The 57,671-nt window shown below is 37.0% G+C and carries 52 protein-coding genes, 2 tRNA genes, 1 rRNA gene and 2 other annotated features (2 of these 57 running past the window's edge); of the genes, 6 read left to right on the top strand and 49 right to left on the bottom strand.

The genetic code is table 11. The features are described from left to right. From EL194_RS03740 to EL194_RS03720, 5 genes are all read right to left on the bottom strand, one after another. Positions 1-1,304, bottom strand: a 16S ribosomal RNA gene (locus EL194_RS03740); it reaches 235 nt to the left of the window's first position. Between the two features lie 171 nt (positions 1,305-1,475). Further along, entirely contained in the window at positions 1,476-2,009 is a 534-nt protein-coding gene (locus EL194_RS03735; protein WP_034886762.1) for a DUF402 domain-containing protein, read from the bottom strand. 41 nt (positions 2,010-2,050) lie between these two features. Next, positions 2,051-2,602 carry an energy-coupled thiamine transporter ThiT gene (locus EL194_RS03730; RefSeq protein ID WP_003775382.1) on the bottom strand — a complete coding sequence of 184 codons (552 nt, stop codon included), beginning with the start codon at positions 2,600-2,602 and terminating at the stop codon, positions 2,051-2,053. An 83-nt stretch (positions 2,603-2,685) separates the two neighbouring features. Continuing rightward, complete coding sequence (locus EL194_RS03725; protein WP_003775381.1) at positions 2,686-3,375, bottom strand: hypothetical protein; 690 nt, start codon at positions 3,373-3,375, stop codon at positions 2,686-2,688. A gap of 39 nt (positions 3,376-3,414) precedes the next feature. Then, complete coding sequence (locus EL194_RS03720; protein ID WP_081580998.1) at positions 3,415-3,903, bottom strand: phosphatidylglycerophosphatase A family protein; 489 nt, start codon at positions 3,901-3,903, stop codon at positions 3,415-3,417. 136 nt (positions 3,904-4,039) lie between these two features. On the opposite strand from EL194_RS03720, the gene EL194_RS03715 reads away from it, so the two are divergent. Together EL194_RS03715 and EL194_RS03710 are read left to right on the top strand one after the other, a co-directional pair. After that, entirely contained in the window at positions 4,040-5,509 is a 1,470-nt protein-coding gene (locus tag EL194_RS03715) for a carboxypeptidase M32 (RefSeq protein ID WP_003775379.1), read from the top strand. A gap of 57 nt (positions 5,510-5,566) precedes the next feature. Next, on the top strand, positions 5,567-6,178 hold the full coding sequence (locus EL194_RS03710; RefSeq protein ID WP_003775378.1) for a superoxide dismutase: 612 nt from the start codon (positions 5,567-5,569) through the stop codon (positions 6,176-6,178). Between the two features lie 108 nt (positions 6,179-6,286). Here EL194_RS03710 and EL194_RS03705 read toward each other — a convergent pair whose 3' ends face one another. The 9 genes from EL194_RS03705 to EL194_RS03665 all read right to left on the bottom strand — a co-directional run bounded on the left by EL194_RS03705 (position 6,287) and on the right by EL194_RS03665 (position 14,771). Then, the gene (locus EL194_RS03705) at positions 6,287-6,724 is read right to left on the bottom strand and encodes a GNAT family N-acetyltransferase (RefSeq protein WP_003775377.1); all 438 of its coding nucleotides are present in this window, start codon (positions 6,722-6,724) and stop codon (positions 6,287-6,289) included. A 9-nt stretch (positions 6,725-6,733) separates the two neighbouring features. Then, a complete protein-coding gene (locus EL194_RS03700; protein WP_003775376.1) occupies positions 6,734-7,441 on the bottom strand; it encodes a TrmH family RNA methyltransferase in 708 nt (235 codons plus the stop codon). Between the two features lie 2 nt (positions 7,442-7,443). Next, complete coding sequence (gene ileS, locus EL194_RS03695) at positions 7,444-10,164, bottom strand: isoleucine--tRNA ligase (protein WP_003775375.1); 2,721 nt, start codon at positions 10,162-10,164, stop codon at positions 7,444-7,446. A 34-nt stretch (positions 10,165-10,198) separates the two neighbouring features. After that, positions 10,199-10,405: a binding site (T-box leader), on the bottom strand. Then, positions 10,371-10,853 carry a DivIVA domain-containing protein gene (locus EL194_RS03690; protein WP_013853095.1) on the bottom strand — a complete coding sequence of 161 codons (483 nt, stop codon included), beginning with the start codon at positions 10,851-10,853 and terminating at the stop codon, positions 10,371-10,373. It overlaps the preceding feature by 35 nt. A gap of 9 nt (positions 10,854-10,862) precedes the next feature. Beyond that, entirely contained in the window at positions 10,863-11,267 is a 405-nt protein-coding gene (locus tag EL194_RS03685) for a cell division protein SepF (protein ID WP_003775374.1), read from the bottom strand. Between the two features lie 52 nt (positions 11,268-11,319). Continuing rightward, entirely contained in the window at positions 11,320-11,862 is a 543-nt protein-coding gene (gene hpf / locus EL194_RS03680; RefSeq protein ID WP_003775373.1) for a ribosome hibernation-promoting factor, HPF/YfiA family, read from the bottom strand. A gap of 28 nt (positions 11,863-11,890) precedes the next feature. After that, on the bottom strand, positions 11,891-12,877 hold the full coding sequence (locus EL194_RS03675; protein ID WP_003775372.1) for a zinc dependent phospholipase C family protein: 987 nt from the start codon (positions 12,875-12,877) through the stop codon (positions 11,891-11,893). Positions 12,878-12,906: 29 nt separating this feature from the next. Beyond that, entirely contained in the window at positions 12,907-14,034 is a 1,128-nt protein-coding gene (ald, locus tag EL194_RS03670; protein ID WP_003775370.1) for an alanine dehydrogenase, read from the bottom strand. Beyond that, a complete protein-coding gene (locus EL194_RS03665) occupies positions 14,034-14,771 on the bottom strand; it encodes an HAD family hydrolase (RefSeq protein WP_003775368.1) in 738 nt (245 codons plus the stop codon). The genes ald and EL194_RS03665 overlap by 1 nt, the downstream gene beginning before the upstream one ends. Positions 14,772-15,034: 263 nt before the next feature. On the opposite strand from EL194_RS03665, the gene mgtA reads away from it, so the two are divergent. Continuing rightward, entirely contained in the window at positions 15,035-17,623 is a 2,589-nt protein-coding gene (mgtA, locus tag EL194_RS03660; protein ID WP_003775366.1) for a magnesium-translocating P-type ATPase, read from the top strand. Between the two features lie 44 nt (positions 17,624-17,667). On the opposite strand, the gene EL194_RS03655 is transcribed toward mgtA, so the two are convergent. The 4 genes from EL194_RS03655 to EL194_RS03645 all read right to left on the bottom strand — a co-directional run bounded on the left by EL194_RS03655 (position 17,668) and on the right by EL194_RS03645 (position 22,313). Next, positions 17,668-17,916: a type B 50S ribosomal protein L31 gene (locus tag EL194_RS03655; RefSeq protein ID WP_003775365.1), complete on the bottom strand. Its 249-nt coding sequence runs from the start codon at positions 17,914-17,916 to the stop codon at positions 17,668-17,670. Between the two features lie 2 nt (positions 17,917-17,918). After that, positions 17,919-18,026: a putative metal homeostasis protein gene (locus tag EL194_RS08555; RefSeq protein ID WP_016357263.1), complete on the bottom strand. Its 108-nt coding sequence runs from the start codon at positions 18,024-18,026 to the stop codon at positions 17,919-17,921. An 85-nt stretch (positions 18,027-18,111) separates the two neighbouring features. After that, positions 18,112-21,177 carry an AAA family ATPase gene (locus EL194_RS03650; RefSeq protein WP_003775363.1) on the bottom strand — a complete coding sequence of 1,022 codons (3,066 nt, stop codon included), beginning with the start codon at positions 21,175-21,177 and terminating at the stop codon, positions 18,112-18,114. Further along, positions 21,174-22,313 (bottom strand): exonuclease SbcCD subunit D, encoded by a 1,140-nt coding sequence (locus EL194_RS03645; RefSeq protein WP_003775362.1) that lies wholly within the window; start codon positions 22,311-22,313, stop codon positions 21,174-21,176. Before EL194_RS03645 ends, EL194_RS03650 begins: the two co-directional genes overlap by 4 nt. A gap of 170 nt (positions 22,314-22,483) precedes the next feature. Between EL194_RS03645 and EL194_RS03640 the strand changes: the two genes are divergently transcribed. After that, positions 22,484-23,365 (top strand): excalibur calcium-binding domain-containing protein, encoded by an 882-nt coding sequence (locus tag EL194_RS03640; protein WP_126345116.1) that lies wholly within the window; start codon positions 22,484-22,486, stop codon positions 23,363-23,365. Positions 23,366-23,398: 33 nt separating this feature from the next. On the opposite strand, the gene EL194_RS03635 is transcribed toward EL194_RS03640, so the two are convergent. From EL194_RS03635 to EL194_RS03530, 22 genes are all read right to left on the bottom strand, one after another. Continuing rightward, on the bottom strand, positions 23,399-24,382 hold the full coding sequence (locus tag EL194_RS03635; RefSeq protein WP_003775358.1) for an aldose epimerase family protein: 984 nt from the start codon (positions 24,380-24,382) through the stop codon (positions 23,399-23,401). Between the two features lie 53 nt (positions 24,383-24,435). Next, positions 24,436-25,599 carry a galactokinase gene (locus tag EL194_RS03630; protein ID WP_003775356.1) on the bottom strand — a complete coding sequence of 388 codons (1,164 nt, stop codon included), beginning with the start codon at positions 25,597-25,599 and terminating at the stop codon, positions 24,436-24,438. 2 nt (positions 25,600-25,601) lie between these two features. Continuing rightward, positions 25,602-26,612, bottom strand: coding sequence for a galactose/methyl galactoside ABC transporter permease MglC (locus tag EL194_RS03625; RefSeq protein ID WP_003775354.1), 1,011 nt, complete (start codon positions 26,610-26,612; stop codon positions 25,602-25,604). 12 nt (positions 26,613-26,624) lie between these two features. Continuing rightward, complete coding sequence (locus EL194_RS03620; RefSeq protein ID WP_003775353.1) at positions 26,625-28,127, bottom strand: sugar ABC transporter ATP-binding protein; 1,503 nt, start codon at positions 28,125-28,127, stop codon at positions 26,625-26,627. 80 nt (positions 28,128-28,207) lie between these two features. Next, entirely contained in the window at positions 28,208-29,290 is a 1,083-nt protein-coding gene (locus tag EL194_RS03615; RefSeq protein ID WP_003775352.1) for a galactose ABC transporter substrate-binding protein, read from the bottom strand. A gap of 85 nt (positions 29,291-29,375) precedes the next feature. Next, positions 29,376-30,392, bottom strand: a complete 1,017-nt coding sequence (locus EL194_RS03610; protein ID WP_003775351.1) for a LacI family DNA-binding transcriptional regulator — start codon at positions 30,390-30,392, stop codon at positions 29,376-29,378. A 71-nt stretch (positions 30,393-30,463) separates the two neighbouring features. After that, positions 30,464-30,985, bottom strand: a complete 522-nt coding sequence (locus EL194_RS03605) for a DUF2812 domain-containing protein (protein WP_003775350.1) — start codon at positions 30,983-30,985, stop codon at positions 30,464-30,466. An 83-nt stretch (positions 30,986-31,068) separates the two neighbouring features. Further along, positions 31,069-33,654, bottom strand: coding sequence for a valine--tRNA ligase (locus EL194_RS03600; RefSeq protein WP_003775348.1), 2,586 nt, complete (start codon positions 33,652-33,654; stop codon positions 31,069-31,071). After that, on the bottom strand, positions 33,611-34,201 hold the full coding sequence (locus tag EL194_RS03595; protein WP_013853107.1) for a GNAT family N-acetyltransferase: 591 nt from the start codon (positions 34,199-34,201) through the stop codon (positions 33,611-33,613). The genes EL194_RS03600 and EL194_RS03595 overlap by 44 nt, the downstream gene beginning before the upstream one ends. A gap of 30 nt (positions 34,202-34,231) precedes the next feature. Further along, positions 34,232-34,435, bottom strand: a binding site (T-box leader). Between the two features lie 67 nt (positions 34,436-34,502). Next, positions 34,503-35,525, bottom strand: coding sequence for a sugar-transfer associated ATP-grasp domain-containing protein (locus tag EL194_RS03590; RefSeq protein WP_013853108.1), 1,023 nt, complete (start codon positions 35,523-35,525; stop codon positions 34,503-34,505). A gap of 49 nt (positions 35,526-35,574) precedes the next feature. After that, a complete protein-coding gene (gene yihA / locus EL194_RS03585) occupies positions 35,575-36,150 on the bottom strand; it encodes a ribosome biogenesis GTP-binding protein YihA/YsxC (protein ID WP_003775342.1) in 576 nt (191 codons plus the stop codon). Then, a complete protein-coding gene (gene lon / locus EL194_RS03580; RefSeq protein WP_003775339.1) occupies positions 36,150-38,465 on the bottom strand; it encodes an endopeptidase La in 2,316 nt (771 codons plus the stop codon). Before lon ends, yihA begins: the two co-directional genes overlap by 1 nt. Positions 38,466-38,511: 46 nt before the next feature. Continuing rightward, complete coding sequence (gene tig / locus EL194_RS03575) at positions 38,512-39,783, bottom strand: trigger factor (RefSeq protein ID WP_003775337.1); 1,272 nt, start codon at positions 39,781-39,783, stop codon at positions 38,512-38,514. A 114-nt stretch (positions 39,784-39,897) separates the two neighbouring features. Then, on the bottom strand, positions 39,898-40,533 hold the full coding sequence (locus tag EL194_RS03570) for a hypothetical protein (protein WP_232012998.1): 636 nt from the start codon (positions 40,531-40,533) through the stop codon (positions 39,898-39,900). Positions 40,534-40,659: 126 nt separating this feature from the next. Further along, positions 40,660-41,658, bottom strand: coding sequence for a sugar-transfer associated ATP-grasp domain-containing protein (locus tag EL194_RS03565; RefSeq protein ID WP_003775333.1), 999 nt, complete (start codon positions 41,656-41,658; stop codon positions 40,660-40,662). A 60-nt stretch (positions 41,659-41,718) separates the two neighbouring features. Beyond that, complete coding sequence (locus EL194_RS03560; RefSeq protein ID WP_034886758.1) at positions 41,719-42,546, bottom strand: CAP domain-containing protein; 828 nt, start codon at positions 42,544-42,546, stop codon at positions 41,719-41,721. Positions 42,547-42,699: 153 nt separating this feature from the next. After that, positions 42,700-42,775, bottom strand: a tRNA-Arg gene (locus EL194_RS03555). 58 nt (positions 42,776-42,833) lie between these two features. Continuing rightward, positions 42,834-43,304 (bottom strand): YfcE family phosphodiesterase, encoded by a 471-nt coding sequence (locus tag EL194_RS03550; protein WP_003775329.1) that lies wholly within the window; start codon positions 43,302-43,304, stop codon positions 42,834-42,836. Then, positions 43,301-44,050: a glutamate racemase gene (murI, locus tag EL194_RS03545; protein ID WP_232012997.1), complete on the bottom strand. Its 750-nt coding sequence runs from the start codon at positions 44,048-44,050 to the stop codon at positions 43,301-43,303. Before murI ends, EL194_RS03550 begins: the two co-directional genes overlap by 4 nt. Further along, positions 44,037-45,746, bottom strand: a complete 1,710-nt coding sequence (gene uvrC, locus EL194_RS03540) for an excinuclease ABC subunit UvrC (protein WP_232012996.1) — start codon at positions 45,744-45,746, stop codon at positions 44,037-44,039. The genes murI and uvrC overlap by 14 nt, the downstream gene beginning before the upstream one ends. A 59-nt stretch (positions 45,747-45,805) precedes the next feature. Next, on the bottom strand, positions 45,806-48,094 hold the full coding sequence (locus EL194_RS03535; protein WP_003775321.1) for an endonuclease MutS2: 2,289 nt from the start codon (positions 48,092-48,094) through the stop codon (positions 45,806-45,808). Next, positions 48,087-48,752 carry a CvpA family protein gene (locus tag EL194_RS03530; protein WP_003775320.1) on the bottom strand — a complete coding sequence of 222 codons (666 nt, stop codon included), beginning with the start codon at positions 48,750-48,752 and terminating at the stop codon, positions 48,087-48,089. Before EL194_RS03530 ends, EL194_RS03535 begins: the two co-directional genes overlap by 8 nt. Before the next feature lie 72 nt (positions 48,753-48,824). Between EL194_RS03530 and rnhC the strand changes: the two genes are divergently transcribed. Further along, entirely contained in the window at positions 48,825-49,712 is an 888-nt protein-coding gene (gene rnhC / locus EL194_RS03525; RefSeq protein ID WP_003775318.1) for a ribonuclease HIII, read from the top strand. Here rnhC and EL194_RS03520 read toward each other — a convergent pair. The 7 genes from EL194_RS03520 to EL194_RS03490 form a co-directional block, all read right to left on the bottom strand. Next, entirely contained in the window at positions 49,699-50,178 is a 480-nt protein-coding gene (locus EL194_RS03520) for a deoxycytidylate deaminase (RefSeq protein ID WP_003775317.1), read from the bottom strand. The genes rnhC and EL194_RS03520 overlap by 14 nt on opposite strands. A gap of 9 nt (positions 50,179-50,187) precedes the next feature. Next, positions 50,188-51,387, bottom strand: coding sequence for a rhomboid family intramembrane serine protease (locus EL194_RS03515; protein ID WP_003775314.1), 1,200 nt, complete (start codon positions 51,385-51,387; stop codon positions 50,188-50,190). Then, positions 51,387-52,295 (bottom strand): RluA family pseudouridine synthase, encoded by a 909-nt coding sequence (locus tag EL194_RS03510; RefSeq protein ID WP_013853120.1) that lies wholly within the window; start codon positions 52,293-52,295, stop codon positions 51,387-51,389. Before EL194_RS03510 ends, EL194_RS03515 begins: the two co-directional genes overlap by 1 nt. Continuing rightward, a complete protein-coding gene (gene lspA, locus EL194_RS03505) occupies positions 52,288-52,749 on the bottom strand; it encodes a signal peptidase II (protein ID WP_003775311.1) in 462 nt (153 codons plus the stop codon). The genes EL194_RS03510 and lspA overlap by 8 nt, the downstream gene beginning before the upstream one ends. 83 nt (positions 52,750-52,832) lie before the next feature. Further along, positions 52,833-53,846: an alpha/beta hydrolase gene (locus EL194_RS03500; RefSeq protein ID WP_003775309.1), complete on the bottom strand. Its 1,014-nt coding sequence runs from the start codon at positions 53,844-53,846 to the stop codon at positions 52,833-52,835. Continuing rightward, positions 53,843-54,361, bottom strand: coding sequence for a cysteine hydrolase family protein (locus tag EL194_RS03495; protein WP_003775307.1), 519 nt, complete (start codon positions 54,359-54,361; stop codon positions 53,843-53,845). Before EL194_RS03495 ends, EL194_RS03500 begins: the two co-directional genes overlap by 4 nt. Before the next feature lie 52 nt (positions 54,362-54,413). Beyond that, positions 54,414-55,754, bottom strand: a complete 1,341-nt coding sequence (locus EL194_RS03490) for an MATE family efflux transporter (RefSeq protein WP_003775305.1) — start codon at positions 55,752-55,754, stop codon at positions 54,414-54,416. A 124-nt stretch (positions 55,755-55,878) separates the two neighbouring features. On the opposite strand from EL194_RS03490, the gene EL194_RS03485 reads away from it, so the two are divergent. Beyond that, positions 55,879-55,963, top strand: a tRNA-Leu gene (locus EL194_RS03485). An 87-nt stretch (positions 55,964-56,050) separates the two neighbouring features. Here the strand turns inward: EL194_RS03485 and EL194_RS03480 are convergent. Then, positions 56,051-56,449 carry a hypothetical protein gene (locus tag EL194_RS03480; protein WP_003775303.1) on the bottom strand — a complete coding sequence of 133 codons (399 nt, stop codon included), beginning with the start codon at positions 56,447-56,449 and terminating at the stop codon, positions 56,051-56,053. A 91-nt stretch (positions 56,450-56,540) separates the two neighbouring features. Beyond that, positions 56,541-57,671: the 3' portion of a hypothetical protein gene (locus tag EL194_RS03475; protein ID WP_003775301.1), read on the bottom strand. The gene runs 453 nt beyond the window's last position; the window shows 1,131 of its 1,584 coding nt (coding positions 454-1,584); its start codon lies off the right edge, out of view; the stop codon is at positions 56,541-56,543.

Raw genomic sequence — 57,671 nt, 5'->3', positions numbered from 1 at the left:
ACTCCAATCCGAACTGAGACGTACTTTCTGAGATTCGCTCCGCATCGCTGCTTCGCTGCCCTCTGTATACGCCATTGTAGTACGTGTGTAGCCCAGATCATAAGGGGCATGATGATTTGACGTCATCCCCACCTTCCTCCGGTTTATCACCGGCAGTCTCTTTAGAGTCCCCAACTTAATGCTGGTAACTAAAGACAAGGGTTGCGCTCGTTGCGGGACTTAACCCAACATCTCACGACACGAGCTGACGACAACCATGCACCACCTGTATCCGCCATAACTATTACACATCTCTGTGCTTTTGCGCGGTATGTCAAGACCTGGTAAGGTTCTTCGCGTTGCTTCGAATTAAACCACATACTCCACCGCTTGTGCGGGCCCCCGTCAATTCCTTTGAGTTTTACGCTTGCGCGCATACTCCCCAGGCGGGATACTTATTGCGTTAACTACAGCACTGAATTTCTCCAACACTTAGTATCCATCGTTTACGGCGTGGACTACTAGGGTATCTAATCCTATTTGCTCCCCACGCTTTCGAGCCTCAGCGTCAGTTACAGGCCAGTTAGCCGCCTTCGCCACTGGTGTTCCTCCATATATCTACGCATTTTACCGCTACACATGGAATTCCACTAACCTCTCCTGCACTCTAGTCTACCAGTTTCTATGGCATCACGGGGTTAAGCCCCGAACTTTAACCATAAACTTGATAAACCGCCTGCGCTCCCTTTACGCCCAATAATTCCGGATAACGCTTGCCACCTACGTATTACCGCGGCTGCTGGCACGTAGTTAGCCGTGGCTTTCTGGTAAGGTACCGTCATATAAGAAGCATTCCCTCTTCCTATCGTTCTTCCCTTACAACAGAGCTTTACAACCCGAAGGCCGTCTTCACTCACGCGGCGTTGCTCGGTCAGGGTTTCCCCCATTGCCGAAAATTCCCTACTGCTGCCTCCCGTAGGAGTCTGGGCCGTGTCTCAGTCCCAGTGTGGCCGGTCACCCTCTCAGGTCGGCTACGCATCATCGTCTTGGTAAGCCGTTACCTTACCAACTAACTAATGCGCCATAAGCCCATCTCGTTGTGATGTATCCCATCTTTAATTAATCTAAGATGTCTTAGATTAACGTATCCGGTATTAGCAGAAGTTTCCCTCTGTTATCCCAGGCATCGAGGCAGGTTGCTTATGTATTACTCACCCGTTCGCCACTAAGTTCCAAGGAGCAAGCTCCTCTTCACTTCGTTCGACTTGCATGTATTAGGCACGCCGCCAGCGTTCATCCTGAGCCAGGATCAAACTCTCCATTTGATTCTTTCTCTTTTTAACTCTGACGAGTTTTGTTTATTAATTTATCCGTATTTCTTTTTGAAATTGACGTTTCCTGTTTAGTTTTCAAAGACCATTTTCTGCACTCGGTTTCCCTTAGCGCTTGTATATAATATCCCACATATAGAGTTTTGTCAAATGTTTTCGGGCTTTTTATTTAAATTCTTTTACCGTTAAATATTTATCGAAATATCTGTAAATTTCTTCTTCGATAAATGGATAACTTTTACTCTTAACTTGTTCTACTAATCGATCTTTCTCTTCGACGACTATATCGATAATTTCTTTCGAATAATTCATCGAAATTTGATGATCATCAAATTCATCTTCATCAAGAACAATATACTTCCCATCTGGAAACACTTTAACATCAAGATCATAATCTATGTTTTTAAGACCTTCTTCATCGAATACACTCGGCGAAGCGAGATTACAATAATAATAGACTCCCTTATTACGTATCATCGAGATAACATTGTACCAACGATTTAAGTAGTAAAAACAAATTGCCGGTTCACGTGTGAACCATCGTCTACCATCTGATTCAACGACCCAAGTTTTATATGTTATTAAAACGATTTTCTCATCATCAACATCGAGGACTGTCCCACTAGACCAAGTCCGATGAAGCGATCCATCATGTTTATAACTTTGTATATATATTACTTCTCCAACTTTTGGTAACATAACAACACTTCCCATCCTTTAACATTATACACAATAAATGTCTAATTTCTATTCTTAATTCCAGTTCTAAGCATTAATAAAGGTTCTAATTTAGGCATGAGTGCTAAAATCAGAGCAAAAGATATAATTGTAGTGGGAATCATGTATGTTGCATTATATGAAACAACACCTAACAAAACATTACCACGATAAAATCCCGCATAGAATAGCAAGCCAGATAATGTATGCAAGATGAACCTTAATAGATTCGATACAACAACTCCTATTGGCAGGGATAAATCATATACTTTTAGATTAGGAATCAATCCTACGATTGCATAAACCGAATAAGCAAAAATATAATCCAAGAAAAATTGAAACCAGTGAATTGCAATCGGTGGCTGAATCATGCACTTCACAAGAAATGACAGGCTTACGACACATATTGAATTCTTCAACCCTAAATGATAACTTGCCACAATTAAGACCAAAATACTCGAAGATACGGAACCACCTTGTGGCAACCTCAAAATGTCAAAAGTGACTGTGATGCATTCCAAAACTCCAAAAAGTAACACATATGTTGAAATTGTTAGTATTTTTTTTGTTTTCATTTTTATCACCTCAATACATATAAACCTTACGTGAGTAACGATCTCCTCTAATTATATCTATTGTATAAAAAATAAAAAGAGGTTTAAAGCACCTCTTTTAAATAATCAATAAAATCACGATATTTAACGCCGTATATATATTGTCCATCTAATTGCTCATAAAGAAGCAGTTTGGAATTAAATACTAAATCATGAATCCGCGTATAATTTGGCACAATATCTAGATAGGTCATTACCGATTTATCTTTTAAACAGGCCGTCTTTCTTATTACATGGTGATCAAGCGTTGCATAAGCAAACTTCGCTTCGAACAACTCCAACACATCACCCACCAAAATAAGCGTAGCACTCAAATCATAAAAATCAGTAAATACGGAATGTGCCCCATAAGGGAAATCCATTTCCGTAGGCCTTCCAAAGTATCTACTAAATTTACCCGCTGTTGCAATCATTAAACTTGGGTGTGTCACATAAATGCATTCTTGTTGAAGAGTCATAAGTTGCATCATTTTTCCGCTGGATAACACAAGACGTTCTTGATTTGAAATATACGGAACCATGTCCTTAACAAGTACATCCGAATTAAACTCACAATCTCCAAAAACGCAAACAGTTCCATCTTTCATATGACTTTGGATCCCATCCAGTATAATTTTAGAATAGAACGGATCAAATCCATCGCTTTCATGTACGAGCACCAAACCATCTTTTTCCACTTCTAAACGCTTTAAGAGTTTCTCCACTGTTAGAGCCACGTCTTTTGAAGAATACATAGATAACACCTCCACTTCCCTATTTAATACAAATAATTGTTATTTATTAATGTTTCTTTCTTGATGTTGACTGTGAGCGAGTTTACTTGCTGCAGAAGCTGCAATTGCTCCAACAATATCATCGAGGAATGTATTGCAAGTTCCATTGTTATGTTCGTTCAAAGTTCCGATTATGCCTGGCTTAACTTTGTCAATATAGCCATAATTTGTGAGCGCAATTGAACCATAGAGGTTACAAATCCCGTAAGCAAGAACCTCATCAATTCCATAGAGTCCTTCATCTCGATGAATAATATCTTCGATAAAATTACCACCAAAATTATTATTTTCAACAGAGATGTCAATGTTAATTCCGGTAATCAACGCATGTTGGACTTCACGCTTATTCAATACACTGTTAACGATTGGTTTTATATCAATCGAATCGATATCTTCAACATAGTCTTTTTGAAGAAAAACAACACACTCTATAATATCGGATATTTCTACTCCACGACTCTTTAACAATGCCACACATTTATCATACATAATGAACCCTCCCATATATAGATTTATTATACATGACTTTCATCATAAAAAAACAGAAATGGATGCAAGGTCTGTTATTTATTTCATTTTGCGACTGCTTGCGTTACAATATAAGGAATAATTAGGAGGTCAATATATGACATACGAAGATTTACTGGATAAATTAAATAGCTTGAATCTTGCAATTACAACAATGAGTTTTGACGCACTAACAATCGCACCACGAAATGGAGCAGCTTTCCGAAATAAAGCACTGTCTATTCTTTCGGGTGAATATTTTGCACTACTGACTGATCCAAAAACATACCAAATATTGGAAGAAAGTCAAAATAACGAAAATCCCATTATCGCAGAAAGTGCTAAAACACAACTTCGACAACTTAATAAAATTAAAAATATTCCGTCTGATGAATATATTGCATTTGACAAATTAAAATACGACTCCCAACAATCTTGGGAAGACGCACGCGAAAAAGGTGATTATGATCTTTTCAAAAAGAATCTTGACGCCTTGATTTCGGGTCAAATAAACGCAATCAAGCATCGCAATTCAGATTTAAGTATTTATGAATCATGTCTTGATGATTACGAAGAAGGATTACGCGAATCTCATGTTGAAGGTTTTTTCACCACCCTTGAACAAAAACTTGTTCCATTTATTGATAAGGTGATTGAAGCACAAGGACCTAAACCAGCATTTCTAAGCGCACCAGTTACAGAACACGAGCAGGATTTAATCTCAGATTTAATTAAGGGACATATGGGTTATGATGCATCATTTGGATACATGGGACATGCGGCCCACCCATTCAGTAGCACATTCTCAATTAATGATTCACGTATCACGACACATTATTACGAAAATGACTTCACTTCTAATATTTTCTCAATCATTCACGAAATTGGACATTCAATGTACAACCACCAAGTAAGTATTGACTTCGAAGGTTATCCAATTGCTGATAGCATGAGCATGAGTCTACATGAGTCTCAATCACGATTAATGGAAAATATGATTGGTAGAAGTGAATCATTTTGGACACCGCTATATCCAAAACTACAAGCAATTATCCCTCATGTTTTAAAAGATGTTGATCTCGATGCATTTATTAAGGGTATTAATTACGTAGAAAAAGGGTATATTCGTGTAGAGGCAGATGAACTTACATATCCACTACATATTATGGTTCGATATAATACAGAGAAAGAAATTTTTAATAACAATCATAGCGCGGAAGGTCTTGATCATTTCTTCGCAGATCAAATGACACAATTACTTGGAATTACACCGGAAAACCCAAGCGATGGAATTCTCCAGGATGTACATTGGAGCGATGCTTCATTTGGATATTTCCCAACATATGCGGTGGGTACAGCTTATGCAGCTCAGTTCATGAAAAAAATGGAAGAGGATATCAATCTTAATGAAGCTCTCTTAAACGGTCAAATGGATATTGTATTTAAGTGGTTGCGTGAGAACATTCATCAATTCGGTGGGATGTACGATACACAAACAATGATTGAAAAAGTTACCAATGAGTCATTTAATCCAAACTACTACATTGATTATCTTATCGAAAAGTATTCGACACTTCTAGGCATTTAGTTAGACCCAGTCCTCCATCTTTGTTACAATTTAACTATAAATAGAGGAGGACTTACGATGACTTATAAATTACCTGAACTTTCATATGACTTTAATGCATTAGAACCACAAATTGATGCCAAAACAATGGAAATTCATTACACAAAGCATCATCAAACATATATCACTAATTTAAATACAGCACTTGAAAAACACCCAGAATTAGAACAAGAATCACTCACAAACCTTATTGAGAACTTAAAGAATGTCCCAGAAGACATCCGCACAGCAGTTCAAAACAATGGTGGTGGTCATTTAAACCATACGATGTTTTGGGAATTTCTATCCCCAAACAAAGGTCAAGAGCCTGGTGAAGCCTTAATGAATGCAATCAATCATGATTTCGGCTCATTCGATGCATTTAAAGAAGCTTTCTCAAATGCTGCTAAAACACGTTTTGGAAGCGGTTGGGCTTGGTTAGTGATGGATTCAAACAAATCACTTAAAGTTGTATCTACCGCAAATCAAGATAATCCAATTTCAGAGGGATTAACTCCGATTTTAGGTCTTGATGTTTGGGAACATGCATATTACCTAAACTATCAAAATCGTCGTCCTGATTACATTAATGGCTTCTTTGAAATTATTAATTGGGCTAAAGTCGATCAATTGTATACAGAAAACAAATAATTTTTTTAAAAAGCACCGCTCTTTTATTATAAAAAGCGGTGCTTTTATTTGAAAAAAAACCTGCAAGAATGCGAAGATTGTAAATAATCTCGCTTCCCGCAGGTTTTTTTATCGATCCAAGATCATTTGTTCATATCCTAAGAACTCGAATCCTAATCGTTCATAAAGTTTTTTTGCACCACGATTACTTGGCGTTACTTCCAATCTGAATCGAATTACATCGGGGAATTTATCCATTAAAATCGAAAGAGCTTCGGTACCGAGGCCCTTACCACGGTAAGCATCGTCAACAGACAACTCTTCTACCCATAATTGTAATCCCCCAACTTCAGTTGAAAACATAATCGAACATAACAGATAACCACATACGTTCCCTTCTTCAACCAAAAACCACCCAAAACAGTCATTTTCTTTGATGATATGACTAAAGTTTCGCTTGAATAATTCGTAATCTGGTTCACCCAAACATGCAGGACTTGTTAAAAACTTTGTCGCAAGTTCGGCGTACAACGTTAAATCCGAATCCGTAAATGCTTTTAATTCCATAATGCCTCCCTATTTTCGAAGTGTGTAACAAATAATTGCCGATGCAATCGCGACATTTAGTGATTCAAACTGTGATGTTTCAATTTTGACAGTTCCATCACACAAATCCACTACAGCATCCGACACACCACTACCTTCAGAACCCATCACGACCGCAATCGGACAAGTTTTAATATCTTGTAAATTGTGCGTATTTTCACCGAGATAACTCGCATAAACCGGAATGTTCCACGCTTTAATCTGAGCAATTGCAACATCTAAAGGCATACGAATGACCGGAATGTGAAATATTGAACCTTGTGTGGAGCGAATGACTTTGTCATTGAACTCATCTACACATGTTTCAGACACAATAACCGCATCAAATCCAAAACTATGCGCTGTACGAATAATGGTACCCAGATTCCCAGGATCTTGAACGCCATCACAAATGAGATAGCGATCAGCTTCCTTTAACTCACGTTGAGGTTTTGAAATAATCGCAAACTGGTGCGAACCAGAAATTGTATTGGATAATTTTTGAGCTATATGTTCAGTAATCTGAACATCATCGCTTTCCGTTAAACCTATTGTTTTTTTTACAATACCAGCTGTGTTAGCTTCTTGAATTAAGTGTTCACCTTCAATCAAAACCTCATTGTGTTCGTCTCGATACTTTTTTTTACTTAATTTAGTACAATGCTTCACGAAATCATTTTGAAGTGATGTAATTTTCATATTTAAGCCTTAACGACATCGTGACAACGTAAGCAAAGTTCATCTTCACCAACAACATCAACGATATTCCAACAGCGGGGGCATGTATGACCTTCAACTTTTTCAACAGAAACTTCATAGCCCATAACTTCTGGCAACGCATCACGAACAAGTTCTAGTTTGGATACAATAAACCATTGTGCATCATGTTTTCCTAGAATACTTTGTACTCGTGTTTCATCTGCTTCATTAAGATGGAGACGAACATGCGCCTCTAAAGACTTACCAATTACTTTTTCTGCACGTTTTTCTTCAAGTGCCTTAAATACAGCTTCACGTAATTTCAAGAGTGAATCCATTGATGTAACTTCATCACTTGAAAGGATTGGATTAACCAATTTGCTAAACTCTTGAAGATGGATACTCTCGTCTTCAGGTCTGAATACACGGTTCAACTCTTCTGTAGTATGAACAAGAATTGGCGCCATAATACGGGAATAGATCATCAACGCGTGATAAATCACTGTTTGAATTTCACGTCTTGAACGATTATCTTCTTTTTCGATGTAAAGAATATCTTTTGTATAGTCTAAGTAATATGATGACATCATATTTGTAAGAGAACTAACAACAGAAGTTGTTACTTTTTGATAATCAAATGCTTTGTATGCTTCTTGAGCTTCTTTATTAACACGAATTACTTCATTTAAAACATAACGGTTAAGCAGTGATAACTCTTCAATTGCGATCCCATCAACATCAATATCAAAGTTCGCAAGATTTCCATGCATAAATCTAAATGTATTACGGATTTTACGATATGACTCAGATACTTGTTTGAGTAGGTCTTGTGACATTTTAATGTCTGAGTGATAATCAACACTTGCAACCCAAAGACGTAAAATATCTGCTCCTAAAGTTTCCGTAATTGCTTGAGGACTTAAAGCATTCCCTTTTGACTTACTCATTTTTTCGCCATCATCATGCATAATAAATCCATGACTTACAACTTGTTTATACGGTGCAAAACCATAAAGTGCAACAGAAATGATTAATGATGAATTAAACCAACCACGATATTGATCAGAACCTTCTGCGTATACATCCACAGGAAGTGGTGTCTTACAGTGGTTTAATGCTGCAGTATGAGATGATCCTGAATCAAACCATACATCCATAATATCGGTTTCTTTTTTAAAAGTACCATTGGGTGAATTTGGATGTGTATACCCTTCTGGTAATAATTCTATTGCTTCACGTTCAAACCAGACATTGGTACCAAATTGTTCTACTAAATCAGCTACATAATCGAAAACATCTTGTTCAATAATTGGAGATCCATCTTCAGCATAGAAAATTGGAATCGGAACGCCCCAAACTCGTTGACGTGAAATACACCAGTCACCACGGTCTGCAATCATATTATGCATACGTTTTTGACCCCATTTTGGTGTCCATTCTACTTTTTCAATCTCATCCAATACATTTTGACGTACGGAATCAATCGAAGCAAACCATTGTGTTGTCGCGCGGTAGATAATTGGCTTTTTAGTTCTCCAGTCATGTGCATAGCTATGTTTAATCCACCCCATTTTTAAAAGAGCACCCAAGGATTCAAGTTTCATAGTTACAGCTTTATTTGCTTCTTCAAAGAAGAGCCCCGCAAACTCACCCGTAACTTCAGTTAAAACACCTTGCTCATTAACAGGACTAATTGGCTTAATGCCATAAAGTGCGCAAACATTAAAGTCATCAACCCCATGGTCAGGAGCAGTATGAACACATCCTGTTCCAGCTTCATCGGTAACGTGATCACCATTTAATACGGGTGATAAACGATCATAAAGTGGATGTTGTGTTGTAACACCTTCGATGTCACGTCCTTTAAAGCGTTTTAAAATTTCTCCTTGTTCGAGTTCTAATTCTTTAAGTGCGGATTCCATAAGGGATTCCATGAACACCATGTTGCCCTTTTCAGTTTGAACCAGTACGTATTCCATATTTGCATTAACTGAAATTGCAAGGTTTGCAGGAATTGTCCATGGTGTTGTTGTCCAAATAACCATCTTATCACCAGCATCTAAGACACCCTTACCATCAACAACATCAAATGCAACAAAGATTGCTGGATCACGACGTTCGCGGTATTCAATTTCCGCTTCAGCAAGTGCAGATTCACTTGATGGTGACCAATAAACAGGTTTTAATCCTTTATAGATCATGCCCTTCATCGCCATTTCCGCAAATACACGAATTTGTGTTGCTTCAAAATCTTTATTGAGTGTTAAATAAGGGTTCTTATAATCCCCAATTTTACCTAACGATTTAAAATCAGCCATTTGAATTGCAACTTGTTCATGCGCATATTTCTCACAAAGCGCTCTAAATTCGTATGTCGGCATTTCTTTACGATTGACACCTAATTTTTGAATTGCATTTTCAATTGGTAAACCATGTGTATCCCACCCTGGTCTAAACGGCGTTTGATAACCTGCCATAAATTTAGTACGGACAATTAAATCTTTTTGAATACCATTTAAAGCATGACCAATATGGATATTTCCATTTGCATATGGAGGACCATCATGCACTGTGAAAAGTGGTGCACCTTCGCGCACTTCTTGCATTCTTTCATAGAGGTTCATTTCATCCCAATCAGCTTGAATTCCAGGTTCTTTTTTATTAAGATTTCCTCTCATTTCAAAATCTGTCTTTGGTAATAATAGTGTATCTTTGTAGTTCATATTTTTGCTCCTAACATATAAAAAAAGACGCCCTAATAAGGGCGTCTTCAACGCGGTACCACCTTAATTTACAGATACGATCTGTAATCTCAATACGTTAACGCCGTAATACGTACTTTCTACTATGATTTCAAAAGTAAGGTTCACAAGTGATATTAAAACGGATTGTTACTTGTTTTCACCATCCACAAGCTCTCTGAAACAATTTATCGTCCTAATTTGTCTTGATCTTCACCAATAAGTTTGGAATTGGGTGCATCTGGCAAGGTTAAATCGTCAATTGCAACCTCTAATTCCATTAATTTTTCTTTTAACTCGTCACGGAGTTCGTTAGATTCATTTGAAATACGAGCTATTTCAACGAGTACTTGACGCGATGTTGACATCGCCTCACGAACAATCATGTCCGCATTCATATAGGCTGTATCTATAATTGAATTTGCTTCTCGTAAGGCCAGCCGCGACATTTCTTCTGCAGCCTTCTCACGAACACCACTTTCGCTCACCAATTGTTGATATCGCTTTTTGATTATATCACGTTGTTCTTGCAATGACTCAACTTGTTTTTGATAAAGTTCGATTTGTTTCGTTAATATTGTTTTATCGTGTTCCAAATTGGTTATCATTTGATCAACTTCAAAACGATCATACCCTTGGCGCATAACTCTAAATTTGGGTTTATGAGACATACTCAACTACTACTGATCTAAATCTTCAAGGTTCATGCTAATTTCCCCTTGAACTCCTATTGTACGTGGTGTACAAAGAATTACATTGTGGCCAATTTTTTGAATTGATCCATCAAGTGCAAACACAACTCCCGTTAAGAAATCAATCGTACGTTGTGCATAATCACGTTGTAATCGATGTAAGTTTACAACTGCTGCGCGTTTCTCTTTTAAGTAACGTGCAACCTCTTCAGATTCTTCAAATGATCTTGGTTCAAATAAAACCATTTTTGTATCTGATGGTAATTTAGGCGCCTCTGATGATGCGCGTGGTGTTTCATATTCGCTCAAGCTCTCAGCCTCCTCGTCAGTAAGTTCAAGATATTCATCTTCAACCGGTGTAAGAATATTTTTAAGTTTATCTTTAAAGCTCATCGTTCAAACCTCCGTTTTGATAAGTATATCATATCATATTTATAGTTTAAAATTAATCGTTATCGCGATCAACCTCAAGCAATCCATAATCGCCGTCAAGACGTTTATAGACAACTGCAACATCTGATGTTTCATCATCTGTGTAAATAAAGAATGAATGACCCAACATTTCCATATCTACAATCGCATCATTTAAATTCATTTTTTCAGCCACAATAGATTTAGTCTTAACAAGTTTAGATTCTTCTTTTGCCTCTGATTCTGCAATCATATTTAAAAATGCTTGTGATAATCCCTCACGGTTTTTACGTGAAATTTTTGTTTTATGACGACGAATTTGGTCTTCTAATTTATCAACAACACGATCAAGTGCTGCATAGAAATCTTCGTGTAAAACTTCGGCACGTAATGGTCCAATTTTTGAAGTAATTGTAACTTCAACTTTTGACCCTTGAGGATAAACATTCACAACCACATTTGCACGCCATGAGTCATCAACCTCGAAATACTTGTGTAAGAATTCTAATTTTTCTTCCACTTTTTCTTGCATTGCATCTGTGATTTCCACATTTTTTCCATGAATATAAACTAACATATAAAACCCTCCCTATTATTGTTGTTTTCTATTTTTGATAAATACTATCATAGTATTTCATCTCACGTCCGGGTGGACGCCCTGTATCGTAACGGCGATCACCAAGAAGTGCGTCGAAATTAACAGGTTCATTGTGTTCTAATGCATCGTTTAAAGCCCCGATGCATTCATTTCCTAGCACAATGGACGACTCATAGAGTTCCATAAATGTCTCGTTCGATGTTTCATCGATATTTGTTGGGTTTGACCATGTATCACGCTTTAAATTAAGAACGTCGTATCGCGCATCGATATTCGAATTAACGATATGACTTGAAAACGCCCACGGATAAGCCATTTTACGTTCCAGTTTCTGAATCACTGGAGTCATAATATTGTGCGGATCGTATAAATAATTCAAAATCTTTTTAAAGGAGCAAATCGCTTCTTCAATCACTAAAGGTTCTAAATATATTCCAAAAACTTGAACGAGCATCGCTTGATAGAATGATGCAATAACCCGTCGCTCTTCTTCATCGACATCAACAAAACGCTTTGGTTTTAACGATGCCATATCACGCCCTTTTACATACGTAACCATTAATGAATCAAGCATTGACTCGTACCGGAAATGCCAGTAACGTGTAGCTCCAGCTATTTCCCCACCACGATAAAACACAAATGGATGTGCAAGGGAATCTAAAGACCAATGTTGAAAATGTCCAGCAATAAACGCAATCAGTATTGTTTTTCTACGTTCATCTTTCATTTCCTTTATAAAACTCACCGCCTGATTGTAAAAATCATTAACATGAGTTCGGTGCACAATCCCACCATAATCAGCGACAATTTTATTAAGTTCCTGATCTTGCCACGGAAATACTTTGTAGTAGAACAAGATATCCGGACCATTGCTCCCTAGAAGATATGCCCGCGGGTGTTTTTTTATCGCTTTTTGGACTGTCGACACGTCAAGTTCATTATAAACATCGAGTGCCATCAGCCCATGTGTAATAACATTTGGTATGACGGCCACCTCCTTTATTACATTCTAACAAATTACCTCTAAAGTTGCACCACTTTAACACAGTTTTCATATTCAATAAATTCCAATTCAAGCGCAACCGCAACCGCTTCATTTACGACCTGCCCATGAAAAATATTTAAACCGTTTTTAATTCCGGAATCGTGCATAACAGCATTATGAATACCACTGTTGGCAATTTTTAAAGCATACGGTAATGTTGCATTTCCTAATGCATAGGTAGAAGTCTTTGGTACTGCACCTGGCATATTGGTTACACAATAATGAACAATCCCTTCTTCAACAAACACTGGATGACTGTGTGTTGTTGGGTGACTCGACTCAAAACATCCCCCTTGATCAATGGCAACATCAACCAAGACTGTTCCCGGTTCCATAATTTTTAAATGATCACGTGTAACCAACTTCGGAGCACGTGCTCCTGGTAGTAAAACACTCCCAATCACAACATCCGCGCGGCGAAGCTCATCTTCGATGTTTTTTGAATCACTATAAATTGTATTTACTGCTGTTCCAAAAACATCTTCAATATATGCAAGACGATCTAAATTACGATCCATCACACTTACTGTTGCACCTGTTCCAAGTGCTGTTTTACAAGCACTCATTCCTACAACACCCCCACCAATAATCACAACATGTCCACCACGAACGCCTGGAACCCCTGATAACAAGATACCCTTGCCACCATAGGTCTTTTCTAAATACTTGGCACCCTCTTGAATTGATAGACGTCCCGCAACCTCAGACATCGGTTTTAAAAGTGGTAAACGTCCCAACTCATCCGTTACCGTCTCATAAGCAACCGCAGTAATATTACGTTCCATTAATGCTTTTGCTAGAGGTAAATTATCCGCCAAGTGTAGGTACGTAAAAAGAATTTGATTGGCTTGCATGAGTTCATACTCTTCAGCAATAGGTTCTTTAACTTTTATAATCATCTCCGATTGTTTCCAAACAGATGCTGCGTCATCACAAATAATCGCACCATTGCTTTGATATTCTCTATCGGTAAAACCACTTCCAAGACCTAATCCAGCCTCTACGTAAACTTCGTGGCCATTTTTAATGTATTCAATAACATGTGAAGGCATAATCCCAACACGTTGTTCAAAATCTTTTCGTTCTTTTACAGATCCTATACGCATTAAAACAACTCCTTTATTTTCTCTAACAAATCTCTACGTGACCCACTCCAGTCGCACTGATAATCTGTTCCGCGATGAATTAAATTATCTGTCAGCAGCCATGTTTGCATCCCAAATTGAGATGTCATCATATCTTCTTCCACATCATTTCCAATCATTAAACATTTTTTTGGATCCAACATATTATCACGTATGATTTCTTCATAATACATTGGGTTTGGTTTACAATGATGGTTTTTCTCAAATCGGGTAATATCGTCAAAATCATCCAATTCGAGACCCGACCACCAAATGCGTTTATCAGTAGCAAGTTTTGGAAAAAGTGGATTTGTAGCCAAGATCACTTTATATCCTTTTTCTTTGAGGTAACGCACCGTTTCAACCATCGGTGGTGAAATTGATGTTACGGTCTCAACGATGTTATATTCATTTTCATAATAATCATCTAATATCGTATCAATTTCATGTTTAATTTTTGATCCAACAAGTGATTCAAAACAAGCATAAAAAACCTGTTCATTTGTTTTTAATTCATCCTGATTCTGAATCATTGCCGCACTGGATTTCCACAAGGCCTTAGCCATTAATTCCGGTTCGATAATATGTGCAACCTTTTGCGTAATTGATGTTAAATATGTTCGTTCAAAGTCATCCCCATCAAGCGGTAGAATTGTACCGTCCAAATCAAAGAGTACTGTATCAATTCCGAGTGCATTGCTCAAGTTTACATTTTTCATGTGTTACCTCCCACTTTTTTGAATTATATCATAAGTGTTAAATATTCTTATCATTAAGTTTCAATCTATCGTTCATTTTATTGCTTAATGAACCTCAATTTGTTATAGTTTTAAAGCGAGGAGGTGGATACCAATGGAAGGTCAGAGTTGCATGAACGATAGTATTAGTGAACGATCTTTGGATGATGACCCCTTGGGTACACCTCAAGAAAGTCATCGATAAATTTTGTTCATACAAGACAGTATGAAGGGAGTTTATAACTATGTCAGAAATAAAAAAAGAGCTAATTCAAACACTTCAACTTAATCAGGAAGAATTGTTTGAACAATTGGATGCATCTCCAGAGGGTTATACATCCAATCGAGCAGAGGAAAAGCTCGAAGAATTTGGTCCCAATGAGATCAAACCTCAAAAGAAAAAAAACCCTCTTATTGGATTCGTTAATGTTTTAATTAATCCATTTAATTTGGTATTGATGGTAGTTATTGTAATTACATTTATTACAGATATTTTATTAACACAGGAAAAAGATTATTTAACCATTTCGATTTTAGCGATTATTATTATAATTTCAACGCTGATTTCATTTATTCAAGATGAACGATCCAGTGCGGCCAGCGAGAAACTCTTAAATATGGTTTCAAATACAACTGCAGCACTCCGTGATGGTCAGTTTATTGAAATTCCAATTGATGATCTCGTCTTGGGTGATGTTGTGCGACTTTCTGCTGGGGATATCATTCCCGCAGATATGCGCGTAATATCCGCAAAAGACTTATTTATCTCACAGGCAACATTAACTGGGGAATCTCAACCTATCGAGAAGTTCGTAAAATTTGATGAGTCTCAAATGGATGCAGACAGCGATTATACGAATTTATGTTTAATGGGAACAAACGTTGTTTCTGGGACTGCTCGAGCAGTTGTAATTCGTACCGGTAGTGATACCTATTTGGGACAAATGAACCGTTCATTAAAAAATTCAAAACGTCCAAACAGTTTTGAGAGCAGTATTTCCACAGTAAGTCGCTTACTCATGAAATTAATGCTTATTATGTTACCCGCTATTTTCATTATTAACTGGGTGTTTAAAGCTAATCCAATTGAATCCTTTGTCTTTGCACTTACTGTTGCAGTTGGATTAACCCCGGAAATGTTACCTGTTGTACTAAGCAGTGGCTTGGCACGTGGTGCGATTAACATGTCTAAACACCAAACGATTGTGAAGTCACAAAGTTCGATTTCATCATTTGGTGAGATGGATGTCTTATGTACCGATAAAACCGGTACTATTACGCAAGATGATATTATTTTAGAACGTTATATGGATACAACTGGCGAAGACGACATGCGCGTATTACGCCATGCTTATCTAAACTCATATTTCCAAAGCGGACTTAAAAACTTGATTGATCTTGCAATTATTGAACGTGCAACAAGTTACAATATGGATGACCTTGTAAACTATTATACAATTGTTGATGAGATTCCTTTTGACTTTGCGCGTCGTCGTATGAGTGTTATTTTGGAAGATAGTAACGACAAAAAACAACTCATTACAAAAGGTGCTGTTGAAGAAATTATGAAATTATGTTCACACATTGACCGAGATGGAAAAGTATTTCCACTTGACGATGAAACGCGTGAAGAAGCAATGGATGTATATATGCAACATAATAATGATGGTTTACGTATGATTGCTGTTGCTCAGAAAAATGAATTGCCAACAGATCACGAGTTCGGTGTCGAAGATGAGAAAGATTTAGTTCTTATCGGTTTCATCGGTTTCCTTGATCCACCTAAAGAAAGTGCTAAACCAACAATTGAAAGTTTAAACCGTCATGGTGTTGATGTTGTGGTTATTACCGGTGATAGTTTGGGTGTTGCTAAAAAAGTATGTAGTAAAGTTGGTATTGATACCGAAGTAACTTATATGGGTAAAGATATTGAAGAAATGAGTGATGAACAACTTCAATCCGTTGTTGAATCATGTCACCTTTTTGCTAAAATATCCCCTGTACAAAAACAACGTATTGTAGAAGCATTCCAAGCGAATAATCATACCGTAGGTTTCTTAGGTGATGGTATAAACGATGCGCTTGCATTGAAACAAGCTGATGTTGGTATCTCAGTTGATACCGCTGTTGATATCGCTAAAGAAAGTGCTGACATTATTCTTCTTAAGAAAGACTTAACCGTTTTAGAAAAAGGAATTATGGAAGGCCGTAAGACCATTGTAAATATGATTAAGTATCTCGAAATGGCTGTAAGTGGTAATGTTGGTAATATGATTTCCGTAATCGTAGCAAGTGTGTTCTTGCCTTTCTTACCACTATTACCTGTTCATATTCTAGTTCAAAACTTACTCAGTGACCTTGCACAAACTGGAATACCATTTGATAACTGTGATGACTCAGATCTCGATAAGCCTCGTAAGCTTGAGTCAGAACGATTGGTACACTTTATGTCAGTGTTTGGACCACTAAGTTCGGTCTTTGATATTATGTGCTTTATTGTATTGTGGTATGTTCTTGGTGTGAATACAGCCGAACAAGCTACTCTATTCCAAACATTCTGGTTTACATTCGGAATCCTGTCTCAAGCACTCATAATCTTTGTAATTCGTGCTAAAAAGCCGTTCTCATTCAAAAACAAACCTGCTTCAATCTTGGTTGGTGTGTCGACACTTGCTGTCATTATCACATTGATCTTCGTTCTAACACCGCTTGCTCAGTCAATTGAACTTCAAATCTTAAGTTTAAATCATCTGACATACGTTCTTGGAATCGTGGGTCTATACTTGATCACCACCGCAATTGTTAAGAAATTTGTTTGGACGCCATTAGACTAAAAAAATAAAAGCCCCTTATCTTGTATAAAGATAAAGGGCTTTTTTTACTGCTTTGCGTTAAACTTGCGATTAAATTTCGCAATTTGACCCTCAACACGTGTCTCGCGTTGTTTCCCTGTATAAAACGGATGTGATGTCGAAGATATATCAAGATTCACAAGTGGCATCACGGTACCATCTTCAAGTGTTATCGTTTTATCAGTTTTAATCGTGGAACCGATTATAAATTGCGCTTGTGTATTGATATCCATGAAAACCACTTTGCGATATTCTGGATGAATTCCTTTTTTCATACTTATTTTCCCTTCTTTCGATATTGCTTAATAATTTTTAATGCCCGCTTTCTGGTTTTTATATTGGGTGATTTAAGATTTCGATATGCAGTTGATTGATCCTTTTTCATTGGTTTCCTCCTGTTGTTGCAAACGTTTCGCATTTAGATATTATCCTACTCTTTAAATTTTGTCAACAAAAAAAAGACATGTGGCTTAAAGCACACGTGTCTTTATTGCACTGCCTTTTTCTGTCTTCGAAATAATAATTTGTTGTTCAATTAGTGTTTTCAACTCTGGGACATGAGATATGATTCCAACATATTCTGCTGTACCTGCAAGATCTGTTAACGACTTCATAGCCTGTTGAAGTGAGGCTTCATCCAAGGTTCCAAACCCTTCATCGATAAAGAGCGCATCGACACGTACTGATCCCGAGAAGCGTTGCACAACATCGGATAAGCCTAATGCGAGGGATAAAGACGCTTTAAATGATTCCCCTCCAGATAATGATTTCACAGATCGAATCTTTCCAGTATATTGATCGTAAACATCCAAATCCAAGCCTGATTTTGTATTGAGTCTTTCCGCTTTTTCTTGTCGTAAAAGAACATATCGATTTGAAGTCATTGGTGTAAAACGTTTATTAGCCTCTTCCACAATATAATCAAAATAAGCTGATTGAACATAATGTTCTAATGCGATTTTTTGTTTACCACTAAGATCTCCATTCGCTGTTTTTGAAAGACCATCCATAATCGCTCCTTGGCGTTCCAGAGTCAGACTGTTTTTTTGAATCGAATCGAAACGTCTTAATATTGATTCGAGTGTCGTCATATTTGTTGAAGCGTCTTGTATCGTTTTATTGAGGGATACGATTGACCCTTCAATTTTATGTTTCTCTTCGGTCAGATATTCTAATGTATGAGGTGGTTTTTTCTCTCGTTGAGTTTTTAATTGATTGATTTCCGAACGAATTTGAATGATTCGCTCATCATAATTCCTCAACATTAAGGCATCGTTTTTCAATGTCATTTCGTTTAAGCTTTCCCACTCAATCTCTTGGATATCAAGATTGTATTTATCACCAAGATCATGAAACTGTTGGTGTTTAAGTTGATATTCTTTTTCTTCTGTTTTGAGTTGTTTGGCAATTTCACTTTCTTGTGTTTTGAGTTGTTCAAGCTCTGTTGATACTGATTGATACAATTCTAAATTTTGTTGTTCTTTTGCTTCCATTTCTTTAATTTGATGATCAAGCGGCTCTATTTTCGCTAACAAACTTTCAATATTATCAAACTCTAAATTTGATTGAATCATCTTGATTTCAGATTTCAAAGCGGCATGACGCATATGTTCTTGTTTCAACGATTCTTTAAGTTCCACAAGATTTTTCTTTAGTTGCTCCAAATTTTGCTGCTGTTCACGCATTGTTTTTATCTTCAAATTTAATGTCTCGTGCTCAACACGTTTTAATTCGATCAATGATTTCAAATCTTGAATTTTAATTAAAATCTCATTAAGTTCAGCTCGAGTTGCATTCTCGTCATCTTCTTTAATAAATTCATTAATACTTGTGATTTTCGTATTAATCACATGGCAAGTTTGCGCTTGGTTCTGTTGAACTTCTTGCTTCTTAAACACTTCTTGTTTTATTTCTTGTATTTGATCATATGTTAGCACTGAATTCATGAGTCGTGCGGGATTTGGATGATCCAACGATCCACAAACTGGACATGCACTATCATCTTCAAGGTTTTGTGCTAACAATCCTGCTTGTTCCTTGTAATAGCGTAATTCCTGTTGAATCAGTAGTTCATTAACTTCAATGTATTCTTTTTCAGCAATCTTAAATGCATCCTGTTCGTTCTCTAAGAGCAATTCCAATTCTCGTTTTGTATCAAATGATTCGATTCGTTTTAAAACGAGCTCACGTTGACCCAAATAGGTTTCTAATTGATGTTCTTGGACAATTTTCTCTTTTTCAAGTTCATAAGAACGATCTCGAAGCAATTCGAGCGTATTTTTAAGTTCTTCTTGATTTTCCAATTGCTTTACAATATGCGTTTCACTTAGATGGAGTTCGCCAAGACGCTTTATTACCGCGTTGTAGGATTCTTTTGTAGACTTTAAGATTTCGTATTGCGGTAACATTTTTTGATACTGTTCCACCTGTCGCTTCACCTGTTCAAGCTGTTTCAACCGATCATTTCGAGTTAAATATTGTTGCTGTATATCTACAAATCGTTTTTGGACTTCTTTGTTTTTTTCGTGAATATCATGGTATCGATGCTTGATTGCGAATATTTTTTGTTTGTTTGCTTCCAATCCATGACGAAGTGGCATTAACTGATTAAAAATCAGGGTTTGTGTTTCAAGCTTTATTCGAAGCTTTTCATAATGTTCTTTTTGACTCAATAATTCCTCTGCTTCACGTTCTTTTTCTTTAAGATGAGCAAGTGTTTGTTGGTATGTTTCCCATGATTTTATGGATTCAAGGATTACATCACGCGTCTGGTTAAGATTTTTTTGTTCAATAAGGTAGGCTGTCTGTTGATCAACCATCACCTGGTATTTTCCTTTTAAATCACTATAGACTTCCTCAAGATTAAATCCTGTGTATTCAATACTTTCTACGAGATTGGGCAGTCCTGCTAGAACACTTTTAACCTCTTGTTTCGTATGTTCGAGTTCGCGCTTAAGTTCGAGATTCTTCTGTTTCAGTTTATCTTGTAGTTTGAGATAAAAACGTGTGTCAAAAAGCGTTCGAAATATATCGGATCGCTTATTGCTCGATGCATTCAGAAGTTCTAAAAACTCGCCTTGCGCAATCATCACGACTTGTTTAAATTGTTGAGCATCCAAACCAACAATCTCAATAATTTTCGCATTCACCGTTTTAATATCATCCAGCTCTTGACCATCGGGCAGATACAGTTGTACGGTTGCGTTTTGTACTGTCGTTCCTTCACCCCGTGCTTTTAAGCGCTCATAACGGGGCTTGCGAACAATTCGATAAATTTCATTTCGATGACTAAAACTTAAATCCACATATGTTTCCACTGATGCATCAGCAAAGTCACTTCGAAGTGACTCTGGCTGACGTTGACTACCACTGGCTACATCATAAAGTGCAAACGAAATTGCATCAAACAATGTTGTTTTCCCTGCCCCAGTATCTCCAGTTATTAAAAAGAGTCCTTGATGAAACTGAGTAAAATCCACGGTCGTTTCTTCAAAGTAAGGACCAAATGCACGCATCGAAAGAAGAATCGGTTTCATAAACTTTCCTCCTGAATTTCATCAATCACTGCTTTCACAATATCAGACTCCTCTTGATTAAAGTCACGACCATTGAGTGTCGTGAAAAAGGCATTAAAAAGATCAAACGGCTTTTGATCTAAAATCTCAGTAGCCCGTGATAGGGATGACTTTGACGATGTACGTGCATTATCAAAATCCAAACTTACAAGATTTTGATAAACACTTCGTAATTTATGAAGTGCATCCCCTTGAATAATATCATCGGTCAAAATCGCATGAATATAATCTTCAGTGCGATCTTCCTTACCTAATTCATAAAGATGTTGTAATGGGCCTTTGAGAATTCGGACATCTCGCAAAGGCTTAAGCTCCACAAATGATATCGCAACATCCCTATCAAGATCGATAATAGGCAATTGTTTTGTATGCATACATTCAGAGAATGAATATTTTAATGGTGAACCGGCGTAACGAATCGTTTCACGTCCAATCGCTTGAGGGCGATGAATATGCCCTAACGCTACATAATCAAACTTTTGAAACAATGACGCATCAATCGCATCCAAGCCCCCTACAGAGGGTCCAATTTCTGAATCAGATAGTATGGGTGTCGTTCCATTACCAATCACAAATTGGTGCGCAATCGCAACATTACGATCTTCTTGATTTATCTTTAAATCTTGGAAAATAAACTCAAACGCTTCTTGAAACGTTGTTCCTGTAAACTCAGGATGGTAATTTCGCACCATGGACGGTTTTATATAAGGAATCATGTGAAAATGAACGGGTCCTAAATCGTCCTGCAGTGTCACAACCGGGATAGAACCAGTATAGTGAGACACTAAATAAATATCGTGTTCTTCAAAAAGTGCACGACCTACACCAAGACGTTCTTGAGAATCATGATTCCCCGAAATGATTAAAACTTGGATATTCCGATGGGATAACTGCGTCAAAAAATCATTCCATACTTCAAATGCTTCTGCACTTGGATTTGCTTTGTCATAGACATCCCCCGCAATTAATAAAACATGCGGTTTGATGGTATCTAAGCTTTCAATGATTTGGTTTAAAACATACCGTTGATCCTCAAGAAGACTTAAGTCATTCAGTCTTCGACCAATATGTAAATCTGCTATATGAACTATTTTCACACTATCACTCTTTTCTCCCTTTATCTTACCACAATCTTTGAATTTCGAGAGTACGATTGTACTTCGATTGACATTTTAAAACAATCCCTTCAACTTGTATTAAAATATATTAAGAAGAAGGATTGTTTTCTTATTTAATTATGCTAATATCAAAGTATTGGGAGGGTATTATGTTAAGAAAAAGAAAGAAATCAATCAGTGATTCATCACAAGAATTGCAAGTTAGTAAAAAGAAGTGGTTTCGTGGAAACCATGAATCAATTGAACAAAACAATGAACAGTTAGAACAAAAACCTCAACGTAAACCTAATTGGTTTACACCTAAGAAAACCGCTGCAGTTGCTTTAAGCCTTGGCGTTGGTGCTGTCGGAGCGTATTCCCTAGATACAAATCGCGTTTACAGCCTCACCTTAGAAGCAAATGGACAAGCACTTCGAGAACCGTTTCAGTACAATAACTCAAAAAATACTGAGGTCACATTACCCAGTGAATCTGATTTTAAGGATGTAGAACCTGGAAGTTTTAAGGGTTGGTATGATGATCAAGGTAATATCATCACCCATTTAAAATTGGAAAAGGATACGCATGTTGAAGCAAAATGGTATGCGATGCATACTGAAGAGAAAGTCGTACTCAATGAAACCCCGTTTGAGAATATTGAAGAAACAGATGATTCCTTACTTGAATCTGAAAGTTATCAAAAACAAGTCGGGAAAATTGGTATTGATGAGACTCGTAAACAATTGGTGTACCGTGATGAGAGTCTCTACAAAGAATCTGTCATTTCCGAAAAAACCATTCAACCTAAAACCGATGCAATTTGGGTTAAAGGGACGAAACCCATTCCTGTAACCCCTACGATACAAGCAACACCTGCTGTAGAATCAGTAAATCAAGCAGTTGCAAAAACTGAAGTAAAATCAGAGTATTATAAGAACTGTACCGAACTTCGAAAAGTATATCCAAGTGGTGTAGGAAGTGATCATGCGGCGTATCGATTGCCACTGGACCGCGACCGCGATGGATGGGCTTGTGAAGCAAAAGGAAATTAAAGAATACGAAAAAGAGAAGGCCTTGGCCTTCTCTTATTTTTTTAATGTGTAGGTTGTAACTTCAGAGTATGGGTTTTCTTCTGAATACCAAGGAACACTACTTCCTGGTAAATATTCAGGTTCAATTGCAATGGCTGAGTGATTTAAAGCAAACTGACCCTGCCCATTTTTAAAACTTTCATCGAAATAATTCGCAAAATAGATTTGAACTGCCGGGCATGATGTTTCAATAAGCAGAGATTTGTTCATAGCCGACAATAAAACGCGTTTATCACCGTTTAATTGATAATTGTGGTCAACATGCCGTGTGTTCTCAAATTGCGGATGGTGACCCTGTAAAACGGACTCAAGCGAAGGATTGCTTCGAAGATCAAAGACTGTATCCGTTACATCAATAAACGTACCATTCGTACATAAAGATTCATCAAGATAGGCTACCTCATCTGCATCAACGTGAAGATGATGTTGAGATAAATCACCATGGCCCAACAAATCAAAATACATATGATTTGTAAGATTTAAAGGCATTGAACATGAAGGCGTTGCAGTATAGCTTATCGATAAGGATGAACCTTCTAAACGATAGATAATTTCATAACTAACATTACCAGGATAACCATCTTGTTCATGACTAAAGTCCCCTTCAAGTACAACAATCGGTTCGTCATCATCATAAAGACTTTTAATGGTTAAATTACGTGAAGATAATCCATTGAATCCACCATGTAAATGCGCAGAACCATTATTTTGACTTAGATGTAATGTCGTATCGTTTAAAGAAATGATACCTTCACGCGTTCTACCCGCTAATGGTCCTACACTTGATCCAAGATAAACCTTATTATCGAGGTAGTCATCATAATTCATATATGACGTTACCACATTAATATCGTCCGTTAACTTAAACGATGTAATCGTTCCACCAAGCGTTAGGATCTTAACTTCCGCTTCATTTGTTTGTAAGGTAATCTCTTTGACGTTTTGTTGGTGTGTCATCACCTGTTTCACATTTAACATACGCTTTCCCCTTTATGAATGGTGAAAAGGATGTGAGGCCACATCCTTTTACTTTATTTAATTTGATGTGTGCCTTCACCAACTGAAGCAACATAGAAGGTTGCTTCATATCCAATTTTATCAGCATATCGCTTACCGACATTTTTAATGAATGCATCAACGTGTTGATTCTCAACAATCGCAATCGCACATCCACCAAAACCTGCACCTGTAACACGAGCGCCAATCGTACCGGTTTGACTCCATGCACTTTCCACAAGTGTATCAAGTTCAATTCCCGTTACTTCATAATCATCACGAAGTGATTGGTGGCTTTCATTCATGAGCATTCCGAAAGCATTAATATCACCCGATTTTAGAACTTCTGAAGCACGTTTTGTTCGTTCGTTTTCACTAACTGCATGGTAAGCACGACGGTATACCACTTTATCGTCAAAGAGCGATTCTTTTGCTATCAATTGATCCAAGGAGAGATCACAGAGGTGTTCAATATTATATTCCTCTTTAAGTATAGCAAGTGCTTTTTCGCATTGAGCTCTGCGTTCATTATAAGCAGAATCCGCTAATCCACGACGTTTATTTGTATTCGCAATAACAATGGATGCATCCCCAAGTTCGACAGGAACGTATTCATAAGCAAGCGAATTTGTATTTAATAGAATTGCATGATCTTTTTGTCCCATTCCCACAGCAAATTGATCCATAATACCACAATTAACACCAATAAATTCATTTTCTGCTTTTTGTGATAATTTAACACATGTAATCATATCTTCATTGAAATGGAACAGTTTATTTACAATCCAAGCCGTTAAAACTTCAATCGAAGCAGAGCTTGAAAGACCCGCTCCATTAGGAATATTTCCGTAATAGAGAATATCAAGTCCAAAGTCACATACATGACCTTCCAACTCAAACATCTTAATAACACCCTTTGGATAATTAGCCCAATCATCGTTTTCATTGTAGACAAGTTTGTCCACCTCTGAAGTAATGATGCCTAAATGTTCAAAGTTCGTTGAATATAGATTGAGTTGTTTATCGTTACGCTTACGAACAAGCGCATACGTACCGTATGTAATCGCACAAGGGAACACAGAACCGCCGCTATAGTCAATATGTTCTCCAATTAAATTAATGCGACCGGGTGCAAAGAACTCAAATTCATGGCTTACACCAAATACGGTTTCAAATTGTTGTGCAAGTTGTTTTTCCATAATTATTTCTTACGTGTCGTCTTACGGATATCAAGTGCAACGGCAATAATAATAACAACACCTTGGATTACGTTTGTCATGTCTGGTGATACCCCTAAATAGGATAGACACACTTTTAAGAGTTCGAAAACAAATACCCCAAGAAGAATACCTGGAACCGTACCTTGACCACCAGCAGTTGATACACCACCAATAGTTGCGGAAGCAATCGCTTCAAGTTCGTAACCTTGTCCTGCTGAAGGTCCAACAGATCCCGTTTTAGCGGATAATAAATAACCTGCTAATCCATAGAGGAATCCTGCAAGTGCAAAGATACGTACTTTAGAACGGCGAACGTTAACACCTGAAACTTCAGCTGCATTTTCATTCCCACCAATTGCATACATGTATTTACCATGTTTTGTCTTATTAAACAAGATCCACATTAAGATTCCCACAAAGATTGCGATAATCGTTAAGTATGGGATTGTTCCAAATATTTTACCTTGTCCAATTTGAATAAATTCATCTTTGAATGTCCCAATTGGTTTATTTTGACCATAAAGCATGTTGATACCATAAATCATAATTTGAGTACCAAGTGTTGCTAAAAACGGTGGAACATTAAGATAAGCAACGATAAGACCATTAATCATTCCAAATATAGTACATACAACGAGTACGATAAGTAATGGTACAAATAGAGGCATATCTGGAACATTTGGAAAGAATTTACCAATAAAGTCTGGCTTTTGAACCAATGTTCCTGTAATTAAAGCAGATAGACCCACAATACGTCCTGCTGATAAGTCCGTTCCGCGAATAATTAAAGTTCCCGAAACACCTAAAGCAATAATAAAACGTACGGATGTATTCGCAAGAATGTTCGAAACGTTTCCTACGGTAAAGAAGTTATCTTGCGTAATACCTGTAAACAGAATCATAACCGCAACCACGATATACATAGAGTAATTTGTTAAAAAATCTTTAAGATCGAATTTTTTATCTTTTTTTTCAAATAAATGCGTTGTCATAATTTTTCTCCCTTATTCCATAAACTTCGTTGCAAGCGTCATAACACTTTCTTGTGTTGCTTCTTTTTTATCTAAGAAGCCAGAAACACGACCCTCGCACATAACCATAATACGATCTGAGACACCTAATAACTCCGCCATTTCAGAAGAAATCATAATAATACTCTTACCTTCTGCAGCTAACTCATTAATAATTTGGTATATCTCAAATTTTGCCCCAACATCAATACCACGAGTTGGTTCATCTAAAATCAGAATGTCAGGATTATTGGCTAACCAACGCGATAAGATTACCTTTTGTTGGTTCCCGCCAGATAAATTTTCAATATGCGTTTTCTTGCTTGCAGTTTTAATGTTTAAACGATCAATACTGCTATCTACAACTTCGCCTATTTTTTTATCATCTAAAAGACCCTTATGAATATACTGATCAATGGATGCGATTGCGACGTTATCCGAAACGGATAAGACACCAAAGATACCATTTCCCCGTCGATCTTCTGTAACAAGCGCAATACCATTTCGGATTGCATCTTGCGGACGATTAACAACAAGTTGTTTATCCCCCAATTTCACAATTCCATGATCAATTGCACGCATACCGTAAATCGCTTCCATAAGTTCGGTACGTTGAGCTCCTACAAGCCCCCCTACCCCCAAGATTTCACCGCGTTTTAGTTCAAAGTAACACTCTTTAAATGACAATGGATTTGGTGACGTTAAATTCTCAACACGTAAAACAACTTCGTCAGTCGGTTTGTTTGTCTTCGGTGGGAACAAACTCTTCAACTCACGTCCAACCATATTTTTAATGATTGAATCATTCGTCATTTCACTTGCTGGCCATGTACCAACATAACAACCATCCCGCATGATTGTAATTTCATCTGAAATCCTTAATATTTCATCCATCTTGTGAGAAATATAAACGATTGCGATTCCTTTTTTGGTAAGTTTATCAATAATTGCGAACAGCTTCTCCACTTCTGTAGCAGTTAATGACGATGTTGGCTCATCCATAATTACAACTTTAGCGTTATGTGAAATTGCTTTCGCAATTTCGATTGACTGCATTTGCGAAACGGTCAGTTCATTAAGTAGTGTTGTTGGCTCCACATCCAATCCAACTTCTTTTAATAAACGTTCGGTTTCCTCATACATTTTCTTATGATCAACTGTTTTAAACTTTGTCATTGGGTAATTCCCTAAGAAAATATTTTCGCCAACAGTCATCATACGAATCGGTTGTAATTCTTGATGAATCATTGAAATTCCTGAATCAATCGCTTCCTTTGCATCTTTAAATTCGACCTCATTACCATTAAAGATTACTGACCCAGAGTCTCTATGATAGATCCCATATAAACATTTCATCAACGTTGATTTTCCAGCTCCATTTTCACCCATAAGTGCATGAACTGTACCCGGTTTTAATCGTAAATTGACATGGTCTAATGCTTTAACCCCAGGGAATGTTTTATTAATATCTTTCATTTCTAGGATGTATTCGCTCATGTCTGTCACCTTCCTATCCTTATAAATATTCAAGTGTGCCGTTAAGCACACTTGAGATTAAACATTAACGTATTTTTAAATTATTGAGCGTCACGTTCTGCGTAACGTTTTACTGCTTCTTCTACAGTTTCTTTACGAGCTTCTGCGCGTTTAAGTTCTGCTTCTTCAGGTTTTGTTACCCCAACATAATCATGCCAGTAGTAAGCTGAAACATCTTTTCCTTGTAATAATTCAAGAGCTACATCAACTGCTGTATGTGATTGGTTAAAGTGGTCATTGAGAACAGTACCTGTTAACTTACCACCTTTTAGAAGTTCGATCGCATCAGGAATCGCATCAACACCAACTACAAAGATGTCTTCGCCGACTTTACGTCCTGCAGCTTCGATTGCTGTAACAGCACCAACTGCCATTCCATCATTATTTGCAAATACGACTTCTAATTTATTACCGAATTGTTCTAAAGCGTTTGCTGTAAATTCTTGTCCTTTAGCTGTATCCCAGTTTGCTTGGTAAGGTTGTGCTAAAGCATTTGTTTTAACGCCTTTTTCTTCAAGACCTTTAACTGAGTATTCTGTACGTTGTTTTGCATCAACGTTTGCAGGGTCACCCATTAAAGTAATGTAACTTACAGATCCATCTCCATCGATGTCACCTTTGTTTTCAAGGTTTGCAATCATGTAACCTTGGATTGTTCCTGATTGTGTTGCATCAGCTCCAACATAAGTTGTTTTTCCTGGCCAGATTTCTAATTCTTGTGTTTCTGGTTCGCGGTTAATGAATACAACTGGAATTTCTTTTGCTTTTGCTGAATTGATAATTGAACCTGCTGCTGTAGGGTCAACCATGTTTGCGATAATTAAATCTTTACCTTGAGCGATAAAGTTATTAATTTGTTCTGTTTGGTTTGCTTGGTCTTGCTTACCATCTTGAATATCAAGTTTGTAAGTGTTTCCATCTTTTTCCCCAACTTCTTTAAAGTATGATGCAAGTTCTTCACGATATAAAGTCATGAAGTTATCATCGAATTTATAGATTGCAACTCCGATGTTATATGTCTTTCCACCTTCATTAGCATTTCCTTCTGCTCCACCTTTTGATGAGCATCCGAATAAAGTAAGCGCTAACAATGATACCAAAATCAATTTACTCAATTTCTTCATCTGTACTTCCTCCTGTACTAAATTCTAGTAAATGTTTTACCACTAGCAAGGTCATAATAACCCATGTAAGCGCTTATGTCAACGCTTACAGTAAAGTTTTTACTGAAAATACAGTTTCTCTAACAACCAACTTTGTAGAACAGACAATCTTCACAGGTATAAAACTCTTCGAACTGATCATAAGTGTCAACAGCTGTGCCGCCAACTCACCCATATACTTCGTATCCAAAGCAACCGTTGTAAGCGGTGGATTAAAGAACTTAGCACTTGCGATATCGTTATAACCAACAATTGAAATTTGATGAGGAATTGATGCCTTCATCTCCCCAAGTGCACGTAATGCACCCATCGCAATCGTATCACTTGCGCAAACAAAAGCTGTAGGTACAACTTCATGCTTCAAGGCTTCAAGAACACTTGCATATCCTGTTTGAGCCGTATACTTTCCTAAGTAAACATTATCTTCATGATAATCAAGCTCAGGATCATTTATCATTAATTCGTTAAACATACTTTCACGTCGATCAACGTATTCAATTTTCGTAGCACCTAAATATTCACGACCTCCGATATAACCGATTCGTGTGTGTCCCATCTCTTTAAGATGACCAATAGCCGCTTCTGTTGCACCTTCTAGGTCATGGACAACGGCAGAATATTTATGTGAATCCGGATTCGAATCGACAAATACAATTGACGGACAATGACGTTCGAGGTCATTGGCTTGTTGGTGTGAGAACTTCCCAACACATACCAATCCATCCAAATCATCTTCTAAAAATACATCGACCATGTTCTCTTTATAGTAACGCTTGATTTGAATTTTGTGGCTGATACAAAAATTTTCAACACTCATTCGAAGTGAGTAGTAGTATGGATCCTCTTCTTCTTCATTACTTGAAATCCATTGTACGATACCAACCATCAATACATCTGCTTTTTTGTTCTTTTTCTTAATTCGATAATTCAATTCTTTCGCAACTCGGAACACCTCATCACGCGTTTCATCTTTTACACTTAAAGTAGGATCTTCATTTAGAATCCTGGAAACAGTTGCCTGACTTACATGCGCCTTCAATGCAATATCTTTAATGGTAGCCATAATATCCTCCTTTTTTTATTGATTCATGCTTCTATCTTGATTTTAGTAAATTTTTACTTGATTTACCAGTATTATTTACTAATTTCTTCAAGTACTGTTTTTGCTTTGCGACGAAGTTGGTACGTATACACCGCTAAAACGCCTCCAGCACCAATTATTATAAAATAAAGATTATTTCGATAATTTAGGTATAAATAGATGAAAAACACTAACAATGACCCAATAACAATCCCACTAAATCGTTCAATTCGGTGCACCATCATTTTTATCACTTCACTGCGATCTTCGTTAAATGAGATAATTGGTTCATTTGAACGTGGTCTTGCAAAGTAGTAATACGTGCCACCTTTCTCACTGGTATACGTACAGATTAGTATAAACCCTTGATCGAGATATTGTTTCTTTAAGTCATCATTCATGGGTTCAATGGTATATGCAACTTCGAAGTTTAACTTCGCAGGTTCATTCTGACAAAAATGGTATCCATTGCCATCAAATTGTTCCAGCATCAAGCCTTCTTCCGCCTTAGCCTCTAAGTATTGAACCTCTTCTTTAAATTCAATGATTGAAAATGTTGTTTTATCTAATTTCATATTAATAACCTATCCTTCTAAGTTCGATTATACACGTACAATCCCAAATTAAGCAAATTAAAAGGACCGTGACGGTCCTTTTGTTATTGTAATTGTTCTAACACAAGTGCTAGTTGACGACGGTATTCTTCAAGTTTCTCGCGTTCTTCAAGTACTTTTGCTTCAGGCGCTTTCGCAATAAATTTTTCATTTGAGAGCATTTTTTCTGCACGAATAATCTCGCTTTCAAGTTTTTGTTTTTCTTTTTGAAGCTTCTCAATTAATGCTTCACGATCCACGAGTTCTTCTTGTACAAATCGAATGGCACCACCACGAATCGGTTGTATAATACTATCTTCTGGCAATGGATTGATTGTAACCTTAGCCATAGACTCAAACATATGGGTGAGTACTTCATTCAATACATAAGGACTGTTATTTGCATCTAAAACGGATACATTTAGCGGTTTCGACGGTTTAACATCATAACTTACACGAACTTCCCGTACAGCTTGAATCGCTTCAATCATAAAGTCAACTTCTTCAAGATCTCCGGTTTCAATTTCAACTGCCAAAGGCCATGATTCGATATTGATTGATTCTAAATGATTTGGAAGTGCACAATAGATTTCCTCAGTAACAAATGGCATAAATGGATGTAAGAGAATAAGAATATTTTTAAGCATGTGGGATAAGGTTGCTTTCGTTGCATATACAACCTGTGCATCATCACTTTGAAGTCCACTCTTACTTAATTCGATATACCAACTGCAGAAATCATCCCAAACAAAACGAGATAAAGTATTTCCAACAAGTGCAAATTCATATTTATCCATGTTACGGGATACTTCTTCCAGTGTTTGGTTAAACTTATGAATAATGTGGCGATCTACTTGTGATAGTTGGGCCTTATCGATTTCATAAACATCATCTTCAATATGCATCAATACAAAACGGGATGCATTCCAAATTTTATTAATAAAATTCCATGACGCTTCAACTTTTTCAGGCATATAACGCATATCTTGACCTGGCGTTGAATTGGTTGTTAAGAAATAACGCAAGGCATCAACACCATACGTTTCAATCACATCCATTGGATCGACACCATTTCCCAATGACTTACTCATCTTACGACCATCTTGATCACGAATTAAACCATGGATTAAAACATCTTCGAAGGGACGTGAATTGGTAAAGTAACGTGCTTGGAATGCCATACGAGCAACCCAGAAGAAAATAATGTCATATCCTGTTACTAAAACATTTGTCGGATAATAACGTTCTAAATCTTCCGTATTTTCAGGCCAACCAAGTGTTGAAAATGGCCATAATGCACTTGAGAACCATGTATCTAAAACATCCTCATCTTGACGCCAATTTTCAATATCTTCTGGTGCTTCAAGTCCAACATAAATTTCCTCAGTTTCTTTATGGAACCATGCTGGAATACGATGTCCCCACCATAATTGACGTGAAATACACCAGTCTTCAATATTATCTAACCAGCGTGTAAAGGTATTCTCAAAACGTTCTGGATAAAAATTAATTTTATCATCACCTTGTTGGTGAGCAAGCACTTCATCCGCTAAGGGTTTCATCTTTACAAACCATTGTTTTGAAAGATACGGTTCCACAATAACATCCGTACGTTCCGAATGCCCAACTTGATGAACATGTTTTTCAATCGAAACAAGCTTTCCGTCAGCTTCAATATCCGCAACTAAAGCTTTACGACATTCAAAACGTTCCATCCCTTGATATTTTCCTGCTAGTTCGTTCATGGTTCCATCAGGATTCATACAAATTGGCATCTCTAAGCCATATTTTTCACCAATCACAAAGTCATTAGGATCATGTGCAGGCGTACATTTCATGACACCTGTACCAAATTCAATATCGATATAATCATCTGTAATAATTGGCAAGGATTCCCCATTTGCAGGGTTAATTGCATGTTTCCCAACTACATGTGAGTATCGGCTATCATCCGGGTGAACCACGATACAAACATCTCCAAACATCGTTTCTGGACGTGTTGTAGACACTTTCAGCGTTTCCCCTGTTTCCACTACCGTATAATCGAATGTGTAGAAATTTCCCTCTACCTCTTTATGAATAACTTCGATATTTGAAAGCGCTGTTTGTGCTTCCACATCCCAGTTAATAATACGATAACCTTGAAAAATTAGCCCATCATTGTATAAATCTACAAATACCTTATTAACGGCTTGGTTTAATCCTTCATCCAATGTGAACCGTTCACGAGAATAATCCACAGAAATTCCAAGTTTAGACCATTGTTCACGAATATGTCCAGCATACTCATCTTTCCATTCCCAGGACTTATCTAAAAATGCTTCACGACCAAGATCATAGCGTGAAATACCTTGTTCACGCATTTTCTGTTCAACTTTTGCTTGAGTTGCAATTCCTGCGTGATCCATCCCAGGTAAATAAAGTGCATCTTTACCTAACAGTCGCTGATAGCGAATAATAATATCTTGAAGGGTATTATCCCATGCATGGCCAAGATGTAATTTTCCAGTAACATTTGGGGGTGGGATTACTAAAGAATAAGGTGCTTTTGATGTATCCCCTGCAGTAAAATAACCTTTTTCAATCCATTCATTGTATTTATTTAATTCAATTTCGTTGTGAGCATACTTCTTCGCTAATTTCTCGGTCATAATATTCCTCCTTGAGTAGTCCATAACATACGACATCATCATAGCCGTCATCGAACTTTGCCGACTGACGTTTAATACCTTCTTCAATAAAACCTAATTTACGTGCGACAGCACCTGAAGCTGGGTTACACTTTAAGTGTTTGAGCTCCATACGACGCACATCATAATTTTCGAATGCGAAATCCAAAACAGCCGACGCGGCTTCGGTCACAAGGCCCAGTCCCCAAAAGCGTGGATTTAATGCATAACCCATTTCATAAACACCTTCTGAAGCGCTAATTGGCCAAAAATCACATGTACCAATCATTCGTCCATTATTTTTTAAAGTAATCGCAAATGCTTCAGGCCACCCTTTACTGGGGCGGGATAAAAAGACATTCTCAATTACCTGCTTTGTATCCTCAACACTTTGGTGAGGTTTAAATCGTGTCATGCGTGTTACCTGATACGTTCGTGCATAAAGATACATATCATCTGCATCTTCCATAACCACAGGACGAAGAACCAATCGTTCCGTTTCAAGTCTTAGATCTGTCATTGGTTTCATAATTCCTCCTATAAAATAAAAAAACACCATCCAAAGGACGATGAATCGTGGTACCACCTTAATTTACATACATACGTATGCCTTATTGCCGTTAACGCGGGCCACGTAACATCTTACTTAAGTTCAGACATCAATCTCCCAAGCTACATTCACCAATGCATAAGATTGTTTCACACCAACCAACAATTCTCTTTGCTTACTACAATGGATACTCCTCTTGTTCAACGATTTATCTTATTTTATCATATACGCATTACCACGTCAATTGAACCCTTGAATATAAAAAAAGAGCTTGCGCTCTTTAATAAGTTTTAATGTATTGATCGTAAATAGGTTTTACACCTACTTTTTCATCTGACATACTTGGGATTACTTGGAATGGACCTGTGGATGAATTTCCTTCGATAATTTCTGGACCATCAACACCTACAGCAACATCCCAACCCATATAGCGAACTTGAGGAATTACAAGACACGCTTCTTTAATACTTGCAATAAGTTGTTCGTAATGAGGAACTTTGAAACCAATTAAGTCAGTTCCTGTAATTGGATGTTTCGTATGTTGATTACAGTTTTTATCAATAAATGGATATACAACTGTACCTGAATCATCAAGGATGGTATACATCCCCCCTTGGCCAATGTTATCTACATGACTTCCAAGACCAGATTTTAATACGGATACCAAAATTCTTGGAATGTTTTCATCATCTAAAAATGTAATCACACGTAAAGTGTTTACACTTGTAGGTGACAATTCATTCATCTTAGGATGTTGTTTGAAGAACTCTTCAATAAGGTATTGACGGTTGTCCATCAATGCAACATACAAGGTCTCAAAATCAAGTTCTGGATTTTCATTAACATCAACAACTTCGATACCACGCCCAACATAATCCGTTGTTCGTTTCGCCATAACTTTACCATGCTTGCGAACAAAAGCTTCAAGACCTTGAGCATCACTTTCGCGAATATCAAATGTATCGCGATGCACGAAATCACTAAAACGTTTTACAAAAATCGACTTATCGTCAAAAATATCGAGGTATTCAGGATCGTTATAGTACTTCGCAATACGTGCAGAATGTCCTAAGGTAATGAAGGTCTCACGTTGCTTACTGTTTAAATCATAAAATTCAAACTCATTGTAATCTACGTATCCTGCAGTATATTTGAATGAACACCAAACCATATCAAAGAATAGGACGATACGAGAACGTCCACTCTTTTCATGTGCATATTGAATTGCATTCTTAAACCCTGAAAAATCCATACTAAAAAGACGTTTAAAATAATACTTAATTTTCCAAAATAATTTTTTCATTTTCGTCCCTCTCATGTATTTCGTAGCAATTAGATTTTAACGCTACTTATTAAATATTCTGTTCAATAAATTTAATTATCGGATCACGTGTCTCATTCTTTAGAGTTGAAAATTCAAGTACCGTCACATCTGGGAATTCTTTAAAAACATCCCGTTTGATGTTATTGATTTTATTCTTTGATAATTTATCAACTTTTGATAAGACGAGTGCATAGCGAATCCCATAATGAATTGCGAATTGAATCATCATAAGATCGTCTTGACTTACGCCACGACGCACATCTACAAGAACGAGCATCACAGATGGGTGACGCAATTCAAAGTAACTATCCATTAAGGTTCCGTAATGAATTTGCTCCTGTTTGGATCGATTTGCGAAACCATAACCCGGTACATCGGTTAAAATAACTTCTTCATTAATATGATAGAAGTTGATTAATCGCGTTTTTCCAGGTGTTTGTCCAACATAAGCAAGTTTTTTACGATTTGTTATGGCATTAATCAACGAAGATTTTCCAACATTTGATTTTCCAACCATAACAATTTCTTTTTGTCCCGTCTCTGGAAATTGAGACGAATGCGCAGCTGAAATAATCAACTGCGCATCATTTGTCTTCCATGCCATTAAATAAGTGCTTCTTTCAACACTTCTTCAATGGTTTCGCATGGAATAAATGTAACACTTTCCTTAACAACATCTGGAACTTCTGCTAAGTCTTTTTCATTTAATTTTGGAATAACGATACGGTTAATTCCTACGCGGTGAGCAGCCAATGATTTTTCTTTCAAACCACCAATTGGCAAGACGTTTCCACGCAAGGTAATTTCACCTGTCATCGCGAGATTTGCGCGTACTTTATTATCCGTTAAAGCACTAATTAATGCAGTGGTAAATGTAACCCCTGCGGAGGGTCCATCTTTCGGAACAGCACCTTCTGGTACGTGAACTTGGACATCATGTTTTTCAAAGAAATCCGGAGCAATGTTTAAGCTTCGAGCATGACTCTTAACATATCCCATCGCTATTTCAGCAGATTCTTTCATAACATCACCTAATTGGCCGGTCACAACGAGGCGACCTTTACCTTCATAAGTCGTGACTTCAATCGGAAGCACATCCCCGCCAAATTGAGTATAAGCAAGACCTGTAACAACACCGACTTGGTCCTTTTTCTCTTTTTGACCATATTCAAAAATAATTTGGCCTAACCATTCTGTAATCAGTTCTTTATTGATTGTAATTGTTTTCTTACCGTCTTTTAAGATTGCAAGAACCGTTTTTCTACATAATGATGCGATCACACGTTCTAATTGTCGAACACCCGCTTCACGTGTATAGTGACGAATTACATAGCGTAATTGTGCATCACTCATACGGAATTGAGATTTTTTGAGTCCGTTTGATTCCAATTGTTTTGGTATCAAATGTTCTTTCGCTATATTTAGTTTTTCTTCTTCCGTATAGGAACTCAATTGAATAATTTCTAAACGATCGCGTAACGCTTCAGGAATATCACCTAAGTAGTTTGCAGTCGCAACGAACATAACATTTGATAAATCATAAGGTTCTTCCAAGTAGTTATCACTAAACATTTTATTTTGTTCAGGATCCAACACTTCGAGCATCGCACTTGAAGGATCGCCCTTGTAATCTGATGCCATTTTATCAATTTCATCGATAAGGAACACTGGATTCACAACACCCGCTTTTTTCATTCCCTGAATAATACGTCCAGGCAATGAACCAAGGTAAGTACGACGGTGACCACGGATTTCCGCTTCATCACGCACCCCACCTACAGATGCTTTTACAAATTCACGACCAAGTGAATCTGCAATCGATTTTGCAAGTGATGTTTTACCAACTCCTGGAGGCCCCACTAAACAAATGATTGGCGCTTCTAAATTTCCAGTCATTTCTTTTACTGCAAGATACTCCATAATACGATCTTTAACTTTATCTAGACCAAAATGATCATCGTCAAGCTTTTCACGTACAAGATTTAAATCTTTGATATCTTCTGTTTGTTGCCACCAAGGTGTCTTCAAGAGCCATTCTAGATATGAACGAACTACTCCTGACTCACCAGAAGCTTGTGGTAACATTTCGTAGCGACGTAACTCTTCCATCGCTTTTTCTTTAACATATTCTGGATACGGATTGTTCTCAATCATCTCACGGAACTCATCACTATCCTCACCAACATCACCGACATCACCCAATTCTTCACGAATAGCGCGCATTTTTTCTCGTAAGTAATATTCACGTTGGTTTTCTTCAACACGATCTTTAACTTTCTCATTGATTGTGTTTTCAATCTGAGCAAGCGTATGTTCACGCTGAATCTCCTCGATAATCATGAGAAGTCTCTCGTTTACACTAAGTTCTTCAAGTAATTCCTGCTTACGTTCGAGTTGAAGTGGGAAGTATTGAGCAAATTGATCACTCAATTGTGATGCAGATACACCCATGGTTAATTGATTAACAATCTCAGTCGGAATTGTTATATTTTGAACAGAAACCTGTTCGATTTCATTTGTGATACGACGAACCAATGCCATTTCTTCATTTTCTTCGCCAATAATATCTTCTAATGCTGTAACGGAACCAAAAAGCATGCGTCCATCATCATTTAATGTATCGATTTTTACACGTTTTAATCCTGTAAATGTAACACGTAAAAAGCCTTGTTTACGTTTAACGGCTTTGATATTAACAAGTGATCCAAACTCAAACAGTTCATCTTGACGCGGATCATCAACAAGAATGTCTTTTTGACTAACAAGCACAACTTGTCCATTAAAGAACTTTTCTGCTTCATCAATCGCATTCATGCTTTTATGACGACCAACTTCAATCATAATTTCTTGTTCTGGGAACACAATAACACCGCGCGTTGCAACAACAGGAACGCTTATTGTTATATTTTTTTCGCTCATAGCAATCCCTCCTTTAAGGATAAAAAAGACGCTAAGCGTCTTTTAATTAAGCAAGAGTTTCTTGTACTAGCTCCATCGCTTTTCGTAATAAGATATCGTATCCGATAGCATCTGGTGAAACTAAGTTTTTAACTTGGTCAAGTTCCATACCGTATGCTTCAGAAATTGTTGTAAATTCTTTTTCAATTTCTTCGTCTTCTACTTTTAATCCTTCAACTTCAGCAATTTTTTCAAGTGTTAAGCGAGTGCGTACACGTTTTTCTGCATCTTCACGCATTTGTTCTTTAACATCTTCTTCAGATTGTCCAAGAATTTGTGAGTAAAGATCGAAATTCATACCTTGTTGTGCAAGACGTTGGTTGAATTCATTAAACATTTGGTTTAATTCTTCTTCAATCATTGCTGCTGGAATGTTAATTTTCGCATTATTTGAAATTGTTTCAACAAGTTCTTCATTTACGCGATCTTCTTCTGCTTGTTCACGTTGTGCTTTAAGATTTTTCTTAATTGAATCTTTAAGTGCGTCTAATGAAGTAATTTCTTCATCATCTAACAATTCAACAAACTCATCGTTTAATTCTGGTAACACTTTAGTTTTTACTTCGTGTAATTTAACTTTGAAGACAACTGGTTGACCAGCTAGGTCTTCTACATGGTATTCTTCTGGGAAAGTGATATCTAAATCTTTTTCATCTTCTGAAACCATACCGATCATTGCTTCTTCGAAACCTGGAATAAATGAGTTTGAACCAATTTCTAATGTATAGTTCTCGCCTTTACCACCTTCAAATGCAACACCGTCTTTAAATCCTTCAAAATCCATTACAACTGTATCGCCGTTTTCTACTGCGCCTTCTTTAAGTTGTAATTCTGCTTGTTCTTCTTGTAATTTAACAAGTTCTGCTTCGATATCTTTAGCAGATACTGTGATACGTTTACGTTTGATATCAAGTCCTTTATATTCGCCAAGTTCAACTTCTGGTTTAACTGTAACGATAAATTTCAATGTTAATGCGTCTTCAGTCATTGCTTCAATGTCTAATTCTGGTGTTGCTACGGGTTCAATTTTTTGTTCAACCATTCCCGCAACAAATGCTTCATTAGCGATTGCATTAACTGCATCCATCATAATCATTTGTTCGTTTACTTGTTTACGAGCTAATTCCTTAGGTGCTTGTCCTTTACGGAACCCTTGAATTTCAACGTTTTTAATTGCATTTTCTAAAGTTTTATCTTGTGCTTTTTTCCAAGCTTTTTCTTCAACTTCAACAGTTAATAATCCTGTTGAGTTTTCATTTAATGTCCATGTAGATTTCATGTTTGTCCTCCTAGTACTTCACTATTATAACATAACTTTTAGCACAGTCAACACACGAGTGCTAAAAACTTACCACCACTCTATTTTAACTGAAACGAGTGATCTTTGCATTCTTTATACTTTATACAAATAAGTGTTCACTGTATCTAAAATTTCCTCAGCTTTTAAATCTTTAATTGGTACTGGAAATGCGTCGAGTACACGTTGCTCCAGAACACCAAGACAAAGAATCAATAAACTCGGATTTTCAGATTCAAGCATATCACCCAGTTGTAATACACAGGATTGATACGATTTTGACTCAAATGGATTTTCCAATTGCGATGTATCGATCACATGCTCCGTCATCTTTAACTTCAAATGTAACTCCATATCGATCGACTGATCAATCAAAAAAAACAGAATTTGCTTTTTTATCCAATCTTCGATGTATTCATCTACGAGCCATTTTTTAATATGCGATAATTCATTACGTAGATTCATTCGTTCCAAAGAAATAATGGCTTTATGTTGTAAAAGTTCATTACCGCGGAATGCTTCCTCCAGGTCTTCAATATCTTCGTAGTATTTACTTGATGGGGTCGTATCGATTCGCACTGAATCACGAATTGATTGAAGTTGTGTAAAATATGGTTCGGGTACATAAGGCATTCTCAATTCTTCGTCGATAAGCTCAAGTGCCTCACGAGTGTTCCCTTCATCAAGAAGGCTCTGAATTGAGTCCATGCAAGTTTCATAATAGTTGTTCATACTTTTCCTTTCATACTGTTTCATTTTAACACACTTTTGTTTGATAAAAAACAAAAGTAACGCATTTGTTTTGCTTATCTTTTAAAAGGGTTCGAATCAAAAATTAAACCTCGACGATGTCGAGGTTTAAATATCGATAACTTTTCGAAATTTCGGTAACAAGCCTTCCTTAGAACCCGTTAAACTTGGTTTCATTTGGAATACGCCAGTATTGTAATTCCCTTCGATGAGAGAGGGTCTTTTTTGACCAACTGCAACATCCCAACCAACATATTGAATTTGTGGAACTTCACGTGCTGCACGATCAAGCATCTCAACAATGTCATTGTAAAGTGGAACTTGAAACCCAACAATATCGGTTCCAGTAATTGGGTGTTTTTTAAAAGCAACTGCATCTTTATCAAATGCAGGATATAAAACTTTTCCGCCATCATCCAAAACTGTGTACATTCCACCCGCACCAAAATTATCCAAGTGCCCGCCATTCCCGATCTTTAGAACACCTTCAAGCACATGGACATCTTTGCCATCGAAAAATGTAATCATACGAAGTGTGTTAACACTCTCCGGATAAAGTGAAGACATTGCTTCATGTTGAACAAAATACTCTTCAATCAAAAATTGACGACGTTCCATACGTTCTTGTTTGAACAAATCAAAGTCTTCAATCTCCGCAGTAACAAAACGTTCAACCCCATATCCCATAAGACTATCTGTAACTTTTGCCATCACGACATCATGCCCAGCCAAAAACGCTTTAACCAATTCATCCGATGATTCGCGTAAATCAACAAAATCACGACCAATATACTCTCGAAATACTTTATTAAATTCTGATTTATCTGCGAATTTATGTCTGAATTCTTTTTGATTATATTTTACGATGATTGAGTTTGCAATACCACCCGTAATAAACGTCTTACGTTCCGCGCGCTTCAATAAATAAAACTCAAACTCAAAGTAATCTAGATAGCCTGACTGATAGATGAATGAGCATCCAATCATATCAAAAAGAATAAACAGTCTAAATTTACCAGTTTCTTTACTAATGAGACCCGCGATTCGCCACATATTTTTGTAATCTAAAGCTTTTAACCTTCTAAAATAATACTTAATTCGACCCATGCTTTACCTCCACATACTTAATCTATAATAACCTTAGTTTTCATTTCAGACAAGACCGTATCAATATCCAAAGAGTTGGACCCAATACCAGTTCCCGTCAGATGCTTGATAAAGTGCACACGCACCTGACTTAAAATCATCTAAAATATTTGCTCGATGACTTGGCGATTCCATAAAACCACTCATGGCACTTTCTACCGAAAACGCACGTTTCGCTAAGTTCTCAGCAAAAATCAATTGAGGATTCAAACTATCCCAAGAACTTCCATCAGGGCGACGGTGCTCGAAACTTTTTTCAAGATCCACTGCACGAATCCCTGCATATTCAAAAAGTGACTCTGACCATGTTAGAGGATCCAATTGATGTTCTTTTCGAATTTGATTGACACGATTAAACATTAAAAGCGACTCATCTTTATCGATATGTTCCGAATTCACAATAATTTCTTTGATTCCAACACGTGTGATTTCATCAACAGGAGCATAAACAACTTCAGTATATTGAACAGAAGAATCGACCAAATCATTGTTTTTATAGAGTTCTTTATAAACGGTTCGCTTCAGACCTGTTTTTCCTTCTTGATCTGTAATCGTTTCACCCTGATTGATACTTGCATCATTTTTTTCGTGTTTATCAAAGGGGATGGGTGTTTCTTCACTTCGATATTCCTCAACAAAATAATCCGATGTTTCAGGCTTGTAATCTTCTGGCTGATCTGATTTTTTATTTTTTGAAATATTCGTATTATCTGCATTCTTTTCCATAATTTGGGGGGGCTGTTGTTCAACTGTTTTTTTTGATATTCCTTGAAAATATCCAACTCCACATCCAAAGCAAAAAACCAATAATCCAAAAAATCCAATAATGTGTTTCTTTTTTACTTTCATATGCCCCTCCATATAAAGTTCTTGTATAATTGTACTAAATTTTCACATAAAATCCTATTGTTAAATTCATTTTATCGCGTAGATTATATTATATGTGAACTTTTATGGAAAACATAAAAAAAACACCAAATATTTGGTGTTATCGTTTAAATTTGGCGTCCCCGGAGAGATTCGAACTCCCGACCACACGCTTAGAAGGCGCGTGCTCTATCCACTGAGCTACGGAGACAAATTGTGCTCTATGCGTCTACAATAATATCATTAAGACGCATAGAATACAATGCTTTTTATAAATCTCTTTCAAATAATTCTTCTACAGTCACTTTATCTTCTGTAATCGTGATTTTTGCGAAACATGTTGGTGATCCGTCTCGATTATAATAGAGCGAACCTGGATTAATTAAAAGAATCCCGTCCACATCTTTTACGACAGGAACATGGGTATGTCCATAACACGCAATCGTACAACGATGTTCCTTAGCTAACGCAATAATATCGTCTTCGATATGACGATAACGCATTAAATGACCATGCGCTACAAAAATACGCGTTCCCTTTACGTCTACTACCAATGATTCTGGATACTTATAAAACGTATCGTTATTCCCTGTAACTGCGTCAAAGGGTTTCATGGATTCATAATCAAGTTCATTATCGCCACAATGAATGTAGGCATCCGCATGAGGATATTTTTGTAGAATTGATTCAAGAACTTTTTTCTTACCATGGTTATCACTGCAAACGATAATTTCTGTCATATTGTTTCCACCTTTTCTATCGAATCAAAAAGACGTTTAATTTGTCTTTCCATTTTTTGAGCGTCACCTGTCGTAAAAGTCTGACATGATGACCTTAAAAACTCATAGTTCATCGCAACATACTCACAAATCGGACGTCTTGAATCATGAACTTGACCTTTATATATTTTTCTAAAAGCATCATGAACAAGGGGATAATGAGTACAACCTAAAATGAGATCTGTTGACTCAAGAATAGGTTTTAATTCATTTTCCAAATAAGTATCCAATTTTAAATTTTGATTTAAACCTTCGATAATATTGACCAATTCAGGAAGTGCGAGTTCCTTAACGTGAATCGGTCCTTTTTCATGAATAAAATTACGATATGCATGCGCATTAAAGGTTGCAAGTGTTGACACAATACCAACACAAGTATCTGCATTGGGTTCAATTTGTCCAACCGTTAATTCGATAATGCCAATTAGATTCATATCTGGAAAATGGTTTCTTGCAGTGGAAAGTGCCACTGCTGAAACGGTATTACACGCAATGACCACATCCCTTATGTCATGATCTTGAAACCACTTCATCGCATGTAGGGTGTAAGCAATGATTGCATCATCCGATTGATTTCCATAAGGGGCATTTTTTTGATCTGCATAAAGTACCAAAGAAACGGGATCAAGATGCTGTTTTAGATATTGATAAACACTATAACCACCAAGACCCGAATCAAAAATCCCCAAGGTTTTAATTTTTTTCATGATAATCATTCCAATCTATATGTAGTATATCATACAAATCACCCGCAACATCTTCAGGTAAAACCGTCTGAAGCGTTTCTAAAGACGCCGCGCGAATATTCTTCAAAGAGCCAAATTTCTTATAGAGTTCTTTCTGTCTTACTTTTCCCAATCCACTTACTTCATCAAGAATTGAGCGTGTCATAGCTTTTTTCCGTAAATTACGGTGATACGTTATTACAAATCGATGCACTTCATCTTGCATCTGCATCAAAAAATTAAAGAGCGAACTTGTTTTATTAATTGTAATTAAAGTTCCATCTTCACGCATTAAAGCGTGCGTACGATGTCGATCATCTTTAACCAAGGAACAAACCCTCAAATCAAGTTCAAGATCACTGAGAACCTCTAACGCTGCATTAAGCTGAGGTTTACCACCATCAACTAAAATTAAATCCGGCATCGGTTTCGATTCCCGCATAAGACGAAAATATCGACGATACAAGACTTCCTTCATAGAAGCAACATCATCATTCCCTTGATGTAATTTATAGCGACGGTATTGGTTTTTATTTGGTTCACCATCATCATAAACAACACAGGCAGAAACAGCGAAAGCACCGGAAATATGCGAGTTATCAAAAACCTCAATACGATGAATAATCGAACTCATACCTAAAGCAGCACTTAAATCTCTTAACGCCTCATCTTTAAATTGTTGACGCTCACGAAGGATTGAAAACTGATCATCAAGTTGTTGTTGCGCATTCTTTTGTGTAATTTCCAAAAGTGTTTTCTTTTTACCACGCAATGGTACTTTAACCTCAGCACCCAAAACATCGCCCAATTCTTCTGCATTCACTAAGTCTGGAACATAAATCGTTTTGGGTACCGGTTGGTTTTCATAAAATTGTGCAATAAAAGAAACAAAAGCATCAAGCGGTTCTTCCATACATGCCTCAACCGCCATGCTTCGCTCCAACAAGCGACCCCCTCTAACAAAGAGACCTACAATCGCAATATACCCTTGATAGTAGGCAAAGTGAAACAAATCAAATCGTTCGTTTAAAGAAAATTGAACTTGTTGTTTATCACCAATATAGTCTAAAGCATGTAGCTTTTCCTTATAGACTTGTGCCAACTCAAAATTTAAAGATTGGCTTGCTTCAAGCATCTTTCGCTCTAACTCATCTTTAAACGGTTTTATATTACCGTTTAAAATACTCATCACATTTTGACGCCAAACATTCAGTTCTTCCGGTGTATAACGTTTACCAGTACGATTAAATGCGCTGTAAATGGCTAAAGTATTGGGTAATAATGTATCTCCAGTAGGCACTGAGTCATTTAGAAGACGGGCCATATCACGCGCTGCTGTCGCATCAGGATATGGACCAAAATAATGAAATTGCTTGGATTGTTTACGATCTCGCGCAACCAAAACTTCCGGTTTTCCTTCTCGGGGAATTTTTAAATATGGATACGACTTATCATCCATAAAAATGATATTGAATTGAGGTCGGTGTTCTTTAATTAAATTAATTTCTAGAATTAAAGACTCTTTCTCCGTACTTGTAATGATAAATTCAAAATCATCAATTTGACGTACCATACGTGTTGTCTTATGATCATGGGCACCCGTAAAATAGGAACTTACGCGATTTTTTAATTTCTTCGCTTTCCCGACATAGATAATCTCACCATTCTTATTTTTCATGAGATAACAACCCGGCTCCATGGGCAAACGTTTAAGTTTTTCCTCGATTGTTGAGTGTGTCATTGTTTTAGCTTCACAACAGTCGCACCCATTCCACCATCGCCAACACCGCCTAATTCAAAGGAGCCTACATTTTTATTACGGCGAAGTGTTTGGTGAACCGCAGTACGCAACTGCCCGGTACCATGTCCATGAATAATTCTAAAGGTTGGTACTTTATGAAGTACACATTCATCAATATATTTCTCTACCTGTGGAAGGGCTTCGGAAACACGAAGTCCAATAATGTTCAACTCCGTTTTAAACGATGATCGCGCATCAACACTATGAGTTCGTGTAGGTTTTACCTTCACTTTTTTAGCAGGACCTGCAATGCGTGTGAGTTTACTTAAATCGACATTCACCTTTAAACCACCGATTGACACAAATGCAGTATTCTTTTCAATCGAATCGACAACACCCACTTGATTTGTGGATTTCAATTGTACGCGATCTCCTTTACCTATGGTTTCATCAACAGCGTTTTCAGCCTGTAAGGATTGAATTTGCTTTACTGCTTTTTTTCGTAGATCTGGACGATTTGTTTTATTGAGTACATCTAATTGGCGTTCAGCCTCTTCGACCATTTGTTCCAGCAACGCTTCATTTTCCTCACGTAAAGCTTGCTCTTTACGAACAAACTCTGCTTCAAGTGCTTTTTGTTTCATCAGTGCATCACGTTTAAGATTTTCGATCGCTTCTTTTTCTTTTAAGAGTTCTTGCTCAAGTTTATCTTGTTCATTAATTTTTGCTTCAAGAATTTCGAGTAAGTGATCTGCTTCATACTGACCTTCTTGTTTATATTTAAATGCACGGTCAATAATATCGGCTTGTAAACCTAAACGTTTAGCAATCGCAAACGCATTGGATTCACCCATGACATTTTCGCGATAACGATAAGTAGGTTTTAGATTTTGTAAATCAAATTCTACACTTGCAATAAGGATATCTTCGTATTGAGTCCCGTATTTTTTTAGTCTTGAAAAGTGCGTCGTAGCGATAACCCAACACCCTACATCTCTAAAATGATCTAAGATTGCCATCGACAAACTTTCACCTTCTAAGGGATCAGTTTGTGAACCTAACTCATCCAGCAACACAATTGATTTTGATGTTGCTTGCGCATTAACTTTTGTCATCGTTTCCATATGAGCAGAAAACGACGACAATGATTTTTCGATGGATTGTTGATCTCCAATATCCACAAACAATTGATCAACCAACATCACTTCCGCTGATTCCGCACAGATTGGACATCCGGCTAAAGTCATGAGAATGGATAATCCCATTGTCTTTAAACTTACACTTTTTCCCCCGGTATTCGGACCACTAATTAAAATCATTTTATGAGGCGGAGTGAGTTTATATGTGTTTGCGACAACTTCTTTGGGATTAATCAGTGGATGTCTTGCATTTTTTAGATTCAACCGATCTTGCGTTAGTGTTGCGACAACCGCATCATGATATGCCCCCCACTCTGCTTTCGCAAAAAGACAATCGATGATAGCCACGGTGTCAAGATCAGCTCTGAGTTGTTGTGCGTCATGTGCGATTAAATTAGATGTCTCGCGACAAATGCGTTCGATTTCATTTTGTTCTTGATGAATGAGACTTTGATATTCATTTTGCATTCGCGCTAAAAAGGCAGGCTCAAAATAAACCGACTGCCCGCTTGCTGATTCACCATAAATTGTTCCTTCAAGTTTATTTTTATCTGAAGGTTTCACTAAAAAAGTGCGACGTCCATGTTGTAACGAAACGACTGCTTCACTAAGCATTGCGCGATTTTTGGTTAAAAATTCCTGAGTTTTATTTTCAATGTTTTGTTCAAGAGCTTTACTTTGACGTCTCAGCTCACCTAAATGTGCACTTGCACGATCTAAGACTTCACCCTGTTCTCCAAAACAATGTTCAATATGTTTCAGTGTTGTTTCCGTAACTTCAAGACTTTCAAATAAATCTTCAAGTGCAGGATACGTTCCTTCTAGATTTTTAAATTGTTTTTTTAGACGTTCAAGACCTTGCATAAAGCGTCCAACATCTACTATATCTTCTACCGATAAAGTTCCACCCTTTTCAGCAAGTGTTAAAGCATAGGTTACATCTGTGATGCCACCAAATGACATAGAACCATTTACAACCACTAACTGTAATGCATCTTTAGCGCGCGCTAAATCACGTTTCACAATTAATGAGGAAAATGAAGGAACCGTATTTAAGACCGCTTCCTTACCTAATGAAAATGATGCATAATGAGCAATTCGCTCAAGCACTTTATCGAACTCTAATCGAGACGATGTATTATTCATATTTTTCTAAATACTCCCTTATCTGTACTTCATTAAAACCGTGTTTTTCAAGCCACTTTACCATAGCAGTTTGTTGACTTGGAGATAACTGTTGATCTGTAATAATACTTTGAATTGCAGCGTTTTGATTCATAAAATCATCAAATGATCCTAAAATTGGAGTTGATGCACGTTCGACATATACCAACCAGGTATTATCAATGATTTCCTGACCATTTTTAACAATCGGTGTCGTTAAAAAGACACAAATCAACACGAGTTTAAGTGCAAAAAATGCTACGCTGAAAACACCACCAACTGCGGAATTCACTTGTTTTACTAATGGAACTTTTGAAATTATGGTTGCAAGCGGTGTTACTAGTAATAAAACCACACGAATCACAACAAATAAGATCACGAACCATATCAACTGATTCATTTGATGTACAACGAGTTGATTAATGGTTAGAAACCCAGTTCCAGATGCTTTAAAGAATTGGAATATTTGCACAAATACAGGTGCGAAAATCCATGCTGCAAAAAGCGAGACAAAAGTTCCCACAACATCAACGAGCTGCAGCAACAAACCTTTCTTATATCCAATATAAAGGGTCACCGCAAACCAAATAATAATAACCCCATTTAAGTAACCCATCCAATCATTGGGAAACATCACCATAAAATCACTCCTTCTTTTTTTATTTAATGAGTTCAACTATTAATTTCAATCGAAATAGTCTATATTATTAGTATGACAACTATTACAATAAAACTAACAGACAAACAGATAAACGAATTAAAATCACGATATTCAAAATATCCAATTCGTTACGATATTCAGTACACACACTTCCAAATTAAGGGAAGTGATGTCACCATCACAGCCTACACAAGCGGTAAGGTTGTTTTTAGCGGTGAAGGCGCAGAATTTCACGCTTCATCCTATACAAATGAACCTTTAAAACCAAAATCATCGGTTGCACCAACACAGAAGATTGAAGGTTCGATGGCCGGAAGTGACGAAGTAGGTACTGGAGATTACTTCGGTCCAATCACAGTCTGTGCTTGTATCGTAAACGAATCCGATTTACAACGCATTCCCGTTGCGGAAATTGTCGATTCAAAACAAATGACGGACGATAAGATACGAAAAATCGCTCCAATACTCAAACAAGAACTTCAATACAGCCTTCTTATTCTTGATAATAAGAAGTATAACCGCGTCCATGACACAATGAACATGAATGTCATCAAGGCAAAATTACACAATCAAGCATTCTTAAATTTAAAAAAACGTTATGAAATGCCACCTTATGCAATCATTGATCAATTCATGGCAGAAAAACCTTATTACAACGCACTCAAGGGAGAACCTGAAATATTTCGTGGTCTTATCTTTGAAACAAAAGCCGAAAACAAGTTTATTGCAGTCGCATGCGGTGCAATCATTGCGCGATTTGGTTTTTTAGATTACCTCGATAAACTCTCAACAAAATATGATTGCGTCTTTCCTAAAGGGGCAGGTGCCCATGTTGACACATTTGGAAAAGAATTTGTTAGACGGTATGGAAAAGAAGAACTTGATAATGTTGCGAAGGTTCACTTTGCCAATACAGCACGAATTCTTAACGATGCGTAAGCGAAACACAAATTGCTTTATCAATTTTTCGATAAGAAACTCCAGCAGCATCAAGCATGCGCTTCGATACTAAGACAGCATCCGTTTCTGCGTACTTATCATCTTCATAAACAATTTCTTTAATACCACTTTGTATAATTGCCTTGGAACATTCATTACAAGGGAACAACGAGACATAAATCGTACACCCTTGTAAGGATTGGGTCGCATTCAAAATTGCATTTAACTCTGCATGCACCACATATGCATATTTCGTTGTTTGAAAATCTCCCTCACGTTCCCAAGGAAACGCATCATCACTCAATCCCGTTGGAAGGCCATTATAGCCAATTCCAACGATTTTTTTTTGTTGATCCACGATTGCGGCACCAACTTGAGTTGAGGGATCTTTAGAACGCAACGCAGACAAATGAGCGAGCCCCATAAAATATTCATCCCAAGAAATGACATTATCCCGTTTACTCATAAAAACCCCCTACTTCATAAAACCGCTTAAACGGTTTGCATAATTTTTAAAGCCCAGTTCATACCAACTATTAATCACCGACATATCCAACCTTGGGCTTGATAAGGTACCCGCATGTTGCGTCATCACAACCACAATTCCTACAACAAATACAGCGGATAGTACCATAGTTCCCTTGCGTAAATAATCCCAATCTTTTCGTTTTGAGAAAACAAGTCCACACAATAACCCCGCAATCAATCCACCTAAGTGGGCTGTTGCACTAACACCCGGTAATGAACTGATAATGAGATTAATAAATAAGACTTGAAAGACTTGAGACATCACTTTGGGATTACGCATCGCCTTTGTTTCAAATAAATAGACACACATTGCGCCCAATAACGCAAACAGTCCGCCACTAATTCCAAGACCGATGACACCCTCATCCAAAATAAAGACAAATGCATTACCCATGAGAATCCCCGCAATTAAGGTAAAGAGATATTTTTTACCCTCCATTACCGTTTCCATAACTACGCCTAAATTTCTCAGCGCCATTAAGTTCATGATTAAGTGTAAAAACGAAATATGAAGAAAACCTGCAGTAATGAATCGGAACCATTCATGAGCATGAACGATAAACGGCTTATAAAAAGCACCTAACATAACTGCAACCGTATTAATGTTTAACTCTGGAATTAAGATAAGATATTGTGCGAGTAAAAATACGACAACACAGATAATTGAGATAACATTGGTTACAGGAAAAGAACGGTATCGTGCTTGTTTTTGCATTCTACCGATCGTTTTTTTCAAATTAAGTACCGCCTTTGAAAGCGAGCGATCTGGATTTTGACTTATTTTTAAAAGTCCACTTAAATCACCGTATGAAGTAAGAAGTTGTGAGGATGAGATAAAATTCGGTCCTACAACCACATTCATATCATCTCCGACTTTGTCCTCTTGATTCACACTAATATTAAGCCCTTCTGCCTTCGTTTTAAATACAAGGGCGAGACTTTCACGATGTTTTGAAATCATCTCGCGATCAATATTTGAAAGGGATGTGGAGGTAACCATAATAATCGCATTGTCCTCAACATTTTGATTCACAAGCCAAACCTGTGAACTGTCTTGAGTCATTGAAACCATTTGATATTCAAAATGCTTCATAAAATAGTTTGCGACTTCAATTACCCATGCATCATATTGAGACTTTGTATACATTAATCTAACCTCCTGATTTCCTCGATAACGTCTTTCATTGTTTGAGGTAATTCAGCTTCAAACGTCATAACCTCTTTGCTAACGGGGTGCGTTAACGTTAATTTTTGTGCATGCAAGCACTGACCATTTGTTTCCCATGTATTTTTATAACTATAAGTTTGATCTCCAACAATAGGATGCTTAATATACTGAGCGTGAACACGAATTTGATGTGTACGACCTGTATCTAATTTACAACGCAACACACTAAAATCATTAAAACGTTCTGCAAGGTAGAAATGCGTTACTGCTTGTTTACTGTTTTGATCTGTAACTGCCATACGTTGACGGTTTTTAGGATCACGACCAATTGGCGCATCGACCGTAGCACTTTGATGTTTAAATTGGTGATGCACAATTGCCACGTACTCTCGCGAAATTAAACGTTGTTTTAGATCTTCTACTAAGATTTCATGTGCTTCATTTGTTTTCGCAACAACCAATAAACCCGTTGTATCTTTATCAATTCTGTGTACAATACCCGGACGCAATTCACCATTAAGATCACTTAACTGCGTTGTATGAGCCAACAATCCATGAACCAATGTTGGTTGATTTAAAGTTGATGGTGATGGGTGAACAATTAAACCTTTTGGTTTATTCACAACTAAAATTGCATCATCTTCATAAACAATATCTAAATCCATTGGCACTGGAACAATTGAAATTTGTTCTTCTGTAATTTCATACTCAACGACATCATCTTCTTTTAAACGAAGGTTTGGTTTAACCACATTACCGTTTACCGTAATATTTCCATTTTTAATCCATGTTTGTAAAACACTTCGTGAATAATCTGTTACAGCAAGTGCCATATACTGATCAATTCTCATCCCATCAAACATTTCTTCTACAATTAATTTATTCATATTTTTGACCTCTTTCATCGAGATAGAGTACGATTGCTAGAATGAAGACACCCACAACCAAACTCATATCTGCTACGTTAAATACAGGAAATTGATATCCAAAGATATTGAACGCAAACATATCACGTACATAGCCATAAATTGCGCGGTCAAACAAATTCCCAAAAGCACCTGCAAACATTAAGGCAATCGCTGTCAAAATGACAGGTTTATCTTCTTTTACATAATAATAAGCGAGCACAATGCATACTGCTGTTGCAAGTACGATAAAAAGCCATTTTTGACCGTCAAACATACTCCATGCTGCCCCTGTATTACGTACATACCGAAGTGAGAAAAATCCGGGTATAACGTGTAAAGACTCCCATAACGGAATCGTTTTGTCGATCCATGCCTTTGACAGCAAATCGATAGCGATAATCACGACACTTAATAATCCTAAACGTTTCTTCATAACTTCCTCATTTCATGTGTTTATTATAACATTATCGCATATTCATTGCATATATAAAACCCCATCAAAAAAGATGTGAGTCTTCACACCTTCTTAGCATATTTATTAAGGAAACCTACGAATTCCTCAAATGTATGGACGGAATACGGATTATCCATTTTAAATTGATACTCATGACCTAAAACATCCGCAACATCTTCGTAAAACACAGAAGTTACCGGAACGTGTAACGATTCCAATTTTTCTTGCATTTTCAAACCGTCTTCCATAAAACTCATTTGATTACCATCCGTTATAAATGTGGGCGGAAAATCTTTGGTAACATGATTCAGAATGGATAACGATTCCACATACGTAGTATCCATCCAAGCCTTTTCACCCATATATGCCCATGCCAAACGACTCATAAAGAAATCTAAAATACCTGAAGAAGACTGCATATTTAAAAGTCCGTTTAAATCATAAGGCCCACAAAATAGTGCAATCCCTTTAACATGACTCGGGTTTAACGTAACACTTTGATCAAGCTTTTGTGCATACTGTGAATCAACCTGAACCATCATGTACTGAGATATAATGTGTGCCCCCGCTGAATCCCCCGCTAAAATGATATTATTCATATCCAAACCAAAAAGGTCTGCATGAGATTCAAGATAACTAATCGCTTCACCAACTTGATGAACTGGAGAAGGGTAAACTGCTTCTGGCGCTAAATCATAGTTGAGATTGATGACTCGATATCCTTGGTTGGCTAATTGGACTGCATACTCATAATTATCATGCTTATCGCCGCCTACAAACGCACCCCCGTGAACCCAAATGACTGTAGGGAGCTTTTGTGTGTTCTTCGGACCGAAAAGATCAAAAGTATTGCGGCCAGCCGTTGATTCATAGGTCAAATCTGTGTAAACACGAACTTCTGACTCAATTACTTCATACCCATCCGGTTTAACCGCCAACCCCCCTTCAAACACTCTTCGAATTAAAAAAGCAGAAGGTGCTGGATCGACAATAAAATATACCGCAACACCACCAACAATTAATAAAACTAACGCTAATACGGCTAAAAGACCACGTTTTATACTCGCCCGATTCATCGAATCACATCCACGTGCAAGCCTTCAAGCACATCAAAAGTACTTTGATTTAAAATTGGATCATAACTATCTGTGCACGCTGTATCCACAATAATTCGCGCCTCAGGACATGCAGTTTTTGCAATGACACAGGTACTGATAACACAAATGTTTGAAACTAAGCCCATCACCTCTATCACATCGTAATTTTTCTTATCTAAATAATTTCCCAACTCTAAAGAAGCAAAAGTTGGTTTATTAAAGATAATCGTATCCGGTTTAATAAAGGGCTTTAAACGGATATCAAGTTCCCATCCATTTGATCCCAAAATACAATGTTCAATCGGTAAGCGGCGTCCTTCTTGTGTTTCAAGATAATTAGAACCATGGGTATCACGTGTAAAAACTAGGTCACAATCTTGTTCTTTTTCTAATTTTTGAAGAATATTCAACACCACTTGATTTGCTCCTTCAAAACCAAGCGTCCCCGATACAAAGTCATTTTGAACATCAACGATAATGTTTAATTTTTTCATATTGTCCACCCTTTTTATTTTATTGTAACATAAAAAAGTCCTCGAAGGAGGACTATGCTTTCTCAAGCCAATGTGACGCTTTTGAGTATAGAAGTGTAAGAACCATTGGACTAATCCACGTAACGGAGTAGCTCCAGTATACCCAATCAATAGAATGATTGATTCGCATCATAATGAACAAGAATATTTGTCTTAGAATTGTGAAACATGAAATCATAATTATCATCGGAACCATTGTAAGTCCTGCACCTCTTAATGCACCACTTAAAATACTTGTTGTGCTGAGTGCAAAATAGAACGGAACCATAATCCGCAACATACGTGCACCATACATAATAACCATTGGCTCCGGTGAAAAGAAAGCAATCAGCTGATCTGCATAGATAAAGGTCGGAATTCCAATAACAATCACAATCCCTACCGCTAAAATTAATGCAGTACGAACGCCTTCCATAATGCGATCTTTACGTCCCGCACCTAAATTTTGACCTGTGAAGGTTGTAATTGTGAGTGAAAAACTCTGCGTTGGCATTGATAAAAATGCATTAAACTTATCTGCTGCACTAAAACCAGCAACCGCGGCAGATCCAAACGCATTAATATATGATTGAACCAAAACATTTGAGAATGAAACAACCGTCTGTTGAATTCCAGTAGGAATTCCAAGACGAATAATTTCATAAAGTTTATCACGGTGTATACGAATATCAGCCATCTTTAGTTGATAAATATCCTCAACACGTAATAAGTGAATCCAAACTAAGATTGCGGATGTAAGTTGTGCAATCAGCGTCGCAACCGCAACTCCTAAAATTCCCATATCAAACACAATCACAAATAATAAATCCAAGGATACATTAATGAGACTTGAAATACATAGATAAATCAAAGGATTGCGTGAATCTCCGATTGCTCGTAAAATTCCAGCCCCGGAATTATAGATAACAAGACCGGTTACACCCCAAAAATAAACTCTTAGATAAAGGGTTGCAGGTTCCATAATATTCGCAGGTGTCTTGAGCCACCCTAAAAATATTGGAGACATTACCGAACCGAAAAAAGTAAGAAAAATACTTACAATTAACGAAAATGCCATAAAGGTATGAATTGAATCATGCAATTCTTCATCTTTTTTCGCTCCAAAATAGCGAGAAATAAGAATACCAGCACCCGTTGAAATCCCCATAAACAACCCAATAATAACATTACTCAATGGTGTACTTGCTCCAACTGCGGCAAGTGCTTCTTCACCAACATAGTTTCCAACCACAAAGGAATCAACGGTATTGTATAATTGTTGGAATAGATTCCCAATCAAAAGCGGTATTGAAAACAAAAGCATTTCTTTCCAAATGACGCCCTCTGTCATTGACGTCTTTTTATGAATTTTCATTATAACCTTCCTTCTTAACCATAAATATTATACACGATATTTTACGTAAATCATTAAATTAGCCACTTTTAATCTTGCACATTGTTTATTCCAATGCTATAATACAAAAGCAGTTAATAGCAATGCACCAGTGGCGGAATCGGTAGACGCGCACGCTTGAGGGGCGTGTGACGCAAGTCGTGTAAGTTCAAATCTTATCTGGTGCACCAAATATATATTTTACAAAATCAACTTCGGTTGATTTTTTTTATGTTTAAGGTGCATTACAATAAAAAAGAGGACCTGAGTCCTCTTTTTTATTGTCGTTGTTCAACGACTTTAGACATAATGCGATACCCTTGGTAAAATCCACCAAAACCTCCGATAAGCAAGAAGTTGATCACACCTACAATATGAACATAATTATGATCTAAGGGTGAAGAAAGCCATGCCCCTAAATTATTAAAACCAATACCGATACACATTGTCATGGCTAACATTGCTAAAATATGCTGTTGGTCATCATTATGAGTATACAAAGCATAACAATTCACAAATGTAATTGCTAAATACATTGCACCCAGTTCTCGTTGCCAGCCGTAGTCAAAACCCCATATCGAGTTCGCAATCATATAACTTGGGAATATCAAATGAGATAACGCTGCCATAAAAAACACAGCCGTCATAACCGTTAAATACCCTTTTCTTCTCTTCATCAATCCAGCTCCCCTACATTTCCTTAATTATAGAGAAGATAAGCTAATGGTTCAAGTGCCATACCCGTACGACTTAAAATAACCAAATAAACTATTTTCTAATTTTATACGTTTTCTCAGAAAACAATCGAACACAGAGTACACCGATAATGAAATATAACGCCGTTATGATTGAAAGCCACAAATTCAAATTTGGAATATCGCTTAAACGATTGCCATTATAAGCAACCATGACCACAAGAACTTTCACTAAATTATATAGGAATCCTTTTTCTTGCATCGATTCATTATAAGGTTGTAATGTGTAATACATTAGTAAATTATGAACACTGAAAAAAACACTTAAAAGCACTAAGGTAATAATAAAAATTTGAACTTCACCACGTATCGGAATAATTAATTGTATCCCAACCATAAAAGCTACACCTATAATTATGGGTATAAGCGGAATCATATTTAGAAACACAAGTGTCCCTAAACGCCCTACAAACTGTTTCCAAATAATTTCAGGTCGTCGATAAAACGCATAGTTCAATAATTTTGAATCACAATTTAGATAGTATGCACGGGTCATTGACTCCCCAATATTCAGGAGATAGACGATAAAAATATAAGGTCCAATCGATTTAAACATTTCAGTTGAAAATGGATACCAAACTTGAAAATACATCTCTGGGAAAAACGATCTCAGAATTGTTAGGCTTATAACACTAACAACCACCACTGCAAGGATAACTAAAAATCTAAAACGTAGCGGTTTAAACCAGAGTCGTCGATGCCGTTCTAAGAAAAGACGATTCAGAAGGCCATAACCTTCATAGAGATTGATAACTTTATCAGATTGATCAAGATTATAATCATCATCAATTCGTAAAACCGTTTGACTTGATTTGAGGTTGATTGACGCTAAACTCTCCTCTGGACTTATCTGTTGAAGCATATAGAGCCCATATGATTCATGAATTTGAACTTCTCGAACTGGAATACGAACCGTAAACGTAATCGCCATCAAAACAATGATACCCGTTAAGAAATAGAACACGACCATCGATAAGTAATTGGCAAATAATAATGCACCAAAACTAAGTACTAAACCAAGCACAAATACCGTCTTATACTTACCACTTATTTTCTTATGGTAACGGTTAAAATAGGCAAGATCTAGCCCCTCCGCAACAATCTTTGTCCCTAATACCACAAGAACCATCATAAATGCCGTTAA

Origin of the sequence: Erysipelothrix rhusiopathiae (genome assembly GCF_900637845.1) — a bacterium.
GTDB lineage: Bacteria > Bacillota_I > Bacilli_A > Erysipelotrichales > Erysipelotrichaceae > Erysipelothrix > Erysipelothrix rhusiopathiae.
The sequence above is the reverse complement of the archived record's forward strand: the minus strand, read 5'-3'. Positions and strand labels throughout refer to the sequence as shown.

What these genes read in the sequence shown, in the direction of transcription:
- EL194_RS03515 (WP_003775314.1), bottom strand. Translation starts at nt 51,387, where the DNA reads ATGTATACAAAGTCTCAATATGATGCATGGGTAATTGAAGTCGCAAAC.
- EL194_RS03690 (WP_013853095.1), bottom strand. Translation starts at nt 10,853, where the DNA reads ATGTCTCATAAACCCAAATTTAGAGTTATGCGCCAAGGGTATGATCGT.
- EL194_RS03725 (WP_003775381.1), bottom strand. Translation starts at nt 3,375, where the DNA reads ATGTATTCTTCAAAAGACGTGGCTCTAACAGTGGAGAAACTCTTAAAG.
- EL194_RS03700 (WP_003775376.1), bottom strand. Translation starts at nt 7,441, where the DNA reads ATGAAAATTACATCACTTCAAAATGATTTCGTGAAGCATTGTACTAAA.
- EL194_RS03590 (WP_013853108.1), bottom strand. Translation starts at nt 35,525, where the DNA reads ATGAAAAAATTATTTTGGAAAATTAAGTATTATTTTAAACGTCTTTTT.
- uvrC (WP_232012996.1), bottom strand. Translation starts at nt 45,746, where the DNA reads ATGAAAAATAAGAATGGTGAGATTATCTATGTCGGGAAAGCGAAGAAA.
- EL194_RS03665 (WP_003775368.1), bottom strand. Translation starts at nt 14,771, where the DNA reads ATGAAAAATGTAAACTTGAGCAATGCACTCGGAATTGATACAGTACTC.
- EL194_RS03565 (WP_003775333.1), bottom strand. Translation starts at nt 41,658, where the DNA reads ATGGGTCGAATTAAGTATTATTTTAGAAGGTTAAAAGCTTTAGATTAC.
- EL194_RS03495 (WP_003775307.1), bottom strand. Translation starts at nt 54,361, where the DNA reads ATGAAAAAATTAAACATTATCGTTGATGTTCAAAATGACTTTGTATCG.
- EL194_RS03530 (WP_003775320.1), bottom strand. Translation starts at nt 48,752, where the DNA reads ATGGTGATGTTTCCCAATGATTGGATGGGTTACTTAAATGGGGTTATT.
- EL194_RS03655 (WP_003775365.1), bottom strand. Translation starts at nt 17,916, where the DNA reads ATGAAAAAAGGAATTCATCCAGAATATCGCAAAGTGGTTTTCATGGAT.
- EL194_RS03705 (WP_003775377.1), bottom strand. Translation starts at nt 6,724, where the DNA reads ATGGAATTAAAAGCATTTACGGATTCGGATTTAACGTTGTACGCCGAA.
- EL194_RS03600 (WP_003775348.1), bottom strand. Translation starts at nt 33,654, where the DNA reads ATGACCGAGAAATTAGCGAAGAAGTATGCTCACAACGAAATTGAATTA.
- EL194_RS03650 (WP_003775363.1), bottom strand. Translation starts at nt 21,177, where the DNA reads ATGAAACCGATTCTTCTTTCGATGCGTGCATTTGGTCCTTACTTTGAA.
- ald (WP_003775370.1), bottom strand. Translation starts at nt 14,034, where the DNA reads ATGCGTATAGGATCTGTAAAAGAACGAAAAGATTTTGAACAACGTGTT.
- yihA (WP_003775342.1), bottom strand. Translation starts at nt 36,150, where the DNA reads ATGGCATGGAAGACAAATGATGCGCAGTTGATTATTTCAGCTGCGCAT.
- EL194_RS03605 (WP_003775350.1), bottom strand. Translation starts at nt 30,985, where the DNA reads ATGAAATTAGATAAAACAACATTTTCAATCATTGAATTTAAAGAAGAG.
- EL194_RS03720 (WP_081580998.1), bottom strand. Translation starts at nt 3,903, where the DNA reads ATGTATGATAAATGTGTGGCATTGTTAAAGAGTCGTGGAGTAGAAATA.
- EL194_RS03615 (WP_003775352.1), bottom strand. Translation starts at nt 29,290, where the DNA reads ATGAAGAAATTGAGTAAATTGATTTTGGTATCATTGTTAGCGCTTACT.
- EL194_RS03730 (WP_003775382.1), bottom strand. Translation starts at nt 2,602, where the DNA reads ATGAAAACAAAAAAAATACTAACAATTTCAACATATGTGTTACTTTTT.
- EL194_RS03570 (WP_232012998.1), bottom strand. Translation starts at nt 40,533, where the DNA reads ATGAACAACTATTATGAAACTTGCATGGACTCAATTCAGAGCCTTCTT.
- EL194_RS08555 (WP_016357263.1), bottom strand. Translation starts at nt 18,026, where the DNA reads ATGAAAAAGGATCAATCAACTGCATATCGAAATCTTAAATCACCCAAT.
- lspA (WP_003775311.1), bottom strand. Translation starts at nt 52,749, where the DNA reads ATGAAGAAACGTTTAGGATTATTAAGTGTCGTGATTATCGCTATCGAT.
- EL194_RS03610 (WP_003775351.1), bottom strand. Translation starts at nt 30,392, where the DNA reads ATGGCTACCATTAAAGATATTGCATTGAAGGCGCATGTAAGTCAGGCA.
- EL194_RS03715 (WP_003775379.1), top strand. Translation starts at nt 4,040, where the DNA reads ATGACATACGAAGATTTACTGGATAAATTAAATAGCTTGAATCTTGCA.
- EL194_RS03510 (WP_013853120.1), bottom strand. Translation starts at nt 52,295, where the DNA reads ATGAATAAATTAATTGTAGAAGAAATGTTTGATGGGATGAGAATTGAT.
- EL194_RS03500 (WP_003775309.1), bottom strand. Translation starts at nt 53,846, where the DNA reads ATGAATCGGGCGAGTATAAAACGTGGTCTTTTAGCCGTATTAGCGTTA.
- EL194_RS03625 (WP_003775354.1), bottom strand. Translation starts at nt 26,612, where the DNA reads ATGACAACGCATTTATTTGAAAAAAAAGATAAAAAATTCGATCTTAAA.
- EL194_RS03560 (WP_034886758.1), bottom strand. Translation starts at nt 42,546, where the DNA reads ATGAAAGTAAAAAAGAAACACATTATTGGATTTTTTGGATTATTGGTT.
- EL194_RS03535 (WP_003775321.1), bottom strand. Translation starts at nt 48,094, where the DNA reads ATGAATAATACATCGTCTCGATTAGAGTTCGATAAAGTGCTTGAGCGA.
- tig (WP_003775337.1), bottom strand. Translation starts at nt 39,783, where the DNA reads ATGAAATCTACATGGACATTAAATGAAAACTCAACAGGATTATTAACT.
- EL194_RS03550 (WP_003775329.1), bottom strand. Translation starts at nt 43,304, where the DNA reads ATGACAGAAATTATCGTTTGCAGTGATAACCATGGTAAGAAAAAAGTT.
- EL194_RS03710 (WP_003775378.1), top strand. Translation starts at nt 5,567, where the DNA reads ATGACTTATAAATTACCTGAACTTTCATATGACTTTAATGCATTAGAA.
- EL194_RS03735 (WP_034886762.1), bottom strand. Translation starts at nt 2,009, where the DNA reads ATGTTACCAAAAGTTGGAGAAGTAATATATATACAAAGTTATAAACAT.
- EL194_RS03595 (WP_013853107.1), bottom strand. Translation starts at nt 34,201, where the DNA reads ATGAAACCAATGACAGATCTAAGACTTGAAACGGAACGATTGGTTCTT.
- EL194_RS03640 (WP_126345116.1), top strand. Translation starts at nt 22,484, where the DNA reads ATGTTAAGAAAAAGAAAGAAATCAATCAGTGATTCATCACAAGAATTG.
- ileS (WP_003775375.1), bottom strand. Translation starts at nt 10,164, where the DNA reads ATGAACTACAAAGATACACTATTATTACCAAAGACAGATTTTGAAATG.
- murI (WP_232012997.1), bottom strand. Translation starts at nt 44,050, where the DNA reads ATGAAAAAAATTAAAACCTTGGGGATTTTTGATTCGGGTCTTGGTGGT.
- lon (WP_003775339.1), bottom strand. Translation starts at nt 38,465, where the DNA reads ATGAGCGAAAAAAATATAACAATAAGCGTTCCTGTTGTTGCAACGCGC.
- EL194_RS03520 (WP_003775317.1), bottom strand. Translation starts at nt 50,178, where the DNA reads ATGAGTAAACGGGATAATGTCATTTCTTGGGATGAATATTTTATGGGG.
- EL194_RS03480 (WP_003775303.1), bottom strand. Translation starts at nt 56,449, where the DNA reads ATGAAGAGAAGAAAAGGGTATTTAACGGTTATGACGGCTGTGTTTTTT.
- mgtA (WP_003775366.1), top strand. Translation starts at nt 15,035, where the DNA reads ATGTCAGAAATAAAAAAAGAGCTAATTCAAACACTTCAACTTAATCAG.
- EL194_RS03630 (WP_003775356.1), bottom strand. Translation starts at nt 25,599, where the DNA reads ATGGAAAAACAACTTGCACAACAATTTGAAACCGTATTTGGTGTAAGC.
- EL194_RS03635 (WP_003775358.1), bottom strand. Translation starts at nt 24,382, where the DNA reads ATGTTAAATGTGAAACAGGTGATGACACACCAACAAAACGTCAAAGAG.
- EL194_RS03490 (WP_003775305.1), bottom strand. Translation starts at nt 55,754, where the DNA reads ATGAAAATTCATAAAAAGACGTCAATGACAGAGGGCGTCATTTGGAAA.
- rnhC (WP_003775318.1), top strand. Translation starts at nt 48,825, where the DNA reads ATGACAACTATTACAATAAAACTAACAGACAAACAGATAAACGAATTA.
- hpf (WP_003775373.1), bottom strand. Translation starts at nt 11,862, where the DNA reads ATGTTAGTTTATATTCATGGAAAAAATGTGGAAATCACAGATGCAATG.
- EL194_RS03620 (WP_003775353.1), bottom strand. Translation starts at nt 28,127, where the DNA reads ATGAGCGAATACATCCTAGAAATGAAAGATATTAATAAAACATTCCCT.
- EL194_RS03685 (WP_003775374.1), bottom strand. Translation starts at nt 11,267, where the DNA reads ATGAGCTTTAAAGATAAACTTAAAAATATTCTTACACCGGTTGAAGAT.